This is a genomic window from Aliiroseovarius sp. Z3 (assembly GCF_029105185.1).
GTDB lineage: Bacteria > Pseudomonadota > Alphaproteobacteria > Rhodobacterales > Rhodobacteraceae > Aliiroseovarius.
Genome location: NZ_JAFMZK010000006.1, coordinates 55,024 through 110,083 on the forward strand (window position 1 = coordinate 55,024; position 55,060 = coordinate 110,083).

Genomic DNA, 55,060 nt, shown 5'->3' on the forward strand with positions numbered 1-55,060 from the left:
CGGACCTGACCACCCTGACCGCCCGCCACGGCGGCAAATTCCCCGCGCGCTACGTCATGTCCACCATCGACGGTTATGCCCAAGGCACCCACCGCGGCCCGATGCCCGAATTCGGCGCCTATCTGGAAAGCGAAATGGAGGTCTGGGTGGACGAAAAAGGCGTGCAGACTCCAACGCCGGGGGCCTTGGTAAGGCTGGCGGAGTATTTGGAGAGTGTGCAGGGGTGAGCCGGACTAAACTTAAACCTAGTTTGTTGCAGCAATTCGGTTTATCCTTCGGTTCGACTGCTGGCGATGATGCTTGCGGCATTCTCTCCATCGTATGACGTCAAGAACCTTTCAAAGCTAAGGGCCGCTGCACAAGTCAGGGGATTGTTCGCGTCGGGTGATATGAGCACCTGAAGATAGTCAGCGTCAGTTGTTGGCAAAGCCATCCACTGTTCAGCGACCGATTGCCAGTCTTCTTCTGTCGCTGCAGGGCGCAGGATTTTCTCCTTCCTGCCTTCTGCAATAACCACAAATGTCTTAGTAGACAGATCCATCACCAGATCAAAAGGTAGTTCTTGCGCCTCTGATCTGGAGAGGCCGACACCACCAAATAGAACATATTTTGCGCAAATGGTTGGTTTAGTTTGCAACGCTTCCATCACAGCCAAACTCGCTGCTTGCAAATCATGAAGAGACTCCGTCGATGCGTGCGCAATGTGGTGAATGTTTTCGGTGCGCAAAGTCGCGGTAAATTCTTGCGAAGACTGAAAGATTAGCCGCTGTTGCTCGGCTTTGGTGATGCCTTTGTCATTCGAGATCGAAACCGTGTTCTTAATCATTGCGTCGAATTCAGAAGGGAACTCAGCCGCAATAACATTGTAAAGTTGACCGAAATCCGTCTCTAAGAGCCCTGCTCTTACCTCAACTTCAGTGATCTCTTTGTGTCGTGAAAACAGAGTGGTGCCGCTGGATGCAAATAGGTTGGCCCCAACGATCCCCACTACAATCGCAAAGAACATAAAACTGTTATTTTTAATATAGCCAAAAGTCCGACTAAACATCCAACTCCTCCACAAACTTCGCGTTCTCCTGAATATACTGGAACCGAAGCTCGGGTTTCTTGCCCATCAACTGCTCAACCAAGGCTGCGGTTTCACCCGGTTCGTCCTCGTCAATCGTGACGCGGATGAGCGTGCGCGAGGCCGGGTCCATCGTGGTTTCTTTCAGGTCTTTCGCGTCCATTTCGCCCAGCCCCTTGAAGCGGCTGACGTCGATCTTGCCTTTGCCGCCCAGCCCCTTTTCAAGCCACGCGTCACGCTCGACCTCGTCGATGCAGTAAACCCGCTTGGCCCCTTGGGTCAGGCGAAACAGCGGCGGGCAGGCCAGATACAGGTGGCCTGCGTCGATCATCGGGCGCATCTGGGTGAAGAAGAACGTCATCAGAAGTGACGCGATATGGGCACCGTCCACGTCTGCGTCGGTCATGATGATGATCTTGTCATAGCGCAGGTCATCGACGTTGAACTTGGTGCCAAGGCCCACGCCCAGTGCCTGTGTCAGGTCGCTGATTTCCGCATTGGTGCCCAGTTTCGAGGACGCCGCCCCCAGCACGTTCAGGATCTTGCCGCGCAGGGGCAAAAGCGCCTGCGTCTTGCGATCCCGCGCCATCTTGGCCGAGCCACCGGCGCTGTCGCCCTCGACAATGAACAGCTCGGTTCCTTCGCGGTTTGTCGCGGAACAATCGACCAGCTTGCCGGGCAGGCGCAGCTTCTTGGTGGCGGTCTTGCGGGCGGTTTCCTTTTCCTGCTTGCGGCGCAGACGTTCCTCGGCCCGAAGCACAAGGAAATCAAGGATCGCGCCCGCGGATTTGGTGTCTGCCGCCAGCCAGTTGTCGAAATGGTCGCGCACCGATTGCTCGACCATCTTGTTGGCACTTTCGGTCGACAGCCGGTCCTTGGTTTGCCCGACGAAAGACGGATCGGCGATGAAGCAAGACACCAGCGCGCAGCCGCCCGTCATCAGGTCGTCGCGGGTGATATTGGCGGCCTTCTTGTTGCCCACCAACTCTCCATACGCCTTGATGCCTTTCAGGATCGCGGCCCAGAAACCGGTGACATGGGTGCCGCCCTCGGGCGTTGGCACGGTGTTACAATAGGACTGGATGTAGCCGTCGCGCGATGGCGTCCAGTTGATCGCCCATTCGACATAACCGGGTTCGTTGAAGCGTTCACGAAACTCGACCTTTCCGGCGAAGGGCTGATCGGCATAGACCGACGCGCTGCCCAGCGTTTCCTTCAGGTAATCGGACAGCCCGCCGGGGAAGTGGAATGTGGCCTCTGCCGGGGTTTCGCCGTCGTCAATATGCGACTTCCAGCGAATCTCGACGCCCGAGAACAGGTAAGCCTTGGACCGCACCATGGTGAACAGTCGCTTTGGTTTGAACCGGTGATGGCCGAAAATCTCTTCATCCGCGTGAAAGGTGACTTCGGTGCCGCGCCGGTTGGGGGCAGCGCCGATCTTTTCGACCGGGCCAAGCGGGATCCCGCGTGAGAAGCGCTGTTCGAACAGCTCCTTGTTCTTGGCGACCTGAACCACCATCGAATCCGACAGGGCGTTCACCACCGACGAGCCCACGCCGTGCAACCCGCCCGAGGTCTGATAGGCCTTGCCGGAAAACTTGCCGCCCGCGTGCAGGGTGCACAGAATGACCTCCAGCGCCGATTTGTCGGGGAACTTGGGGTGTGGATCAATTGGGATGCCGCGCCCGTTGTCGCGGATGGTGACGGCGTAATCGGCGTGCAGCTCAACCTCGATCCGGTTGGCATGGCCCGCAACCGCCTCGTCCATCGAGTTATCGAGGATTTCGGCCACCATATGGTGCAGCGCGCGCTCATCGGTGCCGCCGATATACATGCCGGGCCGCTGGCGAACAGGCTCCAACCCCTCCAGCACCTCGATCGAGGATGCGTCATAGGTGTCGTGGCCCTGATCAGCCAAAAGATCGTTGCTCATAGATTTTTTGCCCTGCATGCTGCTTTGCTTTGCGATTTGGTGTAGTATGACAGAGCGACCCGACCGGGAAAAGGGCGGGTGTGCACCCTGATTGTATTAAAAGACCTTTTTTTGCTAAGAATTTTGAAGGACCGGATTGTGACGGAACAGATGAATATCAAAGGTATTGAGCCTGTCGAAATTGACCCCGATGGGCACCTTAACCCACCTGATTGGAACGTTTTTCGCGAGCAGATGCACGATTTTCTGGATCGCTGCGTTGATCGCATGTGCGCGGCCGAAAGTCATCCGTGGCAGGTGCCGCCAGATGACCTGTCTGAAACCTACGCCATCGGGCAGGGCGGCGATCTGGTCGCGCGCCTGACCGAACAGGTGATGCCTTATCACAGCGGCAACACGCACCCGCAGTTCTGGGGGTGGGTTCAGGGCAGCGGGTTGCCGTCTGACCTGATGGCGGGGCTTGCCGGGGCGGTCATGAATTCGAATGTCGGCGGGCGCCATCATGGGGCCAACGCGATGGAATGGGCGGTTATCGACTGGGCGCGCCGCAAGATGGGCATGGGTCCCGAGGCAAGCGGGGTGCTTGTCACTGGCACTTCACAGGCCACGGTTCTGTCGCTTCAGGCGGCAAAGGTGCGCGCCATTCCGAATCTGCGGGCCGAAGGGTCGCAAGCGAAGCTGACGGTTTATGCCGGAAACGGGGTTCACAATGCGACGCGCAAGGCGGTTGAGTTGTTGGGCCTTGGGCACGACGCGTTGCGGCTTGTCCGGACCGATCATGGCAAGATGGATGTGTTGGCCCTGTCGCAGCAAATCGCACAGGATCGCGCCGACGGCTTTCTGCCACTGGCAATCGTCGGAACGGCCGGGTCCGTGGATGTCGGCAGTTTCGATGACCTGAACGCCCTGGCCGATGTCGCGAAAGCGCAGGATATCTGGCTGCATGTCGACGGCGCTTTTGGCGCGTGGACGCGGCTGGCGGATGATCCCTGGCGCGGTCTGAGCGACGGGATCGAGCGGGCCGACAGCATCGCGATGGATTTCCACAAATGGATGTATGTCGGGTATGATTGCGGCCTGGCCCTGATCGCGAACGAGGCTGATCACCGCGCCGCTTTCGCCGTTCGCCCGCCCTATCTTGAGGGGTTCGAAGCTGGGCTGTCCGGGGGCGACCGCTGGTTCTGCGACTACGGTATCGACCTGTCGCGGGGCAACCGCGCGCTGAAGGTTTGGTGCGCGTTGGAAATGTTCGGGGAAGACGCATTCGCGGCCTCGATTACCCGCAACTGCGCGCAAGCCGCACTATTGGCTGATCTGGTTCAATCGCAGGGCATGGCGCTGGTTGCGCCGGTTGTGTCGAACATCTGTGTGTTTACCGCAAACCCAGATCTGTCGCTGCAAGAGCAGTCGACGCTGAACAGCCAGATTGCGATCAAACTGCAGCTCGATCAGCGGGCGGTGTTTTCGACCACCCATGTGAATGGGATGATCTGTCTGCGTGCGGCATTTACCAACCATCGAACGCGGGAGCGTCATATCCATGCGGCTGTGCAGGATGTGAAGGCGCTTGCCGAAAAGGGCGCTTTGTAAAGCCGCAGGTAACGCATCAACCACCGATAACGCAGAAATGGCACCACTTGCATGGTGCCATTTCAGTCTGAACCTGTTGGCGCTTAGCTGTACAAAGCAGGCTCGCCCATCCGCTGATGGATTGCGTTGGCGGTGCGGGGGTCAATCCCCAAGGCCTGACCCAATGCATGCAGGTATTTCGCTTCCGCCTGACTGTCGAGGTCCAACCCTACCAGCGACATCGCATAGACCTGTGCCTCCATTCCGCGTGGCACGTCGCGGACCAGCCCCTCGACGCTGACCGGGCGGCGGAAGGCGTCGTTTACTGCATCCACCTCGTCGGGCGTCATGTCACCCATGTGCTGCATCAACGCCTCTTTCTCGCGTTCGTCGATACGTCCGTCACATTTGGCGGCCTGCACGATGGCACGCAGCAGAACAGCGGCTTGATCCTCTTGCTCTTGTGTCGGGGTTGCCGAAGGGGAGCCGCCGCGTTGAAACGCATCGTTCAGCATGTCGCCCAGCGATCCGGGTGCCGGGGCTGCGGGGCCTGCCCCTTGGGCGCCGCCTGACAGGCTTTCCAGCAAGCCCCCCAGGCCGCCCTGCGCAGCACCGCCGGCCCGTGAGCCACCCAACATGCCGCCCAGCATGTCCATCAGATCGCCGCCGGGATTGGCGGGTTGCCGACCCGATTGTTGCGCCCCGCCGCCAGCCTGCAGGATATTTCCGAGCATGTCGGACAACCCGCCACCCGAGCTTTGGGCGGTCGTTGGCGCCCCGCCGGACAGGCCGCCCAGCAAATCGCCCAGACCACCACCGGGGGAATGATCGCTGCCAAATATGCTGCCGCTGCCCGGATCAGATGCGGGGCGTTGGCGCGTGCTGCCCCGACCCATGCTTGACACCCCCTTGGCGATGGCAGCGCCAAGGGCAATTTTCGCCAGCGTTCCTACAAGACTCATATCAATACCTCCCAGATGAAATCTGGGTCGAGGTTAGGCGAATATGCGCGATGGCATAAGGGGAAACACGGAATGCGTGCGTCAGAAGCCCGCCGGGATGGATCTGCCAGAGGTCCGGGGGCGCGTGACCTGCATCTCAGGCAAACGGATCTTCTGGGTAAGAGACCCCCGCCAGATACAGCCCGTCCGGGGGGCATACGGGGCCACAGGCCGCCCGGTCGCGGGCGGCAAGGGCGCGGCTGACATCATCGGGCGTCCAGGCCCCTGCGCCCACCCGTTCCAGCGTGCCGACGAAGCTGCGCACCTGATTGTGCAGGAATGATCGGGCGCGGACGTGAAAGCGGTATTCAGTTCCGTTTTGGATTGCGATCTCCTCGACCCGCAGTTCGTCCAGCGTCTTGACGGGGCTGTCGGCCTGACAGATCGACGACCGGAAAGTTGTGAAATCATGGCGTCCCAACAGGCGGTCTGCCCCGGCCTGCATGGCCTTTGCGTCCAGCTTGTGCTTGATGTGCCACGCCAGACCCCGATCGTGGGTCAGTGGCGCGCGGCGACTGATCAAACGGAACAGATACCGCCGTTCAAGCGCCGAGAAACGGGCGTGGAAATCATCGTCCACGCGGGCGCAATCAACAATCGCAACACGCAGGCCGCGCAGGTGATAATTCAGCGCCTCGGACAGGCGAAACGGTTCCCAATCCTTGACCAGATCGCAATGGGCCACCTGCGCCAGTCCGTGCACGCCTGCATCGGTGCGCCCAGCCGCTGCGATGGTGTGATCGCCGGGTTCCAGCTTGGCCAAGGCGGCCTCAATCGCGCCCTGGACCGAGGGGTGTTCTTTCTGGCGCTGCCAACCGGCGAAACCCGCGCCGTGATATTCGATTTTCAATGCGTATCTGGGCATGGCCTTCCGCATATCGCGCGACGGGGGTGCGGGCAAGTCATGACACGACGGGGAGGTCGCGGTGAAAGCTCCCCTCTGGCACAGAGCCGCCCGCGCACATATGTTCAGGTGAACAAAAGACGGAGGCACCCGTGGGGCTAGGCGATATCGCAGACAGCATCACCCGACAGATCGAAGCCATAGGCGACGCCACAAGCGAGGCGTTGTTCGAGCCGGTGATCCGTCTGGGCGTCACCGGCCTGTCGCGCGCAGGCAAGACCGTGTTCATCACATCGCTGGTTGCCAACCTGATGAACCGGGGGCGGATGTCCGGACTTTTGGCGGCGTCTGACGGGCGTATCCAGACGGCATTCCTGCAACCGCAGCCGGACGATACGGTGCCGCGATTTGATTTTGAAACCCATCTGGCGGCAATGACGGGACCGACGCCGCACTGGCCGGATTCGACACGCGCCACATCGGAATTGCGTCTGTCGTTCCGGGTCCAGCCCTCGGGCTTGCTGGGCGGATTGCGTGGCCCGCGCACCGTGCATCTGGACATTGTTGACTATCCCGGCGAATGGCTGCTGGACTTGTCCCTGCTTGACCTTAGCTACAAAGATTGGGCCGCGCAGGTGTTGGAGCGGATTGCCGACCGCCCGCAGGCGTCGAATTATCTGGGTATGGTGCAAGGGATCGACGGAGCGGCCGCTCTGGACGAGATGGAGGCAAAACGCCTTGCCGGCGGGTTTGCCGCCTATCTGACGTCTGCGCGCGAAGATGGATACAGCGATTGCACGCCCGGTCGGTTCCTTTTGCCCGGTGATCTGGAAGGCAGCCCGGCCCTGACCTTCGCGCCCATCCTTCAACCCGGTTCGACCCCGCGCAAAAGCCTGTGGCGCGAGATGGAGCGGCGGTTCGAAGCCTATAAATCCCGTGTGGTCAAGCCGTTCTTTCGCGATCACTTCGCCAAGATCGACCGCCAGATCGTGCTGGTCGATGTGTTAGGGGCCATTCATTCAGGCCCCGCCGCGTTAGAGGACCTGCGCCGCGCCATGGCCGAGATTCTGACCGCCTTCCGCCCCGGCGCGAATGCGTTCCTCAGCTCCATCTTTCTGGGGCGACGCGTCGAACGGATCCTGTTTGCCGCCACCAAGGCGGATCACCTGCACCACAGCCAACATCCCCGGTTGACTGCGATCACCGAGGCGCTGCTGCGCGAAGCGCGAGACAGGGCGGATTTTGCGGGCGCGAAGACTGCCGCCATGTCCATCGCCGCCCTGCGCACAACGGTTGAAGAGCGCATGGAACACGACGGGCGAGTGCTGGATTGCGTGCGCGGGCGGCTTCTGGATAGCGGTAAAACCGCGGCGTTTTATCCGGGCGATCTGCCCGATGACCCCGCGCGCCTGCTGTCACCCGCACGAAAGGGGGCCGAGGTCTGGCTGGATGCGGATTACGAGGTCATGCGCTTTGCGCCCGCCGTTGTGTCGCTTAAACCCGGCGAGGGGCCGCCGCATATTCGCTTGGACAAGGCGGCTGAATTTCTGTTTGGGGATCGGCTATGAAAATCCGGCCCGCAACAATGGCGGATGCGCCCGCTATTGCAAACATTCTGACGGGGTGGATCGCGGCAACCCCATGGATGCCACGCGTTCATTCCCGTGCGTCTGAAAAAGACTTTGCGCGGATATTGGTTGGCCGCGGCTGGACCACAGTGGCGCAGGAGGGCATGCGAACACTTGGATTTCTGTCTCGCGATGGGGACGAGGTGCACGCGCTTTACTTGTTGCCTGCGGCGCGTGGACACGGGATCGGAAAAGCCTTGTTGGATGATGCCAAAGCGGCAGCTCCACAGCTGGCGCTCTATACTTTTCAGGCGAATGAAGGCGCGTGTCGCTTTTATCAGCGCGAAGGGTTTACCGAGGCGTTTCGCACCGATGGGGCGGGCAATGACGAGCATCTGCCCGATATTCGCTTTACTTGGAGGGCTGTGTGTTGAGCAGGTCTGAAAAACCCAGAACCGGCCCGGTGTTGATCGAACTGGAAGATACGCAAACGGTATCGCCTGCCGACGCCCCACCGGTGCCAGAAATTGCGGCGGTTGACGCCACCGGGGCAGCCATGCAGGGCGCGATCAGCTTTGCGGGGCGCAAACGCTCGCGTCTGGCGCGCTGGTTTTGGTCGCTTCTGCTGACGATCACCGGGTTCGTTCTGTCCGTGGCAGCATATGATTTTGTCAGCAGCCTGATCACTCGCCAAACTGTGTTGGGCTATGCGGCGCTGGGTCTGGTTGCGGCCTTCATTCTGGTGCTGCTGATCATCGCGCTGAAGGAATGGGTGGCGTTTGCCCGGCTGCGCCGAGTCGATACATTACACCATGCCGCCGAAGCGGCTGTGGCACACAACGACCTGACCGAAGCGCGGGATGTCGTTGAAAAGCTCAAGCGTCTTTACCGGGGGCGTGACGATCTGCGCTGGGGATTGGAGCGCTTGGCCGAGCGCGAAGCAGATGCCTTCGATGTGGACACTCTGCTTACCTTAACGGAGCGCGAGCTTCTGACGCCACTTGACGCAGCCGCAGTGAAAGAGGTTGAAGCCGCTGCCCGCCAGGTGGCGATGGTCACGGCGATCGTACCGATAGCCCTGGCGGATGTGGTGACGGCTTTGACTGCAAATATCCGCATGATCCGCCGTATTGCAGACATATATGGCGGCAGATCCGGTGTCCTGGGTGGCTGGCGGCTGACCCGTGCGGTGATGGCACATCTTGTCGCGACAGGGGCTGTGGCTGTCGGGGATGATTTGATCGGATCCTTGGCCGGGGGCGGAATTCTGTCCAAGCTCAGCCGTCGGTTTGGTGAGGGGGTGGTGAACGGTGCGCTGACGGCGCGTGTTGGCGTCGCCGCGCTTGAAGTCTGTCGCCCTCTGCCTTTCGGTACGGGTAGGCGGCCCGGCGTGACTGGGATCGTCAAACGCGCTTTGGCGGGGCTGTTTGGAAAATGACGCGGGTTTTGGTGCTGGGTGGGTATGGCCTGATCGGGGCCGAGGTCATGCGCCATCTGCTGGCCGAGGGTTTCGCGGTGACAGGTCTTGGCCGCTCTGCCGTCGCCGTACGCAAGGCCTTTCCTGATGCCGATTGGATCCTCCGCGACCTGTCCCACTTGTGTGATGCGCGCCATTGGGGCGAGTTACTGACAGGCGTCGATGCCGTCGTGAACTGCGCGGGCGCGCTTCAGGACGGCCCGCGTGATCATCTGCAAGCGGTCCATGTGGACGCAGTTGCCGCACTGGCAACGGCGGCCGCCGCGCGGGGCGTGCAAATCGTCCAGATCTCGGCCGCGGGCGTGTCACCGGAGGCATCGACCGCATTCTTTCGTACCAAGGCAGCGGGGGACCAGGCGCTGTTGGACAGCGGGGCGCCTGTGGTGATCTTACGCCCCGGTCTGGTTCTGGCCCCGCAATCCTATGGCGGCACCGCGCTGATCCGACAACTGGCCGCATTTCCCATTATTCAGCCAATGGCGATGAAGCATGCTCCGATCCAGACGGTTTCCGTCAAGGACGTGGCACTGGCCGTTCAACATGCGCTGGATGGGCGGTTGCCGGACCGCTCTGTCCTGGATCTGGTCGAGCCGACGCCTCACAGCCTGTCGGAAGTGGTCGCGGCCCATCGCAAATGGTTGGGCGTTGCCCCCGCGCGTGCGATCATTTCAGCACCCCGGTGGGGGGTGCGGGCCATCGCGTGGGGCGCGGATACCCTTGGTCGGCTTGGCTGGCGATCCCCTCTGAGGTCCACGGCGATTGACGTTTTGAAAGACGGGGTGCACGGGGATCCTGCCCCCTATCGCGCGCTGGTGGGGGATGTGTCGCCCCTGCAGGATACGCTTGCGGGGTTTCCGGCTGCGGGGGCAGATCTGCTGAAGGCGCGGTTGGCGTGGTTCGTACCCTTGGGCGTTGCGGTCCTTTCGTTGTTCTGGCTGCTGTCCGGTATCATCGGGGTCGTCTCGCTTGGTGCTGCATCCGAGGTGTTGACCAGCGCAGGATGGCCGGGATGGATGGCGAAAAACGCGGTCCTGTTTTGGGCATTGATAGATTTGGCGCTGGGCTTCGCCATCCTTTATCGCCCGTGGGTGCAAAAGGCGTTGCTCGGGATGCTGGTGACCTGCGGGATATACCTCGTGTCGGCTAGCATCGTCACACCCGGCTTGTGGCTTGATCCGCTGGGACCGCTGGTGAAAATCCTACCAATCATGCTGTGCATCGGGCTGATGTCACCGCTGCTCGAGGACCGCTGATGGATTGGCTTTTGCTTCTCCGTTTGGCCCATATCATGGGCGCGGTGGTCCTGATGGGGACCGGCGCGGGGATTGCGTTTTTCATGGTGATGTCTCAGCGCAGCCGCGATCCCCGGATGATTGCGCATGTGGCCGGGATCGTCGTGCTGGCGGATACGGTGTTCACGGCGACCGCCGCCATCGTTCAGCCGATCACGGGCACCTTGCTGGCGTGGTCACTGGGGTGGGGCCTGTGGGAAAGCTGGATCATCGTCGCAATCGGGCTGTACCTGTCTGTCGGAGCTTTCTGGCTTCCCGTGGTCTGGATCCAAATCAGGCTGCGCGATTTGGCGCAGCAATCCGCCGCGCAGGATGCGCCACTGCCGGACGCATATCACCGGCTTTACCGTATCTGGTTTGCCTTCGGTTGGCCCGCCTTCGCGGCCATGATCGCGATATTTTGGGTGATGCTGGCGCGACCCGAATTTTGGTAGGCCTACCCCAAACTCGGCACCACACGCGCAGGGCGCGTCATATCCTCGACCCCCATGCGCAATCCGCGTCCGATCCGATGCACCAGCGCAATCCACGCGCGGGCGGTGTCGGCGGGCAGGGTGTCGGTCGCGATCTCTTCAAACAGGGCGATCCACGGGTCGAAATGCTCGGGTCTCACGTTGCCTGCCTGCATATGGGCGCGCATCGGATTGCCCTCATAGCCCGGTTCGCGCAGAATTGCGCCGCGCCAGAAGCGGGCGATCAGGGCGATGTGCTGCTCCCATTCGGCATCCGTTATCCCCACGTGACCATTGAACACAGGGCCGAGTTCAGGATGCTGCCTGATCCGTGCATAAAACACCGTCAAAACCTGATCGATCTGAGCTGGTGTAATCTCGAAAAGTCTGAGTGGATTTGGCCTCGAAGTCATCTGTGTCATCGCGCGCACCTTTCCCGAGTGAAATACTCGACAAAATTGAAGCTGCCAAGGGGATCGGTAAGGACAAAACAGCACAGGCCAACCGGCCTTCATGGCTTTACGCCGCTGAACCACGCGCCTATAACGCCCTCATGATGCACGCACAGGCCATCATTATTCGAATTATATGCCCGGCGCTCTGATCCAGACGAGCCGCCGGGACAAGGCGCATGGACCTACGCGCCGCCCCCTCTTCGACATTGACGACTTATCCTGAAAAGGACCGGACACATGTGTGCCGACACACCCGACTATAAAGACACGCTGACCCTTCCCGTAACCGATTTCCCGATGCGCGCTGGCCTGCCCAAGCGCGAGCCCGAATGGCTGGCCCGGTGGGAAAAGATCGGCGTCTATGACCGCCTGCGTGAGACCGCTGGCGACCGCGAGCCCTTCATCCTGCACGATGGCCCTCCTTACGCGAACGGCCACCTGCATATCGGCCACGCGCTGAACAAGACCATCAAGGACATGATCGTGCGCTCGCACCAGATGATGGGCCATGATGCGCGCTATGTTCCCGGCTGGGATTGCCACGGTCTGCCCATCGAATGGAAGATCGAGGAACAGTATCGCAAGAAGGGCAAGAACAAGGACGATGTGGACGTTGTCGACTTCCGTCAGGAATGCCGCAAGTTCGCCGAAGGCTGGATCGACATCCAACGTGACGAGTTCAAACGCCTGGGCATCACCGGCAACTGGGCCGATCCCTATCTGACGATGGATTTCCACGCCGAACGCGTGATCGCCGAGGAATTCATGAAGTTCCTGATGAACAGCACGCTGTATCAGGGCTCGAAACCTGTGATGTGGTCGCCGGTGGAAAAGACCGCATTGGCCGAGGCCGAGATCGAGTATCACGACCACAAGTCGCACACGATTTGGGTGCCGTTCAGCTTTGCCAATGCCGAAGGTGATCTGGCCGAGGCTCGCGTCGTGATCTGGACCACGACTCCGTGGACGATCCCGTCGAACAAGGCCGTCGCGTATAGCGACAAGATTGCCTATGGCCTTTATCGCGTGGACGCGACCGAGGAAGAAAGCTGGACCGCGGCTGGTCAGACCTACATCCTTGCCGATGCTCTGGCCGAAGACGCGCTGGGCAAGTCCCGCGTGACCGAGTTCACGCGCGTGCGTGACGTCGCTGCTGATGAGTTGGCAGGTCTGATCTGTAAGCACCCGTTCAACGGTGCCGACGGCGCAGATGGCTTCTGGGATTACGACGTTCCGATGATCGACGGCGATCACGTGACCGACGACGCGGGTACGGGTTTTGTCCACACCGCGCCCAGCCACGGTGCTGACGATTATGAAGCCTTTGTCGCTCGCAACTGGATCGACCGCATGACCCACAATGTGGGCGAGGAATCGGAGTTCCTGCCGCATGTGCCGTTCTTTGCGGGCCTTCAGGTCTTCGACCGCAAGGGCAAGGAAGGCAAAGCCAACAACGCCGTGATCGCCAAGCTGGTCGAGGCCGGCGGCATCATCGCGCGTGGCCGCGTGACGCACTCCTACCCGCATTCGTGGCGCTCGAAAGCGCCGATCGTGTTCCGCAACACGCCGCAGTGGTTTGCGTCTGTGGACCGCGAGGTCGGCGACGGGCAGGACGAGATGGGCAAGACCATCCGCGAACGTGCGCTGAACTCGATCGACCAACTGGTGAAATGGTGGCCGCAGACCGGTCGCAACCGTCTGTATTCGATGATCGAGGCACGCCCGGATTGGGTTCTGTCGCGTCAACGCGCGTGGGGCGTTCCGTTGACCTGCTTCACCAAGAAAGGCGCGCTGCCGACGGATGAAGACTTCCTTCTGCGCGATCCCGCCGTGAATGCGCGCATTGCCGAGGCGTTCGAGGCGGAAGGCGCGGACGCTTGGTATGCCGAGGGCGCGAAAGAGCGGTTCCTTGGCAATGAGCATAACGCTGACGAATGGGAGCAGGTTTTCGACGTGCTTGACGTGTGGTTCGACTCCGGGTCGACCCACTCCTTCGTGCTGCGTGACCGTGAAGACGGCACGCCCGATGGCATCGCGGATGTCTATATGGAAGGCACCGACCAGCACCGCGGGTGGTTCCATTCCTCGCTGCTGCAGGCTTGCGGCACCAAGGGCCGTGCGCCTTACAAGAACGTCGTGACCCATGGCTTCACGCTGGATGAGAAGGGCATGAAGATGTCCAAGTCGCTGGGCAACACTATCGTGCCCGAGCAGGTCGTGAAACAGTACGGCGCCGACATTCTGCGCCTGTGGGTGGCCCAGACGGATTACACGGTTGATCAGCGGATCGGGCCGGAAATTCTGAAAGGCGTTGCCGACAGCTATCGCCGTCTGCGCAACACGATGCGCTTCATGCTGGGCAACCTGCATGGGTTTGACGATAGCGAACGCGTGGACGCCGCCGACATGCCCGAGCTGGAGCGCTGGGTGCTGCATCGTCTGGCGGAGTTGGATCACGTGGTCCGTGACGGCTATCGCAAGTTTGACTTCCAGGGCGTGTTCTCGGCCGTGTTCAACTTCGCGACCGTCGACCTGTCGAGCTTCTATTTCGACATCCGTAAGGACGCGCTCTATTGCGACGGCAAGGACAGCCTGAACCGCAAAGCGGCGCGCACCGTTCTGGATATCCTGTTCCACCGCCTGACCACGTGGCTTGCGCCCATTCTGGTCTTCACGATGGAAGACGTGTGGCTCGAGCGTTTCCCGGGCGACGACAGCTCGGTCCATCTTGTTGATTTCCCAGACACGCCTGCCGATTGGCTGGATGAACCTCTGGCGGCAAAATGGTCGGGTATCCGAAGGGCCCGACGTGTTGTAACGGCTGCGCTGGAAATCCAGCGTCGCGACAAGGTGATTGGCGCGTCCTTGGAGGCTGCTCCGGTGGTGCATGTTCGTGACAAGGATGTGTTGGCCGCCCTTAAATCCGTTAACTTTGCGGACATCGCGATCACATCGGCTGTGTCGCTGAGCAACGACCCGCTGCCGTCGGAAGCCTTCCGTCTGCCGGAAATTGAGGGTGTTGGCGTGGTGTTCGAAAAGGCCAGTGGCGACAAGTGCCAGCGCTGCTGGAAAATTCTGCCGGATGTGGGCAGCCATGATCATGCCGGCACTTGCCAGCGTTGCAACAAAGCCCTGAGCTAGGACATCGGTGGCTCACGATGTGAGCCTGAGGGGCGTTGCCCCTTCGCGTGAAACCCGGGCGGGTTTCACGCTCCCCCAGGATATTTCACGCCAGAAGAAACGGCCAGGATCAACACCGGATTCTGCCCACTTGATCAGGAAGCGGATTGCATCCGCCGTTTCCGCGCGCAAGGGTAAGGCATGAATATCGCGATCATGGACAGTCCGGTTGGGCGCTTGGGTGTGGAAGAGCAGGCGGGGGCGATCTGTCGGCTGATCTGGGACGCTGCACCGGTCGGTGTGCAGACGCCATTGCTGCGCGAGGCTTGTGCGCAGCTTGCGGCCTATTTTGATCGTCGGCTGACAAAGTTTGACCTGCCGACCTATGTCCATGGCAGCGATTTCCAGCGCGCGGTTTGTGATGCCATGTCCGCCATTCCCTATGGTGACACGTTGACCTATGGCGATATTGCGAAGCTGACCGGGAACTCGGCGCAGGCGGTCGGAAGCGCTTGTGGGGCCAACCCGATCCCGATCATTATTCCGTGTCACCGGGTTATGGGGGCAGGGGGCAAGCTGGTTGGATTTTCCGGTGCGGGCGGGGTCGAGACAAAAGTTCGGCTTTTACGCCTTGAAGGTGCTGCCGGGTTGCTTATTTGAAAGACTTGGTCCGCAACGCGCTGTTGAACAACAAGCAGCCGGCGGCAACACTGGGGGACAGTATGACCACGATCCTGAATGTCAGCGACGTGACCAAGACCTATGAAGGCGGCCACCAAGCCCTTAAGGGCGTTGATCTTGAAATTGAAGAAGGCGAGATACTTGCCTTGCTTGGCCCCAATGGCGCCGGCAAGACAACGCTGATCTCGATCATCTGCGGCATTGCAACGGCAAGCTCTGGCACGATCACCGTTGGCGGGTTTGACCACGTGAGAGATTACCGTGCAGCTCGCAACCTGATCGGGTTGGTGCCGCAGGAAATCAATCTGGAGCCGTTCGAGACGGTGATGAATTCGGTCCGGTTCTCGCGCGGGCTGTTTGGAAAGCCACGGGATGATGCGCGGATCGAAGAAATCCTGAAACTGCTTAGCCTGCACGATAAGAAGGACAGCCGTATCATGACGCTGTCAGGTGGTATGAAGCGACGTGTTTTGATCGCGAAAGCACTGTGCCACGATCCGAAGATCCTGTTTCTGGACGAACCGACTGCCGGTGTCGATGTCGAGCTGCGCAAGGACATGTGGGACATTGTGGCGAAGCTGAAACAGACCGGTGTGACGGTCATCCTGACAACCCATTACATCGAAGAAGCCGAAGCGATGGCCGACCGGATCGGGGTGATCTCGAAAGGCGAGATTTTGCTGGTCGAGGACAAGGATGCCCTGATCAAGCGATTGGGTCAGAAGGAGCTGTTGATTGAGTTGGACAACCCGATCGAGGCCCTGCCTGAAGCGCTGGCAAGCCATCCCCTGACCGTATCGGACGATGGCGGGTTGATCTACACCTACGACGCGCAGGCGGGCAGCACCGGCATCACCGGATTGCTTGCCGATCTGCGCGAGGCGGGGCTGCATATGTCGGACCTGTCCACGCGCCAGAGCTCGCTTGAAGATATTTTCGTGGATCTGGTGAAGGAGGACGCCGCATGAACTGGAATGCAATTGCTGCAATCTATCGGTTCGAGATGGCCCGGACCTTCCGCACGTTGATGCAATCGATTGTGTCGCCCGTTCTGTCCACGTCACTTTACTTTGTCGTGTTCGGGGCTGCGATCGGGTCGCGCATTGATCAGGTCGAGGGCGTCAGCTACGGCGCATTCATTGTGCCGGGTCTGATCATGTTGACCGTGTTGACGCAAAGCACAACCAACGCCTCGTTCGGGATCTATTTTCCCAAGTTCATCGGCACGGTATACGAGCTTTTATCCGCACCGATTTCGTTTTTTGAGATCGTCATCGGCTATGTCGGCGCGGCGGCGACCAAGGCGTTCATGATCGGGTTGATCATACTGGCCACGGCGCATTTCTTTGTCGATCTGACCATCGCGCACCCGGTCTGGATGATGGCGTTTCTGGTGCTGACCTGCATCAGCTTCGCGTTGCTTGGCTTCATCATCGGCATCTGGGCGCAAAACTTTGAACAATTGCAGCTCGTTCCCCTGTTGGTCATCACGCCGCTCGTGTTTCTTGGCGGGTCGTTCTATTCAATCTCGATGTTGCCGCCGGTCTGGCAGACGATCACGCTGTTCAATCCGGTGGTTTACCTGATCTCGGGCTTCCGCTGGGCGTTTTTCGGAATGGCGGACGTGTCACTGGGCTGGTCCGTCCTTGCGATTGCGGTGTTCATGACCACATGTCTTGCAACCATCGGCTGGATTTTCCGCACCGGATACCGGTTGCGCAGTTGATGATGGGCGATTTGCAACAGGAGAAACACGCGTCGCCCCAGTCCCTTGTTTGATCCGGAGGCGCGATCTAAATGACAGCCATGACAACCTATATTCCGTTCATCAAGAAGCCGCCGCTGGTTGCGGTGATCCGCCTGTCAGGCGTGATCGCGTCGGGCGCGCGGGGGCAATTGAACGATGCGGTGCTTGCCCCGGTGATCGAACGTGCCTTTCGCAAAGGGAAGCCGCGGGCGGTCGCGCTGGTGATCAACTCGCCGGGCGGCAGCCCGGTGCAATCCAGCCTGATTACCGCGCGCATTCGTCGCTTGGCGGCCGAGAAAGAGATCCCCGTCTATGCCTTTGTCGAGGATGTCGCCGCATCGGGCGGCTATTGGTTGGCGACGGCGGCGGACGAGATTTATGCCGACCAAAGCTCGATCCTTGGGTCTATTGGCGTAATTTCAGCCGGGTTTGGCCTGACCGGTTTGATCGAAAAAATCGGGGTCGAGAGGCGGGTATATACCGCTGGCAAATCCAAATCCATGCTGGACCCGTTTCAGCCGGAAAAACCTGCCGATATCAAACGTCTGAAGGCGTTGCAGGAGGATATTCACGAGGCGTTCAAGACGCAAGTTACCACACGCCGTGCCGGGAAACTGCCCGAAGGAGAGGACCTGTTTACCGGTGATATCTGGCTTGGCCACGCTGCCATCGAAAAGGGTCTTGCGGATGGGATCGGTCATGTTGTTCCCAAGATGAAAGAAAAATTCGGTGACAAGGTTCGGTTCCGTGTGCATGGCCCACGCCGCCCGTTCATCAGCCGGTTTGGACTGCAGCTTGGATCAGATGCGATTGCGGCACTAGAGGAGCGGGCGGAATACGCGCGCTTTGGCCTTTGAATGGTCATTAAGATTGTCGTTCTGTTTCTGGTTGCCATGGGTGTGTTGGCCATGTTTGGAAAACTCCGATACCCGGGTCAGAAGCGCATAGAAGCGATGAAGTGTCCTCGCTGCGGACGGTATCGGCTGGGGAAGTCCCCCTGCGATTGCAACGGAAAGGGCTGAGCTTTGGATCTGATCTTTGCTGCGCTGGGTCTTGTTATCCTATTGCTTGCAGGTGACAGCCTTGTCCGAGGGGCGGTGAACATGTCGCTGCGCCTGGGGGTGCCTGCGCTCATCGTCTCGCTGACCATCGTCGCGTTCGGAACGTCGGCACCAGAGTTACTTATCTCGGTCCAGGCCATTATCGAGGGCGTGCCAGGGCTGGCGATGGGCAACGTGGTTGGGTCCAACACAGCGAACATCCTGTTGGTGCTTGGCGTGCCCGCCCTGATCTCGGGCCTGTCCACGGCCACATGTGACACCAAGAAAAGCTATCTTCAGATGATGGGGGCCACGGTTCTGTTCATCGTATTGTGCTCGGGCGGCGTGATCACATGGGTGCAGGGGCTGGTGCTTCTGGCCGCGCTGGGTCTGATGCTCAGCTCGGCTTTCCGCGAAGCCTTGTCGCACCGGCGCTCCAACCACGTTGCAGTAGATGAGGTCTGCTGTGAAGACGAGGAAGAAGTCGAAGGCGCCGATCCGAATATGCCGTGGTGGAAAGTCATTCTTTTCCTTGTTCTGGGCCTGATCGGATTGCCACTAGGGGCGGATCTTCTTGTCGACGCATCGACCAATATCGCCCGGCATTTTGGCGTCTCGGAAACCGTCATCGGCCTGACACTGGTGGCGCTGGGCACCTCGTTGCCAGAGTTGGCGACAACGGTTATGGCCGCGCTTCGGAAACAAGCCGAGGTCGCATTGGGCAATGTGATCGGGTCGAACATGTTTAACCTTCTGGCAATTATTGGCATTGCGTCCTTGGTTGGCCCGATCCCGGTTGAACCTGGTATTCTGCAGTTTGACCTTTGGGTGATGCTTGGTGCATCCCTTTTGCTGGCGCCTTTTGTATTTCTGAAATGGCATATGGGCCGCGTCTGGGGTGTCATATTGTCGATGCTTTATGTGGTCTATGTGATGATCGTTCTGGGGATGTCGTGATGGGCCAGCCTCGCGCATTGATAACCGGGGCAGGCGCGCGTCTGGGACGCGCCATGGCGTTAGAGCTTGCGCGGTTGGGATGCGATGTCGCGGTTCACTATGCCACGTCGGAAGATGGCGCAGCCGAGACCGTCAGAGACATTCAGGCCTTGGGACGCAAAGCCGTCACCTTGCAGGCAAATCTGTTGGATATGGCGCAGGTTGAAGCGCTTGTGCCGCGCGCGGCGAAGGCTTTGGGTGGACCGCTATCTGTGCTGGTCAACAATGCGTCGATCTTCGATTATGACACGCTAAGTTCGGCCACGCAGGAAAGCTGGGACAGGCATATGTCTTCCAATCTTCGTGCGCCGTTCTTCCTGATGCAATCCTTTGCCGCACAAGCGCCCAAGGCGACCATAGATGAAAATGGTGAAAGCCTTCCCCATGGGCTTGTTGTCAACATGCTCGATCAGCGTGTGCAGAAGCCCACGCCCGAGTTCATGACCTACAGCCTTGCCAAGAACGCTTTGTGGACATTGACCCGCTCCGGTGCGCAGGCCTTGGCCCCGCATGTGCGTGTCAACGGCATCGCGCCCGGCACGACATTGATTGGCGCGCGCCAGTCGCAGGCGCATTTCGACGGTCAGCGGTCAGCGTCACTTCTGCAGCGTGGCGCGAATGTCGAAGATATCACTGCGGCGCTTAGGTTTTTCATGAATTCACCTGCCGTAACCGGGCAAATGATCGCCGTGGATGGTGGTCAACATCTGGCGTGGCAGACCCCCGATATTCGCGGTGTGGAAAATCCGTGAATCCCGGCTTGCAGGTATCGAACCTGTTCAGCGATCGGAAAGTTGTGCACTTGTGAAGTTCACGTTGCGGAAGGTCCGTATTTTTTGCAATGATTTCATTTGTTTACAAGGGCGTTACAATTCTTTCCTTATTTATCAATGAGTTGCAAAAGTGCCTAAAAAATAGGCACATCGTGGAAGCGGGCTGAATACAAGGGGTTTTTCTGGATGGTCAAAACATGTCCTCAGAGTTATCCACAGAAATTGTGGGCAGGTTTTCTCTTGTCTTCGCGACGCTAAGATTGCAGGCACGCAGAGAATCGGGGCAGCGTTGATATGAACGGTGAGCACAGCAGGAACGAACAAGGCGGGTCGGACGTTCCGGTTGGGTATGGTGTCATCCAATCCTACCTGAAGACGCTGGACAATTCGCCGGGTGTTTACCGGATGCTCGATGCCAGGGGGCGGGTGCTTTATGTGGGGAAAGCACGCAGCCTGAAGAAGCGTGTTTCGAGTTATGCCAAGCCGACCGGACACACCGCACGCATCGCGCGGATGATCAGCCAGACCGCGTCAATGATGTTTCTGACCACCCAGACAGAAACCGAGGCCCTTCTGCTTGAGCAAAACCTGATCAAGCAGCTAAAGCCACATTTCAACGTACTTTTACGCGACGATAAGAGCTTTCCGAACATCCTTGTTACCGGGCATGATTTCCCGCAGATCAAGAAACACCGGGGTGCTCGCAAAGAGAAGGGTGCCTATTACGGACCTTTCGCCAGCGCAGATGCTGTGAACCGGACGCTTAACCAATTGCAGAAGGTGTTTCTGCTGCGCGATTGTTCGGACGCGATGTTTGAAACCCGCACGCGACCTTGCCTGCAATATCAGATCAAGCGGTGCGCGGGTCCGTGTGTGGGGAAAATCAGTAAAGCAGATTACACCAAGCTGGTCGGCGACGCCGAGGATTTCTTGTCCGGTCGCACGACAAAGATGCAGGAAAATCTGGCGGCTGATATGCAAGCGGCGTCCGAAGCGATGGAGTTCGAAGAAGCCGCGGTGCTGCGTGATCGTATCCGGGCGCTGACCCAGGTGCAGCAGGCGCAGGGTGTCAATCCGCGGGGCGTGGCCGAAGCGGACGTGATCGCGCTGCATATGGAAGGGGGGCAGGCCTGTGTTCAGGTCTTCTTCATCCGCGCGCATCAGAACTGGGGCAACCGCGATTTCTATCCGCGCACCGGCGCAGGGGCGGGGCCGGGCGAGGTGCTTCAGGCCTTTGTCGGCCAATTCTATGATCAGAAGGAGCCGCCGCGCCTGATCCTGTTGTCCGATCCGTTGGACGAACAGGATCTGATGGCCGAAGCGTTGAGCGAACGGCTGGGGCGTAAAGTTGAAATATCGGTCCCTTTGCGAGGTGAGAAGTCCGAACTTGTTTCCAACGCTCAACGCAACGCCCGCGAAAGTCTTGGCCGCAAGATGGCCGAAACGGCCACTCAGGCACGGTTGCTTGACGGTATCGCACAGGCGTTCGAACTGGGCAGCCCGCCCCAGCGGATCGAGGTCTATGACAACTCGCATATCCAAGGCGCGCACGCGGTCGGCGCGATGATCGTGGCGGGGCCGGAAGGCTTTATGAAAAGCCAATATCGCAAGTTCAACATCAAGGGTGACGACCTGATCCCCGGCGATGATTTCGGCATGATGAAAGAGGTGCTGACCCGCCGGTTCAAACGCCTGTTGAAGGAAGACCCGGATCGCCAGGGCGAACACTGGCCCGACCTTCTGCTGATCGACGGCGGTGCCGGACAGGTTGGTGCGGTGCATGAGATCATGGAAGAGCTGGGCGTCACCGATATTCCGATGGTCGGTGTGGCCAAGGGCGTGGACCGCGACCACGGCAAGGAAGAATTTCATCGACGGAAACAGCGCCCCTTCGCGTTGAAAAGAAATGATCCGGTTCTGTATTTCATCCAACGGCTGCGCGACGAGGCGCATCGCTTTGCCATCGGCACCCACCGCGCCAAGCGCGCCAAGGCGCAGGGCGCAACCCCGTTGGACGAGGTGCCCGGCGTTGGTGCCACCCGCAAGCGCGCGCTCTTGCAGCACTTCGGTTCGGCCAAGGCGGTCAGCCGCGCGGGGCTTGAAGACCTCAAGGCGGTGGATGGTATCTCTGAAACTCTGGCCGAAACCATCTATGGCTTCTTCCATGACAAGGGCTGACGGGGTAAGGAGAAACCTATGAAATGGAACCTGCCTAATATCCTGACCGTCGCCCGCCTGATTGCAGCGCCATTGTTGCCAATCATGTTCTTGTATTTCGCGCGACCCTGGGCGGATTGGTATGCAATGATCCTGTTCATCGTGGCCTCGATCACAGATTATCTGGATGGGTATCTGGCGCGTGCGTGGAAGCTGGAAAGCCTGTTTGGCGCTGCGATGGATCCGATTGCCGACAAGGCCATGGTGCTGATCGCGCTTCTGGTCATAAATGGCTACGCGGGCGTGACGCCATGGATCCTGTTGCCCTCGGCCCTGATCATCTATCGCGAGGTTTTTGTATCCGGTCTGCGTGAAACACTGGGCGACCGCGCGCGGGCACTCAAGGTGACCCAACTGGCAAAATGGAAAACCACCGTGCAGATGGTGGCGATTGCTATTCTGTTTTCAACCGGGATATTCCAGCACAGTTTGCTGGACCGGATGCAGGGGATGGATCAATCCACGGTTGACGGCATATTTAATGGTACGATCCCGGATGGTATAGGCTTGCTGTATTACGAGGCCGCGAGCCGGTGGTCCGCTTGGCTGGGTATCACACTGCTATGGGTTGCCGGTGCGCTGACGGTCGTGACGGGCTGGGACTATTTCCGCAAAGCAATGCCGTTTCTGCGAGAGGATCCAGAACATGGTTGAAGTCATGTATTTCGCATGGGTGCGCGAACGCATCGGCGAGCCACGCGAGAAGCTTGAAACTCAGGCGTCAACGGTGGCCGAGCTGGTGGACGAACTGCGCGCCCGAGAGCCGCGCTATGCGGCGGCTTTCGCCGATCTGTCCGCCCTTCGGGTGGCGTTGGATCAAGAGCTTTCGGATTTCGACGCCCCACTGAAAGGCGTGCGCGAGGTCGCGTTCTTCCCACCTATGACCGGGGGGTAAGATGGCTGTCAGGGTTCAGTCTGAGCCGTTCGATCCGGGTGCAGAACTGTCAGGTTTCGCGCAAGATCGCACCGATATTGGAGCTGTTGTCAGCTTCACAGGTCTGGTGCGTGATGATGCCGGGACGCTGGACCGGATGGAGATCGAGCATTATCCCGGCATGACGGAAAAGGCGATTACGGCGATCGTGGACGAGGCTGTTCAGCGTTGGTCTCTGGCGGATGCGCTGGTGATCCATCGACACGGCCCATTGGCACCCGGCGAGATCATCATGATGGTGGCCGCCGCCGCCAAGCACAGGGTTGCGGCGTTCGAAGCCGCCGAATTCCTGATGGACTATCTGAAATCGCGTGCCCCGTTCTGGAAGAAAGAGTTCCAGCGTGACGGATCAACCGACTGGGTGGATGCCAAGGTTGATGACGAAGACGCCCTGAAACGGTGGTCGGATTAAGTTATCGCCCCTCAGGCGCTGCTGCGTTCCGGCAGAATTTGCTGGGCAATGCCCGCGCCAATCAAATAGATCGATGTCAACACCAACCCCCAATGGGCCCAGCTTTCCGGGTGGAAATCGACCCATGCCGCCCAGCCCGCAAAGAAGGTCCAGGCAAAGGCGCAGGGCAAGCTGAACCAGCGCCAGCGTTCCGTGCGAACCGGGTGGATGAATTTCAGCGGCAGGAACATCGCCACCGCAAGCGCCGTGACCAGTATCAGCATGAACCAGAAGTTGGGTTGCGTTGCGAACAGCACGATGACCAGCATGTTCCAACAGCCGGGAAAGCCCGAAAAGCTGTTGTCTTTGGTCTTCATTCGGGTGTCCGCGAAATAGATCGCGCTGGTGAAGGTAATGACAATGATGGCAAACCACCCCGTCCAGCCAGGCATCAGGCCGGATTTGAACAGCGCATAGGCCGGGATGAACACATAAGTCAGATAATCTATGATCAGGTCCATCAGGACACCGTCATATTGTGGCGCGTTGACGGTTACGTCATAGCGCCGGGCCAGCGGCCCATCGATGCCATCGACCCCGAAGGCGACGACCAGCCACAAAAACATCAGGCTCCATTCTTCGTCCACGGCTGCCAGCATGGCCAGCATTGCAAACACGGCACCTGTTGCAGTCAGCAGGTGAACAAGAAGGGCTTTGGTTGAAAGTTTCATGCGCGCTTTGTGCCGGAAAATTGAAAAGGGGGAAAGAAGAAACCGTGTGGGCTTCTGTTCGGTCACGCGCGGGGGTGGGCGGCGTTGTAAACTTCCAGCAGCCGCGAGGTGTCAACCGTTGTATAGGCCTGGGTTGTGGACAGGCTGGCATGACCCAGCAATTCCTGAATGGCGCGCAAATCACCTCCGGCGGCCAGAAGATGTGTCGCAAAACTGTGCCGCATGGCGTGGGGTGTGGCGGTTGCGGGCAAACCCAGTTGCAGGCGCACCTTTTCCATCACTTTTTGCACGGTGCGCGGCCCAAGTGCCCCCCCGCGCACGCCACGAAACAGTGGCGCGTCGGGCGTTTCCGGGTGCGGGCACAGGCGGCGATAGGTCTCGACCGCGTCGCGGGCGGTGGGCAGAACCGGCACCACCCGTTCCTTGCCGCCTTTACCTTTGATCCGCAGGGCGTCCGGCAAAGGAGCATCGGCGCATGTCAGGCCAAGCGCTTCGGAAATTCGCAGGCCGCACCCATAAAGAAGCGTTGCGACTGCGATATCACGCGCCCCGACCCAACCATGCCGTGATTGCATTCCGGCGGTCTCGATCACCGCTTTCGCCGCGTCGGGTGCCAGCGGGCGGGGGAGTTTCTTGGTGAATTTGGGGCTGCGGGTCGACAAAACCGCGGTCGCATCGAAGTCATCCCTTTCGCTGAGCCAGCGATAGAAGCTTTTTACAGCGGACAATGATCGGGCAAGAGAGCGGGCGCCAACGCCGCGTCCGCGTTCATGCGCCATCCATGCGCGCATGTCCGATAGCGTAACCCGAGCCAAGCCACCGCGACCGGCAGATCCGCCCAGATGCCCCGCCATGAACGCCAGAAACCCGGTCAGATCAGTTTGATATGCCGCGATCGTGTTCGTTGACGCGCCGTCCAGCGCACGAATGTGATCCAGCCATTCAGCCAGCGCATCCCGCGCCCCGTCCGAGATCGCCAACGTGTCCTTGGTGGTCACGACAACCAACGGCGCATGGCGCGCTCAAAGACTCCGCCGAAAAAAGCCAGAAGGTCGGTGCCCTGTCCGGGTTTGAACTGCTCGGCATTCTCGACCCCCAGAACCAGCATGCCGGGCAGTCGGCCTTCGCCCAGATCCAGACGAATGCAAGCTTCGGACCGAACCCAGAAGCCAGTGTCGCCATAGATGGTTTCGTCTTGCTCTTGAATCTGGCGCAGGAAAACCTGGCGCGTGGATTGCTCGCCGCTCATACCCAGATAGTCATCCACGAACCCGGGGGGTGCGATGGACAGAACCGGCCCCAGTCGCCCGACAGCGCTGTTCTTTTGGCCGTGTTCGGTTTCCAGAACCAACCGCACGCAATCTACACGCAAGATCTCGGCCACCTCGCCGCTGAGGTCTGCCATGAACAGTTCAAAGTCTGCGGGGTCCAACATGCGCAACACGGCGCGGTGGATCATGTTCATACCAGAGATATTGTTGTAAGCCGCCGCGATCACCGATCGGTGCGTATCTTCCAGCCGATCCAGCCGGGCCTCCAACCGCTCCATCGCGATGCCGCGCAGGTCCACGATATTGGCGCCCATCACGCGTTCATTCGCGGCGATCAGTGCGCGCATGATGTCCTGATCATCCAAAATGGTTTCGGGTTGCGCAATTAAATGCGCGCGCAATTCATCGTCAATCGTCGCTGGTACGCTCATCTGCTGCCTCGATGTTTTGTTCTTGTCGTTTTTGCGAACATACACCAAGCCATCGTGTGGGGGGCAGATTTTTCACACAAGCCCCAACAGAAAGAGGGGGCCGTGGCCCCCTCGTAACAGTCGCAGCCTCTGGGACCAGCTTACAGAATCTTGATTCCAGCCGCTTTGATGTCGGCCAGGAAGGCGTCCAGACCCTTGTCGGTCAGCACGTGTTTAGCCATCGCCTGAATGACCGATGTCGGTGCGGTTGCCACGTCGGCCCCGACCAGCGCGCAGTCTTTCATGTGGTTGACCGACCGGATCGACGCCGCCAAAATCTGCGTCTCGAACCCGTAATTGTCATAGATGGTGCGAATGTCTTCGATCAGCTCCAGCCCGTCCATATTGATGTCGTCAAGACGACCGATGAACGGCGAAATGAAGGTCGCACCCGCCTTGGCGGCCAGCAGAGCCTGGTTGGCCGAAAAACACAGAGTCACGTTGACCATGGTGCCTTCGTCGGTCAACGTCTTACACGCTTTCAGTCCGTCCCAGGTCAGCGGCACTTTCACGGCGATGTTGTCGGCGATCTTGGCCAGTTTGCGGCCTTCCGCGATCATGGTGTCGGCATCAACGGCGGTGACTTCGGCCGAGACGGGACCATCCACGATGTCGCAGATTTCCTTGGTCACTTCCAGAATGTCACGACCGGATTTCTTGATGATCGAAGGGTTTGTTGTCACACCGTCAAGCATCCCGACGTCGTTCAGTTCCTTGATGGCGTCTATATCGGCGGTATCAGCGAAGAATTTCATAAGCGCGGCTCCTGCAGCTATTCGGTGTTTGCGCTCTCATACCCCATGGGCGCGCAGGCAGAAAGCCCTTATGGTGCGCGCAACCAGGGGATTTTGACGAAATGAGCGACATTCAGCACTTTCAGGAGGGCGCGCGGGTCGGTGTTCTGACCGCGCAGCCTCTGGATCGTATCCTGACATATCGCGCGCCCGAAGGCGGTTGCGTGCAAGGTGCGTTTGTCGAGGTGCCGCTTGGCCCGCGCAAGGTGCTGGGTGTGGTCTGGGGGCCGGGTGAAGGCGGGTTTGATGCGTCAAAGCTGCGGTCGGTGATCCGGGTTTTGGAGGTTGCCCCGATGCGCACCGAGATGGCGGAGTTTTTGACTCGCGTCGGTGACTACACCCTGACTCCGATGAGCCAGATGCTGCGCCTTGCGACCCGTGCGCCGGGCCTGTCCGATCCACCGTCGATGCGCAAGGTGTTGAAGACGTCCGGCCATCGCCCCAACCGTCTGACCGACGCCCGCGCCAAGGTGATGGATGTGCTGATGGATCAGCCCGGCACCGGGTTCACCCAGAAAGAGCTGGCCGACTTGGCGGGGGTCAGCGGGTCGGTGGTGAAAGGTTTGGTGAAGCTGGGCGCGATCCGGGAAGAGGACACGCCCCGCGACATGCCCTATCCGCGGCTTGACCCATCGTTGCCGGGGAAAGAGCTGACCGAGGATCAGGCCCAGGCGGCCAGACAACTGACCGATGGCGTGCGCGCGGGCCGCTATGGCACCACGCTTTTGCGCGGCGTCACGGGCGCGGGCAAGACCGAGGTGTATCTGGAAGCCGTCGCCGCCTGCCTGCGCAAAGGGCGTCAGGCTCTGGTGCTGCTGCCTGAAATCGCCCTGACTGCCGAGTTCCTGAAACGGGTCGAGGAACGCTTCGGTGCGCGCCCCGCCGAATGGCACTCCGGTGTCACCATGACCGAACGGCGCCGTTGTTGGCGCATGGTCGGACAGGGCGAGGCGCAGTTGGTCGTTGGCGCGCGATCAGCGCTTTATCTGCCCTTCCGCGATCTTGGGTTGGTTGTGGTGGATGAAGAGCATGACAGCTCGTACAAGCAGGAAGACGGGGTGCTTTATTCTGCACGCGATATGGCGGTAATGCGGGCGTCGATTTGCGACGCGCAGGTTGTGCTGGCCTCGGCCACGCCGTCTTTGGAAACATGGGCCAATTGCGAGGCGGGCAAGTACAAACGCATTGAACTGACCAGCCGTTATGGCCCCGCGGTGATGCCCGACATGCGCGCGATTGACATGCGGCAAGAAGACCTGCCCGCGCAAAGCTGGATTTCGCCCACCTTGAAAGCTGCCGTGCGGTTGCGGATCGCGCGCGGCGAACAATCTCTTTTGTTCATCAATCGCCGTGGCTATGCGCCCGTCACCATCTGCCGCGCCTGCGGGCACCAGATCGGCTGCGACCATTGCGACGCGCGGATGGTCGAGCACCGCTTCCAAAAGCGCCTCGTCTGTCACCAATGCGGTGAGACGAAACCGATGCCCGAGGCCTGCCCGGAATGCGAGGTCGAGGGGAAGCTGGCCCCTGTCGGCCCCGGTGTCGAACGGCTGGCCGAGGAAGTGACCGCCGCCTTCCCCGATGCGCGGATCGCGGTGCTGTCATCCGACCTGTTCGGATCGGCACGCGCGCTGAAAGAACAGATCGAGCTGATCGCAGACGGCGGGGCCGACATCATCATCGGCACGCAACTGGTCGCCAAAGGGCACAACTTTCCAAAGCTGACTTTGGTGGGCGTGATTGATGCGGATCTTGGCCTGCAAGGGTCCGACCTGCGCGCCGCTGAACGCACCTTCCAACTGATCCGACAGGTCGCAGGCCGGGCAGGGCGAACCAAAACGCCGGGTGTCGCCCTTCTGCAAACCTTCCAACCCGAACACCCGGTCATTCGCGCGATCCTTGCTGGTGAAGAAGAAAAATTTTGGAAAGCCGAGGCGGCTGAACGCCAAGTCGCAGGTGTGCCGCCCTATGGCCGTCTGGCGGGCATCGTTCTGTCCTCGCCCGACATCCAAGCGGTGTTCGACCTTGGCGCGGAAATGGCCCGCCGCTCCGAGCCGCTCACCCAAATCGGCGCACAGCTTTACGGCCCCGCGCCCGCACCCATCGCGCGCGTACGCGGTCGCCACCGGGTGCGCCTTCTGGTCAAAGCCGAGAAAACCGCCCCGATCCAAGCGGCGCTGAAACGCTGGCTGGCACAGTTCCAGATCAAAGGGGATATGCGGGTGTCCGTGGATATTGATCCACAGAGTTTTTATTAATCGGTATCAGCTATGCGGGACAGCCAGATCGCTCGCTGAGCTTGCTCAGCTGGCTGCTTTGGGGAGATGTGAAACTCCATGGTTTGCGTCCGCTCGCGAACAATCAAACCAACATGAATGCCTCGCTACGTAGAACCGCGCTCCTGCGGGTGCTATTTCATTCACTCATCGCGATAACGCAGCAGCCTGACCTCGCTGGTATCCATCCGAACTGCGTAAATACGATACTGCCCAATGTCCGGATAGGCGCTGACCCCCTCACCGAGTGCTTCGAGAAGCAGCCAATTGTCTGCATAAACCCGAGGTGTTAATGGAGGCCCATGTTCGTTGCCAAAATCGAACAGGTCGGACAGGCCCGGAAAGTCGGTTGTTGGGATAAATGTCGATGAATGGCTCCCGTCCAGTCCGAACGTCCTGATTTCGCCCGGTCGGGAAAATGCGCCCGTCGTGATCAGCAAACGAGTGTCCGCATCATACAGCAAGCCCGCTGCATCATATTCGTGCAGGCTGGTGACCACGTCCCATCTTCCGGTTCTCACATCGACGGAATATAGGTAGCCGTCCGCGCCGTAGGTGAGGCCATAGATTGTCTGCTCGTCAGGGGCGTACACGCCCGCAACCGGCAAAACGATATCGGGGACATCGGGCGACACCGGGAACCGTTGCGTCCCGGCAGGGCTTGTCAGGCTGATCCCCGTCTGGTCGAAATCGACGGAGTAGCCGCCACCCCCCTCACCGTTGGCGAGCCACCTGCGCAGTTTGGCGGGAAGATCGTCGGACGTTCCCAATTGCTCCGAGAGGTAGTCACGGGCAAGACCGGCGGTTTCTGTGTCGACCTGATCAACTCTCAGTAATCTGTCGTGGAACTGGTGCGCGCCGCTAAAGCTATGGATACGCTCTGTTTTCATCCTGTCCGCCACGCTGTCAATCAACGTTCGGAAATCACGCCCCCAGGGGCTAAAGACCAGCGGCAGACCTGAGACTTGCACCCCGGTCACGGGGATGCCCGAAAGAAGGACCTCGCTGTCCCTGATGCCGGGCCCGCTTCGGATGATCTCGGTGATAATCGTGCCATCGGTCGCTTCAATGCGCCAGCGCAGCACGCCGCCGTCCAGCAGGACAAGGCCGATTTCCTGACCGGGACGATCCACCAATACGTGGGCTTCGGGCAATGCATAATAGTCGTCTGGCTGCTGCCCCTTGCCAACAGCAACAACATGCACCTCGCGTTCTGCCCAAGCAGGGCTGGCAAACCCCAACAAAAGGCAAACGAGAAAGCTCCTGAGCAAAACTCCCATTTATCTGACACCTTCGGTTGACACTGCCGGTCGCGGCAATGCGGGCGCATCATTCTCAGAGCTTAGGTCAAAGCCCTGAAGCTGTTGAGGCCGCGACGATCCTGTGAACGCTTGCTGCGAAAAGGCGCATAGGCTTTGTGGTCTTTGTGCCAAAGCTTGGGGGCAATGTAGCGGAAAAGTTAGAAAATGAACAGTGGACCCAACCGTGGTCAAATAGTGAGCAACCCCGGCAGACCCTGTTTTGTAATTGAGCGTTTTAGTAAATGGTCATTTGCGCATAGCAATGTAGATGGCGCAATGGGTACCTTCCGAACACCTGCTGCAATAAGTCACTCAGCCGCGACCTCAACAGCGCCACGCTGATCCACCAGCGCATCTGTCACCATCGCGCCAATCCACATACACAGAAGGGCAAGCCAGGCGGTGCCGACGAAGATGGAGCCTCCGGTCACGCCTGCGCCAATCGCACATCCCCCGGCCAGCATCGCGCCGAAGCCCATCAGGACCGCGCCGAACATCGAGCGGCGCATATTGGCTTCCCCCTCGAAGCCCTGGAACTTGAATTCTCCGGCCAACCAACTGGCGACGAATGCGCCGATGACGACACCAGGGACAAGGCCCACGTCGAACTCCAGCACCGGGTCGGGGATCAGGAAAAACATGAGTGTGTTGGCGGATGGTCCTGAGAAGGTGGCAGAGGTGACCGAGACCGGCTCGAACGCAGCCAGCGACAGTTGATAAGTCAGAACCCAGCCCAAAGCCACGGCAAAGCCGACGCCCGAGCCGAACACCAGTCGTCGATATCCCATGCCGGACCTGCGCGCGATGTATATTGCGAGCACGGCGGTCAGCACACCCAGTGCAAAGCCGGACCATTCCGGCACGCCAAGAGCATTCAGCAAGTTCACATTGACCCCGCCTTCCGTCATCCAAAGCCGAGCCAGCATGTCACGGGTGGGCGCAAGCCAGCCATGCAGGCTCATTTGCGCGACGACGGCGAAGATCAGGCCGGAAACCACGGAGCGTAGGTTACCCGTCGCTGCCAAAACCAGCAGACGGCCAGAACATCCACGCGCCAATACCATGCCGACACCAAACATCAGACCGCCAATGATGGCACCCGACCACGTGCCAGTCACGGCCATCATGCGGGCGTCCTCGGGCCGCATAAGGCCCAGAAGCGATGCGCCCTGCACCCAGACCAACGCGGTCGAAAAGGTCAGAAGCCAAACCGCGACTGAACTGTCCATCATACGCCGTGCGAACTCTACCGTGGCAGCACGCAGGCAGAAGCGTGATCGCTGGGCGGCTACGCCAAAGACAATACCAGTGATAAGCCCAAACAGCGCGGCTGTCGGCTCTTCTCCGATCCGGTCAATCAGGGGCACGATATCCATAGGCTCTCCGTCGATTGCAGATCATTCTGCCGGGTCTCGAAGCAACGTGCCTTGACATATGTCATAAACATATACGCTTGGGTGAATGCGTTTTAACCTCGCCAACTGGTCCAAACAGGCGTAATGCGGGCCCATGAGACACCAGATTCTGACCCTTGAGGACGCCCGGACATTGCCGTTCTGGCGCCGCCCAATCTTTCTTTTGATGCTGATGGCGGCGGGGATGCCCATCGCCTTTTTCACCTGGTCGGCCCTTCTGAACAACTTCGTGATCGAGGCGGCAGGGTTCACAGGCGTTGAAATCGGCTGGCTGCACACGGTGCGCGAGATCCCCGGATTTCTGGCCATCGGTGTGATTGCGCTTCTGATGCTGTTTCGCGAGCAGGTGCTGGGCGTTGTTGCCTTGGGTATGCTGGGCGCGGCCACCGCGATCACCGCGTGGTTCCCCAGCTTTGGCGGCATTCTGACCGTCACAATGCTGTCGTCGATCGGGTTTCACTATTTCGAAACGGTGAACCAATCGCTTCAACTGCAATGGATCGACAAGAAACGTGCGCCGCAAATGCTGGGCTGGATCATGTCCATTGGATCAGCGGCGGCATTGTTGAGCTACGGGCTTTTGGTGCTGACGTGGAAGACTTTCGATCTGAGCTATAATCTTGTTTACATGATCGCGGGGGGCACGACGCTGGCCATCGCGGTTTTTGCATTCTTTGCCTATCCGCAGTTTGAAAGCCCCGAACCGCAGCTAAAGCAATTCGTGTTGCGCCGTCGCTATTGGCTTTACTATGCGCTGCAATTCATGGCGGGCGCACGGCGCCAGATTTTCACGGTCTTTGCCGCCTTCATGATGGTCGAACGCTTTGGGTTTGACGTGCACGAGATCACGGCGCTGTTCCTGATCAACTACATCGCAAACATCTTCTTCGCACCGCTGATGGGCAAAGCCGTGGCCAAATGGGGCGAGCGTCGCGCACTGACCTTTGAATATATCGGATTGATCAGCGTATTTCTGGCCTATGGCGGGATATATTATTTCGGCTGGGGTGTGGTGCTGGCCGCGGTGCTCTATGTGCTTGATCACCTGTTTTTTGCGCTGGCCTTCGCATTGAAAACCTATTTCCAGAAGATCGCCGACCCGCAGGACATCGCGCCGACAGCCGCCGTGGCCTTCACCATCAACCATATCGCAGCGGTCTTTCTGCCCGCGATTTTGGGTTATTTGTGGGTGGTGTCGCCGGGGGGTGTTTTTGCGCTGGCGGCGGGTATGGCCTGTGTCTCGTTGATGCTGTCACTGCTTATCCCACGCCACCCTGACAAGGGAAACGAGACTGTTTTCTCGCGCCCGCTGCCGCAGGTCGCAGAGTAATCCGGTTGCCAGCGTTGCGGTTGTGGTTGACCGCGCCGGCGCTGCTCGCTAGGCCATTTCTGTCATCAGAAAGGACGCTGTCATGCCCACTTGGACCGCACTGACCACTTTGGACGGACAGGATGCCGCCGAAGCCCTTGGCGCAGCGATGGAAGCGTTGATCCCCGAACCCACCGGCGTTGGCGTGTTCGAGGTCGAGGATGGAAGCGGCACGTGGGAGGTTGGCGGTTATTTCACCGAGGAACCTGACGCTGCCGGGCTGGCCCTTCTGGCAGCCGTGCACAAGGCGAAAGACTTTACCGTCTCGGAATTGCCCGAGGTCGATTGGGTCGCCCATGTCCGACGTGAATTGTCCCCCGTGGAAGCAGGCCGCTTCTTTGTGCATGGCAGTCACGATGCCGATAAGATACCTGACGGCAAAACCGCATTGCTGATCGAGGCCGCAATGGCCTTTGGGACGGGGCATCACGGCACCACACTGGGATGCCTGAAGGCCTTGGACGGGTTGGTCGAACAGGGGTTCGTTGGCAAGAATGTCGTCGATATCGGTTGCGGGACTGCGGTTTTGGCAATGGCCGCGGCGCGGGTTTGGCCCAATCCGGTTCTGGCCAGCGATATTGATCAGGTCGCCGTTGACGTTGCAAAGGCCAATGTTGCCGCCAATAATCTGGAAGAACGCGTCCATTGTGTCGAGGCTGCGGGGTTCAACGCGACCGAATTGCAGGAGGCGTCACCATTTGACCTGGTGTTCGCAAATATCCTGAAAGGGCCCCTGGTCGGCCTTGCCCCGGATATGGCGAAACACCTTTCTACCAAGGGTTATGCGATTCTGTCGGGCATCCTGAACCCGCAAGCGGACGAGGTGATTTCCGTTTATGTCCAGAACGGGTTCAATCTGGTCGAACGCACAGAAATTGTTGACTGGACGACACTGGTGTTACAAAAAAGTTAGTGCTTTTTACCCGAAAATTTGACAGATTTCTGGTCATAAACACTTTTTTGCCATATTCTGACGTGGGTGTATTTGATTTTTTATTGAGGGGAGGGTATTGAAAGTGACTGATGCACAAGTTCAAGACTTTCAAAAAAGGGTGCGCGGAATTAGCCGTCAGCACCGCCGCTTGTCGCAGGGTTATGTCCAACTGGTAGAGCGCGACGGGCTTTTGGTTCCCAGCAAACCAAGACTGCGCCGGGGCTTCCCAATTAAGGGGCTTACCCTCACGCTTGTCGGGTTCATGTTGTTCAAGGGATTCCTGTTCGGCCAGGTCGGTGCGATTAACTACAATGATCGTGTTGACCGACTGTCGAACGGGTCCATGATCGAACAGGCCGGAGCCTGGATCATGCAGGACGATCCAGTGACAACGGCCATTGCTGGTTTCATATCTAACCCGTTCTGACACGCCTAACAGGTGTGAAAACCCAGCCCGTTCGCGTTGATGCGTTTCGGGCTGGTTTTGTTTTGCACTGTGGTTTTCTCGATATCATTTCGATGCAGAACCACATTTTCCACGACTTCAAGCTGTCTTGACTGGCAAATCCCGTTGGTCTTGCCTATTTGCCTTGTTTAGAAAGGCCCGAGCAGGAACAGGAGGCGCCAGATGGCAAGGATTACCTATATCGAGCACAATGGAACGCAACATGTCGTGGATGTTGCAAACGGCCTGACCGTAATGGAAGGCGCGCGCGACAATAATATTCCCGGTATCGAAGCAGATTGCGGTGGTGCCTGCGCCTGTTCGACCTGCCACGTCTATGTTGACGCCGCGTGGGTCGACAAGGTGCCTGCCAAAGACGCGATGGAAGAAGACATGCTCGATTTCGCCTATGAGCCGGATGCAGAGCGGTCGCGCCTGACCTGTCAGCTGAAGGTGACCGATGATCTTGATGGTCTGGTTGTCTATATGCCGGAAAAACAAATCTGATGATTGGTCTGCGGGCCGCGCTGTTGTTCTTTTGTCTTGCGACCCCGTTGGCGGCGCAGATCACGGCGGCCCGTTATGTTGAGCGGACGGATCGTTATGGCCATGGGGCGGTTCCGGGCGGTGAATATGGCGCGGTTGAGGTCACACTGGTTGATGGCACACGCGTGGTTACCCACGCCACCGGCGGCGTATTTGAAGACACCGTCCCGCGCCTGCATGATTTTGACGGTGATGGCGCGCCCGAGATCGTGACCGTGTTCAGCGGGGACGATGTCGGCGCTATGATCCGCGTCTATTCGTGGCGCAATGGCGCGTTGGTTATGCGTGGAAGCAGCCCGCCTATCGGGACGCGCCATCGTTGGTTAGCCATCGCAGGCATTGCGGATTTTGATGGCGATCAGATCGACGAGATCGCCTTTGTTGATCGTCCGCACCTGGCGCGTCGGCTAACGCTTGTCAGCGTCATGCCCGGCGCGGAAGGGTTTGCATTCAAGAGTTTGGCTTCTGCCGGGGGTGTCACAAACCATAAGTTTGGAAGCCCCGTCATCGAAGGCGGTGTTCGAGATTGCGCTGGGGAATCGCCCGTCGTAGTCACCGCCAGCGCCAACTGGTCGCGCATCATCGAAACCCGTCTGGACGGGGGCGAGCTTATACTAACCAATGTCGGTCGTTATCAGGGACCGAACAGCCTGTCAGCGCGCCTGACCTGCTAAAGCGCGCGCCAGCCGATGTCTGAACGATTGAACCCTTTCGGCCAGTCGATCCCGTCGATCATCGCATAGGCGCGATCACGAGCTTCTTGCAAACTGTCTCCGCGTGCGGTGACATTCAGCACACGACCACCGGTTGCCGTGATCTTGCCGCCCACCTCGGTCGTGCCAGCGTGGAACACCATGTTGTGTGAATCCTCGGGCAGATCACTTAGCCCGTTGATCACCGATCCTTTTTCATAACTGCCGGGATAACCTTTGGCCGCCATCACCACAGTGATCGCATGGTCGTCAGCCCAGTTCACCTGCGCCTCGTGCAGACGTTCCTCGGCACAAGCCAGCATCAGGTCCAGCGCCTGCCCCCCCAGCCGCATCATCAGAACCTGACATTCCGGGTCGCCGAAGCGCACGTTGTACTCGACCAACCGCGCCCGTCCGTCCTTGATCATGAAGCCCGCATAAAGAACCCCCTGATAGGGCGTGCCGCGCTTGGCCATCTCGTCCACGGTCGGTTGCACGATTTCGCGCATGGCGCGGGCGGCGATCTCGTCCGTCAGAACCGGGGCAGGTGAATAAGCACCCATGCCGCCGGTATTCAACCCGGTGTCGCCATCACCCACACGTTTGTGGTCCTGCGCGGTGCCGATAGGCAGTGCGGTCTTGCCGTCGCACAGGATGAAATAGGACGCCTCTTCGCCTTCCATGAACTCTTCGATCACGACCTCTGCCCCAGCGCCGCCAAAGGCACCTCCGAACATGTCGTCGATGGCGTCCAGTGCGGTCTGAACGTCCATCGCAACGATCACGCCTTTACCGGCGGCCAGGCCGTCGGCTTTCACAACAATCGGCGCGCCTTGCTCGCGGACATAGGCCTTGGCAACCTCGGCATCGGTGAAGTGGCCGTAAGCTGCGGTCGGCGCATTCGCTGCGTCGCAAACCTCCTTGGTGAAACTTTTCGACGCCTCCAGCTTCGCCGCCTCGGCCGACGGGCCAAACACCTTGATGCCCGCTTCGCGCAGGCGATCCGCTACGCCAGCGGCCAAAGGCGCCTCGGGGCCGACGATCACGAAATCAACCGTGTTTTCCTGCGCAAAGGTCACCACCGCATCGCCATCTTCGATGTCCAGCTTGGCACATTCTGCAATCTGCGCCATGCCAGCGTTGCCCGGTGCAACAATCAGCCGGTCGCATTTCGGGTTCTGCATCACCGCCCATGCCAGCGCATGTTCACGCCCACCGCTGCCCAGAATGAGGATGTTCATGGATGCTCTCCCTGTATAAGTTGTGGGTGAAATACAGAAGCAGCAGGGCCTCGACAAGCATGCAGAATGAAAAGCTGTGGCAAGCGATACAGGAACACCCGTTCGAGCCGGGATTCGCGGACCGTTTGGCACGGGAAGAAGGGTGGAGCGATGCGTTTGCCGCAGGTGCGGTCGAAGAATATCGACGCTTTCTGTTCTTGTCGCAACTGTCCGATACACCGGTGACGCCCTCGGTAATCATCGACAAGGTCTGGCACCTTCATATGACAGACACACGCAATTATTGGGATGGGTTCTGTGCAAAGGTCTTGGGAAAACCGTTGCATCATGACGTGGGTAAATCAGCGGCTGATGACCTGCGGCATCGCGAACAGTTTCGCAATACGCGGGCGTTGTATGCCACCGTATTTGGTGAATCTGCGCCCGACACCTATTGGAAAGGTGAAGAGCGGAAAGACAATCCTGTTCGCCGTGTGATCACGCTTGTGGTTTGCGTGCTTATCGCGGGCGCGGCGATGACAACTGGTGACCGGAGCATTATGGCCCTGGGTCTGCTTGCGGCTGTTGTGGTTTGGGCGGTGTTTTCCGGTGTTCCATTAGCGGTGTCGAAAAAGACCAGTAACAGCGCGGCGGGCTGTTCTGGCGGTGGCTGCGGGTCGGACTGCGGCGGTGGTGGATGCGGAGGAGACTAAGATGGACCTGATTGACGATCCCCAGCCGGGTGAAAACACCCCCGAGTTCACCGTGTCCGAGATTTCCGGCGCGGTTAAGAAAACCATCGAGGGCGCTTTTGGTCGCGTGCGCGTGCGGGGCGAGGTCGGGCGCGTGATGTTGGCGCGGTCGGGGCATTTGTATTTCGACGTGAAGGATGACCGCTCTGTCATTGCGGCGGTCAGCTGGAAAGGGCAAGTCAGCCGCCTGTCGATCATGCCTGAAGAGGGGATGGAGGTCATCGTCTCGGGCAAGATCACCACCTTCGGCAGTCAATCGAAGTATCAGATCAACGTCGACGATGTCGTGGTCGCGGGCGAAGGCGCGCTGATGGCGATGTTGGAAAAGCGCAAGAAGGCACTGGCGGCGGAAGGACTTTTTGCGCCAGAACGCAAGAAAAAGATCCCTTTCCTGCCCGAGGTGATTGGCGTTGTCACATCACCGTCCGGTGCGGTAATCCGCGATATTCTACACCGCCTGCGGGATCGCTTCCCGCGCAAAGTGCTGATCTGGCCAGTTGCTGTGCAGGGCGAAGCGTGCGCCCCGCAGGTCGCGGCGGCGATCGAGGGGTTCAATCGCCTGCAACCAGGCGGCGCCTTACCGCGCCCCGACCTTCTGATCGTCGCGCGTGGCGGTGGCTCAATCGAAGATTTGTGGGGGTTTAACGAAGAAATCGTTGCCCGCGCGGTCGCAGCTTCAGACATCCCGTTGATTTCGGCGGTGGGGCACGAGACCGACACGACGCTGATCGACTTCGTGTCTGATTTGCGCGCGCCAACGCCGACTGCCGCTGCCGAACATGCTGTGCCGGTGCGGATAGAACTTCTTGCTTGGACCGAGGAACAGGGCACCCGCCTGACGCGTGCTTTGGAGCAAGGCGTCACTCAACGCAGCCAGCGCTTGCGCGATTTGTCCCGCGCCTTGCCGCGTGCCGATGCGCTGCTGGATGGACCGCGCCAACGGCTGGACACAGCGTCTTTGAAGCTGCCTGTCGCCCTGACCCAGATGACGCAAGCGCGACGCGTGAAGCTCAGCGAAGCCTCTGCCGGACTGCGTCCGCGCGCCTTGACCGCGCGCCTTGCACCGCTGCGGGATCGGTTGACCATGGCAACCAATCGTCTTGGCCCGGGCTTGTCGCGTGGCACGGCAGATCACCGCCGCGAGTTTGATCGCTTGGTCGCCCGTCTGGATGCGGGGCGCATCGTCCAAGCCAACCAGCAGCGACATCAAGTGCTTCAGGATACATCGGCCCGGCTGGACAACGCGTATCTCGCGTCAGTGTCACGTCAGAAAGACCGCCTGGCCGCGCTGGAACGGATGCGCCAGACGCTGGGCTACACTGAAACCTTGAAACGCGGCTATGCCGTCGTGCGGGGGGATGGAGATGTCGTGACGACACAGGTCGCCGCCAGCAAGGCTACCGCGTTGGAAATCGAATTCGCGGATGGGCGTTTGGCGTTGAGCGATGCTCGGCCAGATGCCGCAAGCCCAGCACCGAAACCGGCGCCTAAGCCCGGCAAACCCAAGAAATCAGACCCCGAACAAGGATCGCTTTTCTAAGCAGGTTCCCGCCCGTTGGGCGGAAGATTTCATGCCTTCGGCGAGGATATTTTCAGCCAGAAGAAGCAAGGAAATATCTGGCGTTTCTTCTGGCGCTAAATATCCCGGGGTGAGCGGCCACGGCCGCGAGGGGCAGCGCCCCTTTTGCCCGGTTTCCCCCCGCGCTTCGCAGGCGGCTTGGCCAGTGCGCCGTGATTGCCCTTGGCCGGACCTGAGCGTTTTCGCGCAGGCGTTTTCGCGGGGGCTTCCATCCCAAGCTGGTCCCGCACGACCCGTTGGCGGATCTCCTCGACCTCGCCCGGTTTCAACTCGCCCAATTGGAAAGGACCATAGCTGACGCGCAGCAGGCGGTTCACGGACAGTCCGACCGCTTCCATAGCGCGGCGAATCTCGCGGTTCTTGCCCTCGCGCAGGCTGATGGTCAGCCACGCATTCGCGCCCTGTTGCCGGTCTAGTGAAACGCTCATCGGTTGGAAGCGGTCGCCGTCGACGGTGATACCTTTGCGCACGGGTGCGAGTGTTTCTTCGCTGGGGCGACCGTTCACGCGAACACGGTATTTGCGTGTCCACCCGGTCGACGGCAGTTCCAGCTTACGCTTCACCTCGCCGTCATTGGTCAGAAGCAGCAGGCCCTCGGAATTCAGGTCAAGTCGCCCAACGCTCATCACGCGCGGCATGTCGTCGGGCAGTGACGCGAACACCGTGTCGCGGCCTTTTTCGTCCCGTTCGGTCGTCACAAGGCCAACAGGCTTGTAATACAGCCACATCCGCGGCGGTTCTGGGTCAGATAGCGGCATGTCGTCAAACAGGATGACATCCTTGGCTGTGACGTTCAGGGCAGGGCTGTCGATCACAGCGCCGTTGACCTTGACGCGCCCGGCTTCGATCAGCCGTTCGGCTTCGCGTCGGCTTGCGATGCCAGCGCGGGCCAGCACTTTGGCGATGCGATCACCCTTCGCCGGATCGGGCGTCGCGGCGGCCGGTTTTCTGGGCGCAGGTTTGCGGGCGGATTTTGGAACGGGGGGGCGCTTTTTGTCTGTCATGTCTTCGCATAGCGCGGGGCGGGGCAAAGGGGAAGCCTTGGCAAGCGTGCACGCCCAAGGCAAAAGGGGGCATGAGCAGGTTCAAAAGCCATATGGATGCCGCGTTGTCGGAAGCCCGTGCCGCAGCCGCGCGCGGTGAAGTGCCGGTCGGCGCGGTTTTGGTGTCCCCATCAGGCGATGTGGTCGCGCGGGCCGGAAACCGGACGCGAGAGTTGAACGACCCAACCGCCCACGCCGAGATTTTGGTAATCCGCGAAGGTTGCGCGCGTGCCGGATCCGAAAGGCTGCCCGACCATGACCTTTATGTCACGCTGGAGCCGTGCGCGATGTGCGCCACCGCCATTTCGGCCGCGCGTATTCGCCGGGTGTATTATGGCGCTGCAGATCCGAAGTCGGGCGGGGTGGCTCATGGCGCGCGTGTTTTCACACATGCGCAATGCCATCATGTGCCCGAGGTATATGATGGGATCGGCGCCGACGAAGCCGAGCTGATCCTGAAGGAGTTTTTTGCCGCCCGTCGCTAGGTCTTAGATCGTGATCGGCTTCAAGACCTCCGGTTCGATGACGTTCACATCCGGCAATGCGGCAATCAACTCGTCCGCTGATTGTGCAAGGATCGGGAAGGTCTTGTAGTGACAGGGAATCACGGTTTTGAAGTCGAAATACCGTTTCGCCGCATAGGCCACCCGCGCCATGTCCATCGTGTAATGCCCACCGGCACACATGATCCCGATATCGGGTTTGTGCAGGTCGCCCATCCAGTCCATATCCGCCATAATGTCGGTGTCGCCGGACAGATAGATCACATGACCTTCCCCCGCGATCATGAACCCAACCTCGGCCCCGGCACAAAGCGGGCGGTCGCCGCCCAGGTAATCGAAGCTGGTCGAGTGCGAGGCGTTCACCATCGTGACCTTGGCGCCGTTCAGGTCAATGGTGCCGCCCTTTCCGAAGCCCAGCGTCTCGCCCCCGTCTTCATTGCCCCAGAAAGTGGCCAGTTCGTGGATCGCGGCGATGGGGATGCCTTTTTCGCGCGCAATGGCCAGCGTGGAGGATGCGTGGTCGCCATGCCCGTGGGTGATCAGAATGTGGGTCGCGCCGTCGATGGCCTCGTTCCGGCGGTCTTCGGGAAACATCGGGTTACCGTCCAGCCACGGATCGACCAGAAGAACGGCATCCTCGATCTCGATCCGAAAGCCTGAATGCCCCAGAAATGTGATTTGCATGGAAAGCCTCCCTTTTCATCGTTCGGGGTCAGAGTAACAGCAAAACTGCCGCTGTCACCCGTGGGACAGTGCCGCAACCTGCGCACATGGCTTGCGGGCAGGGCGGGCGCACGCTAAACGATCTGGCGAAACACAGACCGGAGCATCCCATGTCGATCGACATCGAAACCGCGCGCAAGGTTGCGCATCTGGCCCGCATCAAGGTCGAAGACGACCGTCTGCCGGAACTGGCCGAGAACTTCAACGCGATCCTTGGCTTCATCGAGCAGCTGAATGAGGTGGATGTGGAGGGCGTCGAGCCGATGACCTCGGTCACGCCGATGCGTCTGAAGCGTCGCGAAGATGTCGTGACCGATGGCAACATGCCCGAGAAGGTTCTGTCCAACGCGCCCGATGCGCGCGAAGGCTTTTTCGCGGTTCCGAAGGTGGTTGAATAATGTCCGAGCTGAACAAACTGACAATCGCCGCTGCGCGGGACGCGATGCGCAAGGGTGACGTGACCTCGGCGGAATTGACCGAGGCCTGCCTGACCGAAATCGAAAGCGCGGGTGCCCTGGGCGCCTTTGTGCACAACACTCCCGATCTGGCGCGCGCACAGGCCAAGGTGGCGGACGAACGTATCAAGGCCGGTAACGCGCCGGATATGTGTGGCATTCCGCTGGGCATCAAAGACCTGTTCTGCACCAAGGGTGTGCCGTCGCAGGCGGCGTCAAGAATTCTGGAAGGTTTCACGCCGGAATACGAATCGACCGTCAGCCAGAACCTTCTGGACAATGGCACCGTCATGCTGGGCAAGCTCAACATGGACGAGTTTGCCATGGGGTCGTCGAACGAAACCAGCGTCTATGGCAATGCAGTGAACCCGTGGCGTCGCGGTAACGAGGATACCGCGCTGACACCCGGCGGCTCGTCAGGTGGGTCCGCGTCTGCGGTGGCGGCCGACCTTTGCCTTGCCGCGACGGGCACCGATACCGGCGGTTCGATCCGTCAGCCTGCGGCCTTCACCGGCATCACCGGGATCAAGCCGACCTATGGCCGCTGCTCGCGTTGGGGCGTTGTGGCCTTTGCCTCCTCGCTGGATCAGGCCGGGCCGATGACCAAATCGGTGCGCGATGCGGCGATCATGCTGGAGGCCATGTGCGGTCACGATCCGAAAGATTCGACCAGCGCCGACCTGCCTGTGCCGAATTTCGAAGCCATGCTGACCGGCGATATCAAAGGCAAGAAGATCGGCATTCCCAAGGAATACCGCATGGACGGTATGCCGGACGAGATCGAGGCACTGTGGGCCAAGGGCGCTGACATGCTGCGTGATGCGGGGGCTGAGATCGTGGATATCTCGCTGCCACACACCAAATACGCTTTGCCCGCCTATTACGTGATTGCACCTGCCGAAGCGTCGTCGAACCTCGCCCGTTATGACGGGGTGCGCTATGGCCACCGGGCTAAACTCGCGCAGGGCGACGGCATCACCGAGATGTATGAAAAGACCCGTGCCGAAGGCTTCGGGGACGAGGTGCAGCGCCGTGTAATGGTTGGCACCTATGTGCTGTCTGCTGGCTTCTATGACGCCTATTACAACCGTGCCCGCAAGGTCCGCGCGTTGATCAAGAAAGACTTCGAGGACGTCTTTGCGCAAGGGATCGACGCGATCCTGACCCCAGCCACGCCGTCCGCGGCCTTTGGTCTGGGCGAGATGGAAAACGCAGACCCGGTCAAAATGTATCTGAATGACGTGTTCACCGTGACCGTGAACCTTGCCGGGCTGCCGGGTATCTCGGTCCCTGCCGGTCTGGACGCGCAGGGCTTGCCGTTAGGGCTGCAATTGATCGGACGTCCGTGGGAAGAAGGCGATCTGCTGAATATCGCTCACGAGGTCGAGGCACGCGCCGGATTTGTGGCAAAGCCCCAGAAATGGTGGTAACGCAGGCGGGCTAACCAATCGGCCTGCCAGAAAGAGGGTTCTATGCGGTATTTCATTGGGTTCGCCTTTGTTGCGTCACTGTCTGCCTGTGCAACCAATGCCCCCGACAACCGGTCACCGGACACTGCCGTGCCGCGGGCCGAAGCGGTGTCGGGCGCGCCCTTGTCGGCTATGATCGAAGGCAGCTCGGTCACCAGCCAGTCGATTGACTCGGGGCAAGACAGCACGGCTGCGCCCGGTATTTCCGACGAACAGGATTTCAGCGCCGTGGCCGCCCGCGAAAGCATCGAAAGTGATGCGCAGCGTATCGAAAACTATCAGGCCGCCTATCAACAAGCCGAAGTCGTGGCGGTGCCGGAACGACCTGCAGGAAGTGGCGTGTCGGTTGTGGAATATGCGTTGTCGACCACCAACACCGTGGGACAATCAATCTACTCCCGCTCGGCCTTGTCAGGCGACGCGCGGGCACAGCGCAACTGCGCACGCTATACGTCTGCCGATTTCGCGCAAATCGCGTTTCTCGAGGCCGGTGGACCCAATCGCGACAGACATGGGCTGGACCCGGATGGGGACGGCTTCGCCTGCGGCTGGAACCCGGCACCGTTTCGCACGGCCCGCGGCGTCGTCGCAGAAGAAACGGTGGTCGAAGATTCTGGTATCAGCAAGGCAGACCTGGAGGCTGTTGGCATCACCACCGACGGGACACCCGCCTCGACGGACCTGACCAATCCAGCCCCGCTTCCGGGCGATGCGTTGAACATCTCGGGCGAAACCGTCGCGAGCGAATAGGTGCGGATCACGTCCCGCCCATCCCCGAATTTCGGCCCGCGCCGGGATGGGTTGGTGCCGTCTTTGATCGTCCTGCACTATACCGCGATGGCGGACCCGGACGAGGCGCTGGAACGTCTGTGCGCCGCTGAGCACGAGGTGTCCGCGCACTATCTGATCCATCGCGACGGACGTCTGTTTCAGATGGTTCAGGAAGACATGCGCGCGTGGCATGCGGGTGCAGGGACTTGGCGGGGGATGGATGATATCAACTCCCGTTCAATCGGTATCGAAATGGACAATGACGGTGCCTCACCCTTTTCGGAGCCGCAGATGTCGACGCTTGAAACCGTGTTGCCCGAGATCATGCACCGATGGAACATCGCACCCGAGGGCATCATTGGCCACAGCGACATGGCTCCGGGGCGCAAAGCAGATCCCGGCCCACGCTTTGACTGGGCGCGCCTTGCGCGACAGGGGCTTGTTGCACGCTCGGGCACGTCTGAACCGATTGAAGACCCCGCAATCGAAACCTTCCGCAGTTGCGCAGCCAGGCTGGGCTATCCGACCGATATCGACGATGCCACGCTGCTCACCGCTGTGCGCCTGCGTCACCGCCCATGGGGCGAAGGCCCTTTGTCACAAGAGGATTTTGCGGCCCTTCCCAACGTTTCGCATTTTCTTGTCTGAAATATCCCGGGGGAGCATGAGTTTCCCCGGAAACTCATGCGGGGGCAGCGCCCCTTCTGCCCTTGCGCCTTGACGCCATGGCCTAGCCTATCTAAGTCCAACTTTGCGCGGATGGCTGGATGACCGCGGGTGACTGTTGGGGCGTGCCCCTGCGTGACGCGAGGAAAGTCCGGACTCCACAAGGCAACGGTGCCGGGTAACGCCCGGCCGGGGCAACCCGAGGGAAAGCGCCACAGAGATCAGACAGCCTGCGCTTGCGCGGGTCACGGTGAAACGGTGGGGTAAGAGCCCACCGCGCACTTGGCAACAAGGGCGGCACGGCAAGCCCCACCGGGAGCAATGCCAAATAGGGATCGCGCGGGGGCAACCCCAGGGGCGTCTTGCCCCGAGCAGGTCCGGGTTGGCAGCTTGAGGTGCCTGGTAACAGGCATCCTAGAGGAATGGTCATCCAGGGTGGCAACACCCGGACAGAATCCGGCTTACAGGCCATCCGCGCATAATTTCACACCGACGGGGCGCCGCTTTGCGCATGGTTTCGGAACCCATGCGAATTTCCCGATTGCCTGTTGACTCGGGGGCCAATGGCGCTAAAAGGCGGGTTCCAGAGATTTACCCGGGCGGGGTGCGCCCACCCGATGAGGAGCTGATGACATGGCGAAGCCGACCACAATCAAAATCCGCCTGAACTCGACCGCGGATACCGGCCACTTCTATGTGACCAAGAAAAACGCTCGCACCATGACCGAGAAAATGGTTGTTCGTAAGTACGACCCGGTTGCGCGCAAGCACGTTGAGTACAAAGAAGGCAAGATCAAGTAATCTTGATCCCTTTGGATTTATGAAAAGGCCGCGCCGCCGGGCGCGGTCTTTTCGTTTGTCAGCCTTGGATATGCCGATACAGGGTGTCGGCGAACTGGCGATAGGCCGCGGGGCCGGGGTGAAACCCGTCCGCTGCCATGGCCTCCGGATCCAGCGACATGGTGAACGGAAGGTATTCGACGCCAAGCCCAACGGCTTGTTGGGCAAGGGCTGCGTCGATTCTTTGCGCCTGTCGCCCCAGTACAAGGCGCAATGGGCTGGGCAGCAAAGGGAACTGGTCCAGCGGTGGAACACCCGTGACGAGCACGCGCTGTGCGTGATGGTTGTCACGCAAACGCGCATATATCCGGGCGCGTGATTTCAGCAAGCGACGCAGTGGCGTTTGCCGTGTGACATCGTTCACGCCCAGCACCAGCACGGCAATGTCGACGTCGCCAAGGTTGTCGGGCCATTCCTCCAATGTGGAACGACTTGTGGCACCTGTTCTGGCATGCAACGACCATGTCAGTCGGTATTGTGTGGCAAGTTTCTTGGTCAACTGCCCCGCCAAGGCCTGGCTTTGGTGGTTCGCCCCGACACCGGCGGCAGAGGAATCACCGATGATGGCAACACGCAGGGGCGGCCCATCACCTGCCTGCCCGGCGCGCGGCCCCGGTGGTTCCGGAAGGCTTGCTGCTGTTCTGCGCACATGCAGCGCCTGCACGATCAACAAAGGGGCAAGCGCAAGTTTCAGAAGTCGATCAGCCATGAGCCTTTTCCAAGCAAAAAGGGCCGGTCCCTGAAGACCGGCCCTTTGATTGTTTGTTACGCCTGCTTATTCACGGTTGCCCAGAAACTGCAGCAGGAACATGAACAGGTTGATGAAGTCCAGATACAGGTTCAATGCACCCATGATCGCAGATTTCGCCAGCCACTCGCTGTCCATGGCTTGGGCATGTGCGATGTAATCTGTCTTGATCTTTTGCGTATCATAGGCGGTCAGACCTGCGAAAATCAGCACCCCGATCACCGAGATTGCGAAATGGAGCATCGAGCTTCCAACAAAGATGTTCACGATCGAAGCCACGATCAGACCGATAAGTCCCATGATCAGGAACGCACCCAATGCGCTCAGGTCGCGCTTGGTGGTGTAGCCGTAAAGGCTCAGACCCGCGAACGCGATTGCCGTGATCAGGAAGGTTTGCACGATCGACACGCCGGTGAACACCAGGAAGATCGAGCTGATTGACAGACCCATCAGCGCAGCAAATGCGTAGAAGAACAGTTGCGCGCCGGACGCAGACAGGCGATTGATCGCGGCACCGAAGGCGAAAACCATCGCAAGAGGGGCGAACATAACGACCCATTTCAGCGGCGACATATAGATCGCCTCGCCCAATCCGGTCAGATACTTGCCTTCGCTGATTGCAGCGGTCGCACCGGTCGGATCGGTGGTCACAGCAAGGCCGGCAATGGCCCAGCTTGCCAACGCCGTAATCAGAAGCCCCATGGACATCAGCCCATAGACCTTGTTCATATGGGCACGAAGCCCTTCATCGATTGCAGCACGGGTACCTACACCTGCGCGAACCGTATCATATTGAGCCATTTAGACCTCCAGAAAAACACAACTGGCGAGCCCCAAACGGAAACCGCCCTTGGCCTTAATATCGGCAAGGGCGGTCTGTTTTTCAAGAGGAATAGATAACTTGATCGGAAAGATCAGGTATCAGTTCCAGTGCGCTGGAATATCCCAAACGGGCCGGTTCGCTTCGCGATATGCGGCGTCAGGTGTCAAGCCGATGTCTTTCAGCAGGGTCGCGTCCAGGTTTGCCAAAGCACGGCGTTCGCGGTGGACTTCCCAAGCGTGGACCAGCCAGACCAAAGGCGAAAATGAGCGTTTAACGGTTGGGGTGTTTGTGCAGATCACAGCAGACATTTCGTCACTCCTTCGCTGAGGTTATGGTTGATTGGCATTGCATCAATGTTCTTGATGTTTATGCTGATTTAAGATCAATAAGTAAAATGAATGTTTTTGCTAAGATATATCAAAAGGTGTGATATGCCCCGAAATCTTGACCTGACAGCATTGCGCAGTTTTGTCACCGTGGCGGATGCAGGCGGGGTGACGCGGGCCGCTGGGCTGTTGCATTTGACCCAGTCCGCCGTGTCGATGCAGCTTAAACGGCTTGAGGAAAGTTTGGGGCGCCCACTTCTGGATCGTTCGGGCCGCGGTGTATCGCTGACCGCCGATGGCGAACAGCTGCTGGGGTATGCGCGCCGCATGATGCGCCTGAATGACGAAGTCTATGGGCGCCTGACCGATCACGCCTATGAGGGCGAGATCGTGTTGGGGGTTCCGTCCGACGTGGTCTATCCAGCGATACCGATCGTGCTGAAACAGTTTCACGCAGAGTATCCGCGTATGCGGGTCCATTTGATCTCGTCTTACACAAGCCGCCTGAAATCTATGTTTGCGCGCGGTGAATGCGACATCACACTGACCACCGAGGAAGAGAAGGACGCGGGTGCCGAAACTCTGGCCGCGCTGCCCTTGGTTTGGGTTGGGGCGCCGAACGGTCAGGCATGGCGCAGCCGCCCCCTGCGCCTTGCGTTCGAGCGGAACTGTATCTTTCGCAAAGGTGTTCAAAAGGCCCTGAATGCCGCAAATATTCAGTGGGAGATGGGCGTAGATGGCGATTCCACCCGCACGATCGAAGCCTCGTTGTCAGCTGATCTGGCGGTCCACGCGGTGATCGATGGCACCGTCCAGCCGTTCCTGGAGCAAATTGACCATGGCGGTGCGCTTCCCGATCTGGCTGTCACCCGCGTGAACATGTATGCGGCAAGCAATGCGGGTGGTCAGGCGATGCAGGACCTGCTGTCGATGATCCGCCGGGCGTTTGCCGAGCTTTAGGTTGAAGGTTGCATCGTTACGATCACCTTGCCCGTCGATTTGCGCTGCCTGAGCAGATCAAGCGCTTCGTCGGCGCGGTCCAATGGTAATGTGTGGCTGACATGCGGTTTGATCTTGCCTTCACCATACCATGTCAGCAACTGGCGCAGGCTGTCGGTTAAAGGTTTGGGTTGGAACTTCAGATACCCTCCCCAATAGAAGCCGATGAGCGTGATGTTCTTGACCAGCATGTGGTTGGGGCGCACGTCAGGCAGGTCGCCACTGGCAAACCCGATCAATAAGATGCGGGCATCAGGGTTGCAGGCACGGAAAGCAGCGTCGAATTGCTCGCCTCCGATGGCGTCATAGACCACATCTGCCCCGCCCAATGATTTTATTGTGTCGCGGATGTCCTGTGTCTCGGTATCTATCAGGTGATCCGCGCCAGCCCGACGGCAGACCTCCAGCTTTTCGGCGCCGCGCGCGCAGGCAATCACCCTTGCGCCCATGACTTTGCCGATTTCGACCGCCGTCAGCCCGACCCCACCAGCCGCCCCCAGTACAACCAGTGTTTCGCCCGGTTGCAGCCGCGCCTTGTAGTCCAGCGCCATATGACTCGTGCCATAAGCAATCTGGAAGGCCGCGGCGTCTTCGAAGCTCATGTTGTCGGGCAGGGGCAGGCACCGGGTTGCATCGAATACACCCTGTTCGGCCAATCCATCACGCCCAGAAAAGACCACAACTCTTGTGCCGGGCGCCGGCCCGTCGGTGTCGGGGCCAAGGGTTGTGACAATACCAGCCGGTTCCATCCCCAGCGAGAACGGAGGTGTGGGGGTGTCCTGATACTTGCCCTTTGTCATCAGCAGATCGGCAAAATTCAAGCCGCAGGCCCGAATGTCCACCAACGCCTGACCGGCGACTGGTGTTGGAGGAGCGATGTCAGTCAACTCTGCAGGTGTGTCGAAATCTGTGACGAGTAAGGTTTTCATGCGGCCTCCTTTTCGCAATTGCTTAGGTGGTTTTGACCGGAAAATCGAGCAAGATAGTAGAGAATCATCCGCTCGCCTCAGCGTTGTGGAGTTGCAAAATGCAAAACTTGGTGCTAATCTCCTTTTGCGTGTGCTTTCCCATTGGCGACTTTCGCTGTGGTGGAGGCGTGAAAACCAACCGTGAATACGTATATCATTCTGATATTAATATGTTTTTCACTATTTGGACTAAAGCTGACCAAAAAGACAGGTTGAGCGAACGCGCTGTCACGTGATCAGTGGTTGCGTAATTCAATCTAGTAACGAGGAGTGGTTCTATGAAACATCCGGTGGATGTCCATGTTGGAAAACGCGTTCGTCACCGCCGTTGGATGGTGGGAATGACGCAGCAGCAGTTGGCTGAAAAAGTCGGGATCAAGTTCCAGCAGATACAGAAATACGAAACCGGCATGAACCGCGTCTCGGCCTCCCGGCTTTGGGATATTGCGGCCGCCCTTTCGGTACCGGTCAGCTTTTTCTTCGAAGGGTTGGAAAGCAAACCTGACGCGGATACGGAAAATGCGTTGCCAGGTGACATCCTTGCGGACAAAGAAGCGTTGGAGCTTGTGCGCAGCTATTACGCCATCCCTGACAATCAGCGCCGTCGCCTGTTTGAACTGGCGCGTGTCCTGTCGGACGTGGCCTGAGCTTGACGCCAGACCGGTTGCCCTGCTACCGCGCGGTCAACAAACTGCCGGGGTGACATGGTGACCGATCTGACGACAGAGACCCAACAAGACTTGTTGCGCGTTGCAGAGGCATTGGCCGATGCGGCGCGTAAAGCCATTCTGCCCTTCTTCCGCGCCGAAGACCTGGCCGCTGACAACAAGCTCAGCGAAGGGTTTGACCCCGTCACCGAAGGCGATCGAGCGGCAGAACGGGCGATGCGCGAGATATTGGCGGCTCAACGCCCCAAGGATGCCATTCTGGGCGAGGAGTATGGACTGACCGCGGGAGAGAGCGGTTTGACCTGGGTGCTTGACCCGATAGATGGCACCCGTGCCTTTCTGTCGGGCACCCCAACTTGGGGTGTGTTGATTGCCGTCGGTGATGCCAACGGTCCCCAGCTTGGCGTTATTGATCAACCCTATATCGGCGAGCGCTTTGTCGGGGGCTTTGGGGAAGCCCGCGTTGACGGGCCGCGTGGATCGCGACGCTTGCAAACACGAGCGCCGCGCGATTTGTCGGATGCAATCCTGTTCACGACCTTTCCAGAAGTTGGCACGCGCGAGGAAGGCCAAGCCTTCCAACGATTGTCAAAGCAGGTCAAGCTGACGCGGTATGGGTTGGATTGCTATGCCTATGGCTTGGTGGCGTCGGGGCAGATCGACCTTGTGGTCGAGGCGGGGCTGCAAGCCTATGACATTCAGGGTCCGATGGCCGTGATCCAAGCGGCCGGGGGTATCGTCACCAACTGGGAAGGCGGCCCGGTACATCAGGGCGGGCGCGTGGTGGCTGCGGCCAATCCGGAGATACACGCCGCTGCGCTGGAGATATTGTCCCGCGCTTGAAAGGTTGATCGAAAGTATTGTCGAATACCGGCTTTGCGTGGCAAAGTGCCAAAGCGCGCGAGTCCTTTGCCCTTTCTGTCGCCGCCTCTGTTGTCTCACCGAAATGGGTAGGAGGAGACAACATGGATTATTTAATCCGCAATGCACGCACGATTCTGACGATGGATGATGACAGCCGGGAACTGTCGTCCACCGACATCCGCATAGCTGACGGAGTCATCACCGAAATCGGTCCTGATTTGCCATCGACTGGCGAAGTGATCGACGCAAGCCGCGCTGTCGTGACGCCCGGTCTGGTGAACACCCACCATCACCTGTATCAGACCCTTACGCGGGCGGTGCCGGGCGGGCAGGATGCGCTTTTGTTCGGCTGGCTTCAGACGCTTTACCCAATTTGGTCGCGCTTTGGCCCGGACGAGATGCGGGTGTCGGCGATGGTCGGGCTGGCGGAACTGGCCCTGTCCGGTTGCACCATGAGCTCGGACCACCTGTACCTCTATCCAAACGGTGCGCGGCTTGAGGATACGATTGACGGCGCCCGTGAGGTTGGATTGCGGTTTCACCCAACACGCGGCGCGATGTCGATCGGTGAAAGCGATGGCGGTCTGCCGCCAGATATGCTGGTCGAAGATGAACGTGCCATCCTTGAGGACTGCATCCGCGTGATCGACGCGTTCCACGATCCGTCGGATGGCGCGATGCTGCGGGTTGGTGTGGCCCCGTGTTCCCCGTTTTCGGTCAGTCGCGAATTGATGCGGGACGCCGCCGTTTTGGCGCGTGACAAGGGCGTGATGATGCACACCCACTTGGCTGAGAACGACGAGGATATCGCCTATAGCCAAGCGCAGTTCGGTTGCCGCCCCGGTCAATACGCGGAAGATCTGGGATGGGTTGGGGATGATGTCTGGCACGCCCATTGTGTCAAACTGGACAGCACCGAGACCGCCCTGTTCGCCCACACGCGCACCGGGGTTGCGCATTGTCCGTGTTCGAACTGTCGGCTTGGGTCGGGGATCGCGCCGGTGCGTCAGATGCGGGATGCAGGTGTCAAGGTCGGGCTGGGCGTGGACGGATCGGCCTCGAACGATCAGGGCAATCTGATCGACGAGGCACGGCAGGCGATGCTGTTGCAGCGCGTCGCTTTCGGGGCCGACAAGATGAGCGCCCGCGAGGTCTTGCGCATTGCCACCCGTGGCGGGGCCGAGGTTCTGGGGCGGTCTGATTGTGGCCAGATCGCCGTGGGCAAACGGGCAGATATAGCAATCTGGGATGTCTCCGGGCTGGAATCCGCGGGCAGTTGGGATCCTGCGGCGCTGGTTCTGGCCGGGCCGCGGCAGGTGCGCGACCTGTTCGTCGACGGGCGCCAGATCGTGCGCGACGGTCGGATGACGACGATTGATTTGCCGCGCGTGATCGAAGATCAGAACAGGTTGGCGACCCGCCTTGCAGGATGAATGGCCGCCCAGTGTATTTTGCGTTGGGCGCCCTTCTCTGTTATGATCATCGGTATTTTAAACCATAACTCACGCGGATATTGCCGCAGAAAGGATGGGCTCACCATGCTTTCCGTAATGAGTGACAAGACATTTCTAGCACTGGCTGCGGCCCTTGGTTACGGGGTCGCGACCGTTTTGATAAAACACGTTTCTTATGGCTTTGCGCTGCTGCCTCTGGTGCTGCTGGTCACGGTTTTGGCGGGCACAGTCGTATCTGAGGTGCTGTTGCTTAGGCAGGTCGAGCTTGGCCTTGCCTATGTCGCGATCATCGCCACCGAATCCCTGCTGGTGCTGGGTTATTCCTTCGCTATTGGCGAAGGTCTGTCTCGGCAGGAATTGGCCGGGGCTGTGTTCGTTCTGTTCGGGGTCGCGCTGGTCAGCTTTTAAGGCATGCGCCATTCGCCCAGACGGCTTTGATCGCGCGGTCATCCCCCATCATGATGGTGGGGAAGATGGCTTGCCAAATGTCCTCGGCGCGCGCGGCGCGCTGGGCGATGGCCTGTGTCGAAGCAAGGTCGATCACGGCAAGGTCGGCCTCGGTTCCCGCCTCCAGTGTGCCGATCCTGTCGTCCATGCGCAGGGCGCGGGCCGATCCCTCGGTCGCGAGCCACCAGAGTTGAGCGGGATGCAGCGGGTGGCCGCGCAGTTGCGCCACCTCATAGGCAGCGGCCATCGTGCGCAGCATCGAAAACGACGACCCGCCACCCGTGTCCGTTGCCAGCCCGATGCGGTGCCCCTGATCCATCAGGCCCGCCATGTCGAACAGGCCGGAGCCGATGAACATGTTCGAGGTCGGGCAGTGGATCAGGCTTGCCTCGACCTCGCGAATGCGATCACGTTCGCGGTCGGTCAGGTGAATGGCGTGACCAAGAAGCGCGCCGGACCCGAGCAGGCCGAAGCGTTCATAGACATCCAGATAATCTCTGGCCTCGGGGAACAGGTCGGCGACCCATGCGATTTCCTCGTGCTGTTCGCTGATATGTGTCTGCATCAGCACTTCGGGATGTTCCGCCCATAACGCCCCGAGCGCGGCCAGCTGGTCGGGCGTCGATGTGGGGGCGAACCGGGGCGTGATGACATAGGACAAGCGATCCTGCCCGTGCCACCGCTCCAACAGCATTTTGCTGTCATCATAGGCGCTTTGCACCGTGTCTTGCAGCGTGTCCGGCGCATTGCGATCCATGCAGGTCTTGCCTCCCAGCACCCGCAGCCCGCGCTTTGCGGCGGCCGTGAAATAGGCATCCACGCTTTCGGGATGGATGGTGCAATAACTAACGGTGGTTGTCGTGCCAGATGCGGTGACCAGATCGAAATAGGTTTCGGCAATCTCGGCGGCGTGGGCGGGATCGCCGAACCGGCTTTCTTCGGGGAAGGTATAGCTGTTCAGCCAGTCGATCAGACGCTTGCCCCACGATGCGATGATGGCCGTTTGCGGATAGTGAGCATGGGTATCGACGAAACCCGGCGTGATAAGCGCGTCGCCGTATTCTGTAACCTCGGCCTGCGGGTATTTCTGTCGCAGATCATCTGCTGGTCCGACATCCGCGATCTTATCGCCATTGATGGCCACTGCACCGCGACGTTCATATATCGTGCTTTCGGGCAATGGGGTCTTGAACGGGTCGGCAGTGAAGCGGACGGTCTGTCCCAGAAGAAGCTGCATGTCGTGCCTTTCGTAAACGCCACCGGGCAGGCTAGGGTCTGAAATTTAACGTGGCAATGGGTTTCTTGCGGTTCCATTGCGCCCGGCCATGTCCTATGTTCGCGCTGACCAAAGCGGAGGGCCTCGTGATGCTGGACGATCAACATAGCGACGATGTGCTCGAAGAAGGGGACTATGAGCTGGACAAGGAAGTGTTCCAGCCGGTTCTGGCAGCGCTGGAAGCCGAGGATTCAGAGGCGCTGATCCGGGCGCTGGAACCTGTCCACGCCGCCGATATCGCTGATATCCTTGAACAGTTGGGGCATGACCAACGTGTCGCGCTTGTCCGACTTTATGGTGGTGAGCTTGACGGTGAAATCCTGTCCGAACTGGACGAGGGGCTGCGCGAAGAAATCGTCGGGGCGATGTCCCCGAAGGCTTTGGCCGAGGCGGTCCGCGAGCTGGAAACAGATGATGTTGTTGACCTGATCGAAGACCTTGATGAACCGCAAACGGCGGCGGTTCTGGGTGCTCTGGATGATGACGACCGGGCGGTGGTCGAGCAATCCCTGTCGTATCCCGAGGAATCTGCAGGCCGCCTGATGCAGCGCGAGCTGGTGTTCGTGCCAGAGCATTGGGATGTCGGGCAAACCATTGACTTTCTGCGTAATCAGGACGACCTGCCCGAGCAATTCTATCACGTCATCCTTGTCGATCCCCGGATGC

General features: G+C 59.6%; 57 protein-coding genes and 1 other RNA gene (2 of these 58 running past the window's edge). 39 read left to right on the top strand and 19 right to left on the bottom strand.

The features are described 5' to 3' along the window. On the top strand, positions 1-227 hold the 3' portion of the coding sequence (locus J3R80_RS11810; RefSeq protein ID WP_275393989.1) for a cytochrome c. Its footprint begins 187 nt before the window's first position; only the last 227 of its 414 coding nucleotides appear in the window; its start codon lies off the left edge, out of view; the stop codon is at positions 225-227. A 41-nt stretch (positions 228-268) separates the two neighbouring features. Here the strand turns inward: J3R80_RS11810 and J3R80_RS11815 are convergent, their stop codons facing one another. Both J3R80_RS11815 and parE read right to left on the bottom strand, forming a co-directional pair. Beyond that, entirely contained in the window at positions 269-1,048 is a 780-nt protein-coding gene (locus J3R80_RS11815) for a hypothetical protein (RefSeq protein ID WP_275393990.1), read from the bottom strand. Further along, a complete protein-coding gene (gene parE / locus J3R80_RS11820; protein WP_275393991.1) occupies positions 1,041-2,999 on the bottom strand; it encodes a DNA topoisomerase IV subunit B in 1,959 nt (652 codons plus the stop codon). The genes J3R80_RS11815 and parE overlap by 8 nt, the downstream gene beginning before the upstream one ends. Positions 3,000-3,137: 138 nt before the next feature. Here parE and J3R80_RS11825 point away from each other — a divergent pair, with 138 nt between their 5' ends. After that, positions 3,138-4,589, top strand: a complete 1,452-nt coding sequence (locus tag J3R80_RS11825) for a pyridoxal-dependent decarboxylase (RefSeq protein ID WP_275393992.1) — start codon at positions 3,138-3,140, stop codon at positions 4,587-4,589. 83 nt (positions 4,590-4,672) lie between these two features. Here the strand turns inward: J3R80_RS11825 and J3R80_RS11830 are convergent, their stop codons facing one another. Both J3R80_RS11830 and truA read right to left on the bottom strand, forming a co-directional pair. Further along, positions 4,673-5,530 (bottom strand): DUF533 domain-containing protein, encoded by an 858-nt coding sequence (locus tag J3R80_RS11830; protein WP_275393993.1) that lies wholly within the window; start codon positions 5,528-5,530, stop codon positions 4,673-4,675. Between the two features lie 136 nt (positions 5,531-5,666). Continuing rightward, the gene (truA, locus tag J3R80_RS11835) at positions 5,667-6,434 is read right to left on the bottom strand and encodes a tRNA pseudouridine(38-40) synthase TruA (protein WP_275393994.1); all 768 of its coding nucleotides are present in this window, start codon (positions 6,432-6,434) and stop codon (positions 5,667-5,669) included. Between the two features lie 131 nt (positions 6,435-6,565). Between truA and J3R80_RS11840 the strand changes: the two genes are divergently transcribed. Genes J3R80_RS11840 through J3R80_RS11860 form a run of 5 tightly spaced genes read left to right on the top strand, consistent with a single transcriptional unit; the run spans position 6,566 to position 11,184 of the window. Continuing rightward, positions 6,566-7,981: a YcjX family protein gene (locus tag J3R80_RS11840; RefSeq protein WP_275393995.1), complete on the top strand. Its 1,416-nt coding sequence runs from the start codon at positions 6,566-6,568 to the stop codon at positions 7,979-7,981. Then, complete coding sequence (locus J3R80_RS11845; RefSeq protein ID WP_275393996.1) at positions 7,978-8,415, top strand: GNAT family N-acetyltransferase; 438 nt, start codon at positions 7,978-7,980, stop codon at positions 8,413-8,415. The genes J3R80_RS11840 and J3R80_RS11845 overlap by 4 nt, the downstream gene beginning before the upstream one ends. After that, positions 8,412-9,419 (top strand): TIGR01620 family protein, encoded by a 1,008-nt coding sequence (locus tag J3R80_RS11850; RefSeq protein WP_275393997.1) that lies wholly within the window; start codon positions 8,412-8,414, stop codon positions 9,417-9,419. Before J3R80_RS11845 ends, J3R80_RS11850 begins: the two co-directional genes overlap by 4 nt. Beyond that, entirely contained in the window at positions 9,416-10,711 is a 1,296-nt protein-coding gene (locus J3R80_RS11855; RefSeq protein WP_275393998.1) for an SDR family oxidoreductase, read from the top strand. Before J3R80_RS11850 ends, J3R80_RS11855 begins: the two co-directional genes overlap by 4 nt. Beyond that, the gene (locus J3R80_RS11860) at positions 10,711-11,184 is read left to right on the top strand and encodes a DUF2269 domain-containing protein (protein WP_275393999.1); all 474 of its coding nucleotides are present in this window, start codon (positions 10,711-10,713) and stop codon (positions 11,182-11,184) included. The genes J3R80_RS11855 and J3R80_RS11860 overlap by 1 nt, the downstream gene beginning before the upstream one ends. A gap of 2 nt (positions 11,185-11,186) precedes the next feature. Here the strand turns inward: J3R80_RS11860 and J3R80_RS11865 are convergent, their stop codons facing one another. Next, positions 11,187-11,624: a group III truncated hemoglobin gene (locus tag J3R80_RS11865; protein ID WP_275394000.1), complete on the bottom strand. Its 438-nt coding sequence runs from the start codon at positions 11,622-11,624 to the stop codon at positions 11,187-11,189. A 270-nt stretch (positions 11,625-11,894) separates the two neighbouring features. Between J3R80_RS11865 and ileS the strand changes: the two genes are divergently transcribed. The 11 genes from ileS to J3R80_RS11920 all read left to right on the top strand — a co-directional run bounded on the left by ileS (position 11,895) and on the right by J3R80_RS11920 (position 23,577). Beyond that, complete coding sequence (gene ileS, locus J3R80_RS11870) at positions 11,895-14,798, top strand: isoleucine--tRNA ligase (protein WP_275394001.1); 2,904 nt, start codon at positions 11,895-11,897, stop codon at positions 14,796-14,798. Positions 14,799-14,978: 180 nt separating this feature from the next. After that, positions 14,979-15,437: a methylated-DNA--[protein]-cysteine S-methyltransferase gene (locus J3R80_RS11875; RefSeq protein WP_275394002.1), complete on the top strand. Its 459-nt coding sequence runs from the start codon at positions 14,979-14,981 to the stop codon at positions 15,435-15,437. A gap of 62 nt (positions 15,438-15,499) precedes the next feature. Beyond that, positions 15,500-16,426 carry an ABC transporter ATP-binding protein gene (locus J3R80_RS11880; RefSeq protein WP_275394156.1) on the top strand — a complete coding sequence of 309 codons (927 nt, stop codon included), beginning with the start codon at positions 15,500-15,502 and terminating at the stop codon, positions 16,424-16,426. Further along, a complete protein-coding gene (locus tag J3R80_RS11885; protein ID WP_091428272.1) occupies positions 16,423-17,184 on the top strand; it encodes an ABC transporter permease in 762 nt (253 codons plus the stop codon). Before J3R80_RS11880 ends, J3R80_RS11885 begins: the two co-directional genes overlap by 4 nt. Before the next feature lie 80 nt (positions 17,185-17,264). Continuing rightward, on the top strand, positions 17,265-18,062 hold the full coding sequence (locus tag J3R80_RS11890; RefSeq protein WP_275394157.1) for a S49 family peptidase: 798 nt from the start codon (positions 17,265-17,267) through the stop codon (positions 18,060-18,062). Between the two features lie 168 nt (positions 18,063-18,230). Further along, positions 18,231-19,202 (top strand): calcium/sodium antiporter, encoded by a 972-nt coding sequence (locus J3R80_RS11895; RefSeq protein WP_275394003.1) that lies wholly within the window; start codon positions 18,231-18,233, stop codon positions 19,200-19,202. Next, positions 19,202-19,993, top strand: coding sequence for an SDR family oxidoreductase (locus J3R80_RS11900; protein ID WP_275394004.1), 792 nt, complete (start codon positions 19,202-19,204; stop codon positions 19,991-19,993). Before J3R80_RS11895 ends, J3R80_RS11900 begins: the two co-directional genes overlap by 1 nt. Before the next feature lie 315 nt (positions 19,994-20,308). Beyond that, positions 20,309-22,192 (top strand): excinuclease ABC subunit UvrC, encoded by a 1,884-nt coding sequence (uvrC, locus tag J3R80_RS11905; protein ID WP_275394005.1) that lies wholly within the window; start codon positions 20,309-20,311, stop codon positions 22,190-22,192. Between the two features lie 18 nt (positions 22,193-22,210). Beyond that, complete coding sequence (gene pgsA / locus J3R80_RS11910) at positions 22,211-22,885, top strand: CDP-diacylglycerol--glycerol-3-phosphate 3-phosphatidyltransferase (RefSeq protein ID WP_275394006.1); 675 nt, start codon at positions 22,211-22,213, stop codon at positions 22,883-22,885. Next, the gene (gene moaD, locus J3R80_RS11915; RefSeq protein ID WP_275394007.1) at positions 22,878-23,126 is read left to right on the top strand and encodes a molybdopterin converting factor subunit 1; all 249 of its coding nucleotides are present in this window, start codon (positions 22,878-22,880) and stop codon (positions 23,124-23,126) included. The genes pgsA and moaD overlap by 8 nt, the downstream gene beginning before the upstream one ends. Position 23,127: 1 nt before the next feature. Then, entirely contained in the window at positions 23,128-23,577 is a 450-nt protein-coding gene (locus J3R80_RS11920) for a molybdenum cofactor biosynthesis protein MoaE (RefSeq protein ID WP_275394008.1), read from the top strand. Positions 23,578-23,588: 11 nt separating this feature from the next. On the opposite strand, the gene J3R80_RS11925 is transcribed toward J3R80_RS11920, so the two are convergent. The 4 genes from J3R80_RS11925 to fsa form a co-directional block, all read right to left on the bottom strand. Further along, entirely contained in the window at positions 23,589-24,287 is a 699-nt protein-coding gene (locus J3R80_RS11925) for a CDP-alcohol phosphatidyltransferase family protein (RefSeq protein ID WP_275394009.1), read from the bottom strand. A 62-nt stretch (positions 24,288-24,349) separates the two neighbouring features. Next, positions 24,350-25,285 (bottom strand): tyrosine recombinase XerC, encoded by a 936-nt coding sequence (locus tag J3R80_RS11930; RefSeq protein WP_275394010.1) that lies wholly within the window; start codon positions 25,283-25,285, stop codon positions 24,350-24,352. Continuing rightward, the gene (locus J3R80_RS11935) at positions 25,282-25,989 is read right to left on the bottom strand and encodes a DUF484 family protein (protein ID WP_275394011.1); all 708 of its coding nucleotides are present in this window, start codon (positions 25,987-25,989) and stop codon (positions 25,282-25,284) included. The genes J3R80_RS11930 and J3R80_RS11935 overlap by 4 nt, the downstream gene beginning before the upstream one ends. A gap of 140 nt (positions 25,990-26,129) precedes the next feature. Continuing rightward, entirely contained in the window at positions 26,130-26,783 is a 654-nt protein-coding gene (gene fsa, locus J3R80_RS11940; protein ID WP_275394013.1) for a fructose-6-phosphate aldolase, read from the bottom strand. A 101-nt stretch (positions 26,784-26,884) separates the two neighbouring features. On the opposite strand from fsa, the gene J3R80_RS11945 reads away from it, so the two are divergent. Beyond that, positions 26,885-29,080, top strand: a complete 2,196-nt coding sequence (locus J3R80_RS11945; protein WP_275394014.1) for a primosomal protein N' — start codon at positions 26,885-26,887, stop codon at positions 29,078-29,080. A 161-nt stretch (positions 29,081-29,241) separates the two neighbouring features. Here the strand turns inward: J3R80_RS11945 and J3R80_RS11950 are convergent, their stop codons facing one another. Together J3R80_RS11950 and J3R80_RS11955 are read right to left on the bottom strand one after the other, a co-directional pair. Then, positions 29,242-30,378, bottom strand: coding sequence for a hypothetical protein (locus tag J3R80_RS11950; RefSeq protein WP_275394015.1), 1,137 nt, complete (start codon positions 30,376-30,378; stop codon positions 29,242-29,244). A gap of 329 nt (positions 30,379-30,707) precedes the next feature. Further along, a complete protein-coding gene (locus J3R80_RS11955) occupies positions 30,708-31,775 on the bottom strand; it encodes a YeeE/YedE family protein (RefSeq protein WP_275394016.1) in 1,068 nt (355 codons plus the stop codon). Positions 31,776-31,908: 133 nt separating this feature from the next. On the opposite strand from J3R80_RS11955, the gene J3R80_RS11960 reads away from it, so the two are divergent. The 5 genes from J3R80_RS11960 to J3R80_RS11980 all read left to right on the top strand — a co-directional run bounded on the left by J3R80_RS11960 (position 31,909) and on the right by J3R80_RS11980 (position 35,782). Further along, complete coding sequence (locus J3R80_RS11960) at positions 31,909-33,144, top strand: MFS transporter (RefSeq protein ID WP_275394017.1); 1,236 nt, start codon at positions 31,909-31,911, stop codon at positions 33,142-33,144. 82 nt (positions 33,145-33,226) lie between these two features. Continuing rightward, the gene (locus J3R80_RS11965; protein WP_275394018.1) at positions 33,227-34,096 is read left to right on the top strand and encodes a 50S ribosomal protein L11 methyltransferase; all 870 of its coding nucleotides are present in this window, start codon (positions 33,227-33,229) and stop codon (positions 34,094-34,096) included. A gap of 97 nt (positions 34,097-34,193) precedes the next feature. Continuing rightward, positions 34,194-34,544, top strand: a complete 351-nt coding sequence (locus tag J3R80_RS11970) for a hypothetical protein (protein WP_275394019.1) — start codon at positions 34,194-34,196, stop codon at positions 34,542-34,544. A 201-nt stretch (positions 34,545-34,745) separates the two neighbouring features. Continuing rightward, positions 34,746-35,069: a 2Fe-2S iron-sulfur cluster-binding protein gene (locus J3R80_RS11975; protein ID WP_275394020.1), complete on the top strand. Its 324-nt coding sequence runs from the start codon at positions 34,746-34,748 to the stop codon at positions 35,067-35,069. After that, positions 35,069-35,782: a VCBS repeat-containing protein gene (locus J3R80_RS11980; protein ID WP_275394021.1), complete on the top strand. Its 714-nt coding sequence runs from the start codon at positions 35,069-35,071 to the stop codon at positions 35,780-35,782. The genes J3R80_RS11975 and J3R80_RS11980 overlap by 1 nt, the downstream gene beginning before the upstream one ends. On the opposite strand, the gene purD is transcribed toward J3R80_RS11980, so the two are convergent. Beyond that, on the bottom strand, positions 35,779-37,041 hold the full coding sequence (gene purD / locus J3R80_RS11985) for a phosphoribosylamine--glycine ligase (protein ID WP_275394022.1): 1,263 nt from the start codon (positions 37,039-37,041) through the stop codon (positions 35,779-35,781). The genes J3R80_RS11980 and purD overlap by 4 nt on opposite strands. Positions 37,042-37,100: 59 nt before the next feature. On the opposite strand from purD, the gene J3R80_RS11990 reads away from it, so the two are divergent. Next, the gene (locus J3R80_RS11990; RefSeq protein ID WP_275394023.1) at positions 37,101-37,733 is read left to right on the top strand and encodes a hypothetical protein; all 633 of its coding nucleotides are present in this window, start codon (positions 37,101-37,103) and stop codon (positions 37,731-37,733) included. Position 37,734: 1 nt separating this feature from the next. Continuing rightward, complete coding sequence (xseA, locus tag J3R80_RS11995) at positions 37,735-39,312, top strand: exodeoxyribonuclease VII large subunit (RefSeq protein WP_275394024.1); 1,578 nt, start codon at positions 37,735-37,737, stop codon at positions 39,310-39,312. A 95-nt stretch (positions 39,313-39,407) separates the two neighbouring features. On the opposite strand, the gene J3R80_RS12000 is transcribed toward xseA, so the two are convergent. Beyond that, positions 39,408-40,355 carry a pseudouridine synthase gene (locus J3R80_RS12000; protein ID WP_275394025.1) on the bottom strand — a complete coding sequence of 316 codons (948 nt, stop codon included), beginning with the start codon at positions 40,353-40,355 and terminating at the stop codon, positions 39,408-39,410. 71 nt (positions 40,356-40,426) lie between these two features. Here J3R80_RS12000 and J3R80_RS12005 point away from each other — a divergent pair, with 71 nt between their 5' ends. Next, complete coding sequence (locus J3R80_RS12005) at positions 40,427-40,879, top strand: nucleoside deaminase (RefSeq protein WP_275394026.1); 453 nt, start codon at positions 40,427-40,429, stop codon at positions 40,877-40,879. A gap of 3 nt (positions 40,880-40,882) precedes the next feature. On the opposite strand, the gene J3R80_RS12010 is transcribed toward J3R80_RS12005, so the two are convergent. Further along, positions 40,883-41,581 (bottom strand): metal-dependent hydrolase, encoded by a 699-nt coding sequence (locus J3R80_RS12010; RefSeq protein ID WP_275394027.1) that lies wholly within the window; start codon positions 41,579-41,581, stop codon positions 40,883-40,885. A gap of 149 nt (positions 41,582-41,730) precedes the next feature. On the opposite strand from J3R80_RS12010, the gene gatC reads away from it, so the two are divergent. From gatC to rpmG, 6 genes are all read left to right on the top strand, one after another. Then, the gene (gene gatC, locus J3R80_RS12015) at positions 41,731-42,018 is read left to right on the top strand and encodes an Asp-tRNA(Asn)/Glu-tRNA(Gln) amidotransferase subunit GatC (protein ID WP_191286528.1); all 288 of its coding nucleotides are present in this window, start codon (positions 41,731-41,733) and stop codon (positions 42,016-42,018) included. Beyond that, positions 42,018-43,505 carry an Asp-tRNA(Asn)/Glu-tRNA(Gln) amidotransferase subunit GatA gene (gene gatA / locus J3R80_RS12020; RefSeq protein ID WP_275394028.1) on the top strand — a complete coding sequence of 496 codons (1,488 nt, stop codon included), beginning with the start codon at positions 42,018-42,020 and terminating at the stop codon, positions 43,503-43,505. Before gatC ends, gatA begins: the two co-directional genes overlap by 1 nt. A gap of 42 nt (positions 43,506-43,547) precedes the next feature. After that, positions 43,548-44,294: a hypothetical protein gene (locus J3R80_RS12025; RefSeq protein ID WP_275394029.1), complete on the top strand. Its 747-nt coding sequence runs from the start codon at positions 43,548-43,550 to the stop codon at positions 44,292-44,294. Then, the gene (locus J3R80_RS12030; protein ID WP_275394030.1) at positions 44,295-44,963 is read left to right on the top strand and encodes an N-acetylmuramoyl-L-alanine amidase; all 669 of its coding nucleotides are present in this window, start codon (positions 44,295-44,297) and stop codon (positions 44,961-44,963) included. 107 nt (positions 44,964-45,070) lie between these two features. Continuing rightward, an RNA gene (gene rnpB / locus J3R80_RS12035) (RNase P RNA component class A) lies at positions 45,071-45,461 on the top strand. 153 nt (positions 45,462-45,614) lie between these two features. Next, complete coding sequence (gene rpmG, locus J3R80_RS12040; protein WP_012179442.1) at positions 45,615-45,782, top strand: 50S ribosomal protein L33; 168 nt, start codon at positions 45,615-45,617, stop codon at positions 45,780-45,782. A 58-nt stretch (positions 45,783-45,840) separates the two neighbouring features. On the opposite strand, the gene J3R80_RS12045 is transcribed toward rpmG, so the two are convergent. From J3R80_RS12045 to J3R80_RS12055, 3 genes are all read right to left on the bottom strand, one after another. Beyond that, the gene (locus tag J3R80_RS12045) at positions 45,841-46,530 is read right to left on the bottom strand and encodes an SGNH/GDSL hydrolase family protein (protein ID WP_275394031.1); all 690 of its coding nucleotides are present in this window, start codon (positions 46,528-46,530) and stop codon (positions 45,841-45,843) included. A 66-nt stretch (positions 46,531-46,596) separates the two neighbouring features. After that, positions 46,597-47,370, bottom strand: a complete 774-nt coding sequence (locus J3R80_RS12050) for a Bax inhibitor-1/YccA family protein (RefSeq protein WP_275394032.1) — start codon at positions 47,368-47,370, stop codon at positions 46,597-46,599. 120 nt (positions 47,371-47,490) lie between these two features. Further along, positions 47,491-47,700, bottom strand: coding sequence for a DUF1127 domain-containing protein (locus J3R80_RS12055; protein WP_275394033.1), 210 nt, complete (start codon positions 47,698-47,700; stop codon positions 47,491-47,493). A gap of 123 nt (positions 47,701-47,823) precedes the next feature. Here J3R80_RS12055 and J3R80_RS12060 point away from each other — a divergent pair, with 123 nt between their 5' ends. Continuing rightward, positions 47,824-48,678 (top strand): LysR family transcriptional regulator, encoded by an 855-nt coding sequence (locus J3R80_RS12060; RefSeq protein ID WP_275394034.1) that lies wholly within the window; start codon positions 47,824-47,826, stop codon positions 48,676-48,678. On the opposite strand, the gene J3R80_RS12065 is transcribed toward J3R80_RS12060, so the two are convergent. Then, positions 48,675-49,646 carry an NADPH:quinone oxidoreductase family protein gene (locus J3R80_RS12065; RefSeq protein WP_275394035.1) on the bottom strand — a complete coding sequence of 324 codons (972 nt, stop codon included), beginning with the start codon at positions 49,644-49,646 and terminating at the stop codon, positions 48,675-48,677. The two genes, J3R80_RS12060 and J3R80_RS12065, sit on opposite strands and share 4 nt — an antisense overlap. Positions 49,647-49,963: 317 nt before the next feature. Here J3R80_RS12065 and J3R80_RS12070 point away from each other — a divergent pair, with 317 nt between their 5' ends. From J3R80_RS12070 to J3R80_RS12085, 4 genes are all read left to right on the top strand, one after another. Further along, on the top strand, positions 49,964-50,332 hold the full coding sequence (locus tag J3R80_RS12070; RefSeq protein WP_191286520.1) for a helix-turn-helix transcriptional regulator: 369 nt from the start codon (positions 49,964-49,966) through the stop codon (positions 50,330-50,332). A 57-nt stretch (positions 50,333-50,389) separates the two neighbouring features. Then, the gene (hisN, locus tag J3R80_RS12075) at positions 50,390-51,196 is read left to right on the top strand and encodes a histidinol-phosphatase (RefSeq protein WP_275394036.1); all 807 of its coding nucleotides are present in this window, start codon (positions 50,390-50,392) and stop codon (positions 51,194-51,196) included. A 122-nt stretch (positions 51,197-51,318) separates the two neighbouring features. Continuing rightward, positions 51,319-52,650, top strand: coding sequence for an 8-oxoguanine deaminase (locus J3R80_RS12080; protein ID WP_275394037.1), 1,332 nt, complete (start codon positions 51,319-51,321; stop codon positions 52,648-52,650). 117 nt (positions 52,651-52,767) lie between these two features. Further along, entirely contained in the window at positions 52,768-53,079 is a 312-nt protein-coding gene (locus J3R80_RS12085; RefSeq protein WP_275394038.1) for a 5-aminolevulinate synthase, read from the top strand. Here J3R80_RS12085 and guaD read toward each other — a convergent pair. Continuing rightward, a complete protein-coding gene (gene guaD / locus J3R80_RS12090; protein WP_275394039.1) occupies positions 53,069-54,355 on the bottom strand; it encodes a guanine deaminase in 1,287 nt (428 codons plus the stop codon). The genes J3R80_RS12085 and guaD overlap by 11 nt on opposite strands. A 128-nt stretch (positions 54,356-54,483) precedes the next feature. On the opposite strand from guaD, the gene mgtE reads away from it, so the two are divergent. Further along, positions 54,484-55,060, top strand: the 5' portion of a protein-coding gene (gene mgtE, locus J3R80_RS12095; RefSeq protein ID WP_275394040.1) for a magnesium transporter. It continues 806 nt past the right edge of the window; only the first 577 of its 1,383 coding nucleotides appear in the window; it begins with the start codon at positions 54,484-54,486; its stop codon lies off the right edge, out of view.

What these genes read in the sequence shown, in the direction of transcription:
- J3R80_RS12085 (WP_275394038.1), top strand. Translation starts at nt 52,768, where the DNA reads ATGAGTGACAAGACATTTCTAGCACTGGCTGCGGCCCTTGGTTACGGG.
- J3R80_RS12045 (WP_275394031.1), bottom strand. Translation starts at nt 46,530, where the DNA reads ATGGCTGATCGACTTCTGAAACTTGCGCTTGCCCCTTTGTTGATCGTG.
- J3R80_RS12070 (WP_191286520.1), top strand. Translation starts at nt 49,964, where the DNA reads ATGAAACATCCGGTGGATGTCCATGTTGGAAAACGCGTTCGTCACCGC.
- J3R80_RS11830 (WP_275393993.1), bottom strand. Translation starts at nt 5,530, where the DNA reads ATGAGTCTTGTAGGAACGCTGGCGAAAATTGCCCTTGGCGCTGCCATC.
- truA (WP_275393994.1), bottom strand. Translation starts at nt 6,434, where the DNA reads ATGCCCAGATACGCATTGAAAATCGAATATCACGGCGCGGGTTTCGCC.
- J3R80_RS11890 (WP_275394157.1), top strand. Translation starts at nt 17,265, where the DNA reads ATGACAACCTATATTCCGTTCATCAAGAAGCCGCCGCTGGTTGCGGTG.
- J3R80_RS11935 (WP_275394011.1), bottom strand. Translation starts at nt 25,989, where the DNA reads ATGAGCGTACCAGCGACGATTGACGATGAATTGCGCGCGCATTTAATT.
- guaD (WP_275394039.1), bottom strand. Translation starts at nt 54,355, where the DNA reads ATGCAGCTTCTTCTGGGACAGACCGTCCGCTTCACTGCCGACCCGTTC.
- fsa (WP_275394013.1), bottom strand. Translation starts at nt 26,783, where the DNA reads ATGAAATTCTTCGCTGATACCGCCGATATAGACGCCATCAAGGAACTG.
- J3R80_RS12080 (WP_275394037.1), top strand. Translation starts at nt 51,319, where the DNA reads ATGGATTATTTAATCCGCAATGCACGCACGATTCTGACGATGGATGAT.
- J3R80_RS12055 (WP_275394033.1), bottom strand. Translation starts at nt 47,700, where the DNA reads ATGTCTGCTGTGATCTGCACAAACACCCCAACCGTTAAACGCTCATTT.
- hisN (WP_275394036.1), top strand. Translation starts at nt 50,390, where the DNA reads ATGGTGACCGATCTGACGACAGAGACCCAACAAGACTTGTTGCGCGTT.
- J3R80_RS11980 (WP_275394021.1), top strand. Translation starts at nt 35,069, where the DNA reads ATGATTGGTCTGCGGGCCGCGCTGTTGTTCTTTTGTCTTGCGACCCCG.
- pgsA (WP_275394006.1), top strand. Translation starts at nt 22,211, where the DNA reads ATGAAATGGAACCTGCCTAATATCCTGACCGTCGCCCGCCTGATTGCA.
- J3R80_RS11990 (WP_275394023.1), top strand. Translation starts at nt 37,101, where the DNA reads ATGCAGAATGAAAAGCTGTGGCAAGCGATACAGGAACACCCGTTCGAG.
- J3R80_RS11945 (WP_275394014.1), top strand. Translation starts at nt 26,885, where the DNA reads ATGAGCGACATTCAGCACTTTCAGGAGGGCGCGCGGGTCGGTGTTCTG.
- ileS (WP_275394001.1), top strand. Translation starts at nt 11,895, where the DNA reads ATGTGTGCCGACACACCCGACTATAAAGACACGCTGACCCTTCCCGTA.
- J3R80_RS11875 (WP_275394002.1), top strand. Translation starts at nt 14,979, where the DNA reads ATGAATATCGCGATCATGGACAGTCCGGTTGGGCGCTTGGGTGTGGAA.
- J3R80_RS11920 (WP_275394008.1), top strand. Translation starts at nt 23,128, where the DNA reads ATGGCTGTCAGGGTTCAGTCTGAGCCGTTCGATCCGGGTGCAGAACTG.
- J3R80_RS12060 (WP_275394034.1), top strand. Translation starts at nt 47,824, where the DNA reads ATGCCCCGAAATCTTGACCTGACAGCATTGCGCAGTTTTGTCACCGTG.
- J3R80_RS11885 (WP_091428272.1), top strand. Translation starts at nt 16,423, where the DNA reads ATGAACTGGAATGCAATTGCTGCAATCTATCGGTTCGAGATGGCCCGG.
- J3R80_RS12010 (WP_275394027.1), bottom strand. Translation starts at nt 41,581, where the DNA reads ATGCAAATCACATTTCTGGGGCATTCAGGCTTTCGGATCGAGATCGAG.
- parE (WP_275393991.1), bottom strand. Translation starts at nt 2,999, where the DNA reads ATGAGCAACGATCTTTTGGCTGATCAGGGCCACGACACCTATGACGCA.
- J3R80_RS11955 (WP_275394016.1), bottom strand. Translation starts at nt 31,775, where the DNA reads ATGGATATCGTGCCCCTGATTGACCGGATCGGAGAAGAGCCGACAGCC.
- J3R80_RS11900 (WP_275394004.1), top strand. Translation starts at nt 19,202, where the DNA reads ATGGGCCAGCCTCGCGCATTGATAACCGGGGCAGGCGCGCGTCTGGGA.
- xseA (WP_275394024.1), top strand. Translation starts at nt 37,735, where the DNA reads ATGGACCTGATTGACGATCCCCAGCCGGGTGAAAACACCCCCGAGTTC.
- J3R80_RS11965 (WP_275394018.1), top strand. Translation starts at nt 33,227, where the DNA reads ATGCCCACTTGGACCGCACTGACCACTTTGGACGGACAGGATGCCGCC.
- J3R80_RS11865 (WP_275394000.1), bottom strand. Translation starts at nt 11,624, where the DNA reads ATGACACAGATGACTTCGAGGCCAAATCCACTCAGACTTTTCGAGATT.
- J3R80_RS12000 (WP_275394025.1), bottom strand. Translation starts at nt 40,355, where the DNA reads ATGACAGACAAAAAGCGCCCCCCCGTTCCAAAATCCGCCCGCAAACCT.
- moaD (WP_275394007.1), top strand. Translation starts at nt 22,878, where the DNA reads ATGGTTGAAGTCATGTATTTCGCATGGGTGCGCGAACGCATCGGCGAG.
- J3R80_RS12065 (WP_275394035.1), bottom strand. Translation starts at nt 49,646, where the DNA reads ATGAAAACCTTACTCGTCACAGATTTCGACACACCTGCAGAGTTGACT.
- J3R80_RS11960 (WP_275394017.1), top strand. Translation starts at nt 31,909, where the DNA reads ATGAGACACCAGATTCTGACCCTTGAGGACGCCCGGACATTGCCGTTC.
- J3R80_RS11855 (WP_275393998.1), top strand. Translation starts at nt 9,416, where the DNA reads ATGACGCGGGTTTTGGTGCTGGGTGGGTATGGCCTGATCGGGGCCGAG.
- gatA (WP_275394028.1), top strand. Translation starts at nt 42,018, where the DNA reads ATGTCCGAGCTGAACAAACTGACAATCGCCGCTGCGCGGGACGCGATG.
- J3R80_RS12025 (WP_275394029.1), top strand. Translation starts at nt 43,548, where the DNA reads ATGCGGTATTTCATTGGGTTCGCCTTTGTTGCGTCACTGTCTGCCTGT.
- uvrC (WP_275394005.1), top strand. Translation starts at nt 20,309, where the DNA reads ATGAACGGTGAGCACAGCAGGAACGAACAAGGCGGGTCGGACGTTCCG.
- J3R80_RS11845 (WP_275393996.1), top strand. Translation starts at nt 7,978, where the DNA reads ATGAAAATCCGGCCCGCAACAATGGCGGATGCGCCCGCTATTGCAAAC.
- purD (WP_275394022.1), bottom strand. Translation starts at nt 37,041, where the DNA reads ATGAACATCCTCATTCTGGGCAGCGGTGGGCGTGAACATGCGCTGGCA.
- J3R80_RS11925 (WP_275394009.1), bottom strand. Translation starts at nt 24,287, where the DNA reads ATGAAACTTTCAACCAAAGCCCTTCTTGTTCACCTGCTGACTGCAACA.
- gatC (WP_191286528.1), top strand. Translation starts at nt 41,731, where the DNA reads ATGTCGATCGACATCGAAACCGCGCGCAAGGTTGCGCATCTGGCCCGC.
- J3R80_RS11860 (WP_275393999.1), top strand. Translation starts at nt 10,711, where the DNA reads ATGGATTGGCTTTTGCTTCTCCGTTTGGCCCATATCATGGGCGCGGTG.
- J3R80_RS12005 (WP_275394026.1), top strand. Translation starts at nt 40,427, where the DNA reads ATGAGCAGGTTCAAAAGCCATATGGATGCCGCGTTGTCGGAAGCCCGT.
- J3R80_RS11950 (WP_275394015.1), bottom strand. Translation starts at nt 30,378, where the DNA reads ATGGGAGTTTTGCTCAGGAGCTTTCTCGTTTGCCTTTTGTTGGGGTTT.
- J3R80_RS11815 (WP_275393990.1), bottom strand. Translation starts at nt 1,048, where the DNA reads ATGTTTAGTCGGACTTTTGGCTATATTAAAAATAACAGTTTTATGTTC.
- J3R80_RS12050 (WP_275394032.1), bottom strand. Translation starts at nt 47,370, where the DNA reads ATGGCTCAATATGATACGGTTCGCGCAGGTGTAGGTACCCGTGCTGCA.
- rpmG (WP_012179442.1), top strand. Translation starts at nt 45,615, where the DNA reads ATGGCGAAGCCGACCACAATCAAAATCCGCCTGAACTCGACCGCGGAT.
- J3R80_RS11975 (WP_275394020.1), top strand. Translation starts at nt 34,746, where the DNA reads ATGGCAAGGATTACCTATATCGAGCACAATGGAACGCAACATGTCGTG.
- J3R80_RS11880 (WP_275394156.1), top strand. Translation starts at nt 15,500, where the DNA reads ATGACCACGATCCTGAATGTCAGCGACGTGACCAAGACCTATGAAGGC.